General features: G+C 70.9%; 50 protein-coding genes, 1 pseudogene and 1 CRISPR repeat array (1 of these 52 running past the window's edge). Of the genes and pseudogenes, 22 read left to right on the forward strand and 29 right to left on the reverse strand.

Annotation, left to right across the window (positions count from 1 at the left end; genetic code table 11):
- The 15 genes from AF1_RS36985 to AF1_RS05280 form a co-directional block, all read right to left on the reverse strand.
- Positions 1–127: YceI family protein (locus AF1_RS36985; protein ID WP_169804029.1), on the reverse strand; the 127-nt coding region annotated here is incomplete at its 3' end.
- A 573-nt stretch (positions 128–700) separates the two neighbouring features.
- Positions 701–1,186, reverse strand: a complete 486-nt coding sequence (locus AF1_RS05215) for a carboxymuconolactone decarboxylase family protein (protein WP_067793855.1) — start codon at positions 1,184–1,186, stop codon at positions 701–703.
- A 375-nt stretch (positions 1,187–1,561) separates the two neighbouring features.
- On the reverse strand, positions 1,562–2,767 hold the full coding sequence (locus tag AF1_RS05220; RefSeq protein WP_067793856.1) for a PucR family transcriptional regulator: 1,206 nt from the start codon (positions 2,765–2,767) through the stop codon (positions 1,562–1,564).
- 88 nt (positions 2,768–2,855) lie between these two features.
- Positions 2,856–3,839 (reverse strand): 5-oxoprolinase subunit C family protein, encoded by a 984-nt coding sequence (locus AF1_RS05225; RefSeq protein WP_067793857.1) that lies wholly within the window; start codon positions 3,837–3,839, stop codon positions 2,856–2,858.
- Positions 3,832–4,725 (reverse strand): 5-oxoprolinase subunit B family protein, encoded by an 894-nt coding sequence (locus AF1_RS05230; protein WP_067793858.1) that lies wholly within the window; start codon positions 4,723–4,725, stop codon positions 3,832–3,834. Before AF1_RS05230 ends, AF1_RS05225 begins: the two co-directional genes overlap by 8 nt.
- Before the next feature lie 25 nt (positions 4,726–4,750).
- Entirely contained in the window at positions 4,751–5,509 is a 759-nt protein-coding gene (locus AF1_RS05235; protein WP_067793859.1) for a 5-oxoprolinase subunit PxpA, read from the reverse strand.
- Positions 5,500–8,475, reverse strand: a complete 2,976-nt coding sequence (locus AF1_RS05240) for an aminotransferase class III-fold pyridoxal phosphate-dependent enzyme (protein WP_067793860.1) — start codon at positions 8,473–8,475, stop codon at positions 5,500–5,502. Before AF1_RS05240 ends, AF1_RS05235 begins: the two co-directional genes overlap by 10 nt.
- 96 nt (positions 8,476–8,571) lie before the next feature.
- Positions 8,572–9,576 (reverse strand): ABC transporter permease, encoded by a 1,005-nt coding sequence (locus AF1_RS05245; protein ID WP_067793861.1) that lies wholly within the window; start codon positions 9,574–9,576, stop codon positions 8,572–8,574.
- Positions 9,573–10,559 (reverse strand): ABC transporter permease, encoded by a 987-nt coding sequence (locus AF1_RS05250; RefSeq protein WP_067793862.1) that lies wholly within the window; start codon positions 10,557–10,559, stop codon positions 9,573–9,575. Before AF1_RS05250 ends, AF1_RS05245 begins: the two co-directional genes overlap by 4 nt.
- On the reverse strand, positions 10,556–12,061 hold the full coding sequence (locus AF1_RS05255; RefSeq protein WP_067793863.1) for a sugar ABC transporter ATP-binding protein: 1,506 nt from the start codon (positions 12,059–12,061) through the stop codon (positions 10,556–10,558). Before AF1_RS05255 ends, AF1_RS05250 begins: the two co-directional genes overlap by 4 nt.
- A 32-nt stretch (positions 12,062–12,093) precedes the next feature.
- Positions 12,094–13,317 (reverse strand): sugar ABC transporter substrate-binding protein, encoded by a 1,224-nt coding sequence (locus AF1_RS05260; RefSeq protein WP_067793864.1) that lies wholly within the window; start codon positions 13,315–13,317, stop codon positions 12,094–12,096.
- Between the two features lie 382 nt (positions 13,318–13,699).
- Entirely contained in the window at positions 13,700–14,671 is a 972-nt protein-coding gene (locus AF1_RS05265) for a sulfate/molybdate ABC transporter ATP-binding protein (protein ID WP_067793865.1), read from the reverse strand.
- Complete coding sequence (locus AF1_RS05270; RefSeq protein WP_067793866.1) at positions 14,671–15,459, reverse strand: sulfate ABC transporter permease subunit; 789 nt, start codon at positions 15,457–15,459, stop codon at positions 14,671–14,673. Before AF1_RS05270 ends, AF1_RS05265 begins: the two co-directional genes overlap by 1 nt.
- Positions 15,452–16,249 carry a sulfate ABC transporter permease subunit CysT gene (gene cysT, locus AF1_RS05275; protein ID WP_067793867.1) on the reverse strand — a complete coding sequence of 266 codons (798 nt, stop codon included), beginning with the start codon at positions 16,247–16,249 and terminating at the stop codon, positions 15,452–15,454. The genes AF1_RS05270 and cysT overlap by 8 nt, the downstream gene beginning before the upstream one ends.
- A gap of 5 nt (positions 16,250–16,254) precedes the next feature.
- Positions 16,255–17,268, reverse strand: a complete 1,014-nt coding sequence (locus AF1_RS05280; RefSeq protein ID WP_207393963.1) for a sulfate ABC transporter substrate-binding protein — start codon at positions 17,266–17,268, stop codon at positions 16,255–16,257.
- Between the two features lie 298 nt (positions 17,269–17,566).
- Here AF1_RS05280 and AF1_RS05285 point away from each other — a divergent pair, with 298 nt between their 5' ends.
- Positions 17,567–18,157: a TetR/AcrR family transcriptional regulator gene (locus AF1_RS05285; protein WP_067793869.1), complete on the forward strand. Its 591-nt coding sequence runs from the start codon at positions 17,567–17,569 to the stop codon at positions 18,155–18,157.
- Complete coding sequence (locus AF1_RS05290) at positions 18,154–18,555, forward strand: nuclear transport factor 2 family protein (RefSeq protein ID WP_067793870.1); 402 nt, start codon at positions 18,154–18,156, stop codon at positions 18,553–18,555. The genes AF1_RS05285 and AF1_RS05290 overlap by 4 nt, the downstream gene beginning before the upstream one ends.
- A 138-nt stretch (positions 18,556–18,693) precedes the next feature.
- Here AF1_RS05290 and AF1_RS05295 read toward each other — a convergent pair whose 3' ends face one another.
- Positions 18,694–19,419, reverse strand: coding sequence for a TetR/AcrR family transcriptional regulator (locus AF1_RS05295; RefSeq protein ID WP_084262464.1), 726 nt, complete (start codon positions 19,417–19,419; stop codon positions 18,694–18,696).
- A 73-nt stretch (positions 19,420–19,492) separates the two neighbouring features.
- Between AF1_RS05295 and AF1_RS05300 the strand changes: the two genes are divergently transcribed.
- From AF1_RS05300 to AF1_RS05315, 4 genes are all read left to right on the forward strand, one after another.
- Positions 19,493–20,113, forward strand: a complete 621-nt coding sequence (locus AF1_RS05300) for an MFS transporter (RefSeq protein ID WP_174548819.1) — start codon at positions 19,493–19,495, stop codon at positions 20,111–20,113.
- Positions 20,114–20,227: 114 nt separating this feature from the next.
- Positions 20,228–21,178 (forward strand): RNA ligase family protein, encoded by a 951-nt coding sequence (locus tag AF1_RS05305; RefSeq protein WP_067793872.1) that lies wholly within the window; start codon positions 20,228–20,230, stop codon positions 21,176–21,178.
- A 252-nt stretch (positions 21,179–21,430) separates the two neighbouring features.
- Positions 21,431–22,642 carry an aromatic ring-hydroxylating oxygenase subunit alpha gene (locus AF1_RS05310; protein ID WP_067793909.1) on the forward strand — a complete coding sequence of 404 codons (1,212 nt, stop codon included), beginning with the start codon at positions 21,431–21,433 and terminating at the stop codon, positions 22,640–22,642.
- A gap of 36 nt (positions 22,643–22,678) precedes the next feature.
- Positions 22,679–23,275, forward strand: a complete 597-nt coding sequence (locus AF1_RS05315) for a TetR/AcrR family transcriptional regulator (RefSeq protein ID WP_067793873.1) — start codon at positions 22,679–22,681, stop codon at positions 23,273–23,275.
- A gap of 147 nt (positions 23,276–23,422) precedes the next feature.
- Here AF1_RS05315 and AF1_RS05320 read toward each other — a convergent pair whose 3' ends face one another.
- The 3 genes from AF1_RS05320 to AF1_RS33020 all read right to left on the reverse strand — a co-directional run bounded on the left by AF1_RS05320 (position 23,423) and on the right by AF1_RS33020 (position 26,718).
- Positions 23,423–24,541: an agmatine deiminase family protein gene (locus AF1_RS05320; RefSeq protein ID WP_165488330.1), complete on the reverse strand. Its 1,119-nt coding sequence runs from the start codon at positions 24,539–24,541 to the stop codon at positions 23,423–23,425.
- A gap of 132 nt (positions 24,542–24,673) precedes the next feature.
- A complete protein-coding gene (locus AF1_RS33015) occupies positions 24,674–26,194 on the reverse strand; it encodes a DUF5990 family protein (RefSeq protein ID WP_165488329.1) in 1,521 nt (506 codons plus the stop codon).
- Between the two features lie 137 nt (positions 26,195–26,331).
- Positions 26,332–26,718 carry a hypothetical protein gene (locus tag AF1_RS33020; protein WP_131732422.1) on the reverse strand — a complete coding sequence of 129 codons (387 nt, stop codon included), beginning with the start codon at positions 26,716–26,718 and terminating at the stop codon, positions 26,332–26,334.
- Positions 26,719–26,745: 27 nt separating this feature from the next.
- Here AF1_RS33020 and AF1_RS36990 point away from each other — a divergent pair, with 27 nt between their 5' ends.
- From AF1_RS36990 to AF1_RS05335, 3 genes are all read left to right on the forward strand, one after another.
- The gene (locus AF1_RS36990) at positions 26,746–26,916 is read left to right on the forward strand and encodes a helix-turn-helix domain-containing protein (RefSeq protein WP_407642186.1); all 171 of its coding nucleotides are present in this window, start codon (positions 26,746–26,748) and stop codon (positions 26,914–26,916) included.
- A gap of 45 nt (positions 26,917–26,961) precedes the next feature.
- On the forward strand, positions 26,962–27,279 hold the full coding sequence (locus AF1_RS33025; RefSeq protein ID WP_207393962.1) for a helix-turn-helix domain-containing protein: 318 nt from the start codon (positions 26,962–26,964) through the stop codon (positions 27,277–27,279).
- A 908-nt stretch (positions 27,280–28,187) separates the two neighbouring features.
- The gene (locus tag AF1_RS05335; protein WP_067793876.1) at positions 28,188–28,808 is read left to right on the forward strand and encodes a CHAP domain-containing protein; all 621 of its coding nucleotides are present in this window, start codon (positions 28,188–28,190) and stop codon (positions 28,806–28,808) included.
- A 446-nt stretch (positions 28,809–29,254) separates the two neighbouring features.
- Here the strand turns inward: AF1_RS05335 and AF1_RS05340 are convergent.
- The 3 genes and pseudogenes from AF1_RS05340 to AF1_RS05350 form a co-directional block, all read right to left on the reverse strand.
- A pseudogene (locus AF1_RS05340) lies at positions 29,255–29,671 on the reverse strand (transposase); the annotation flags it as partial.
- A 5-nt stretch (positions 29,672–29,676) separates the two neighbouring features.
- On the reverse strand, positions 29,677–30,297 hold the full coding sequence (locus tag AF1_RS05345) for an MBL fold metallo-hydrolase (RefSeq protein WP_067793877.1): 621 nt from the start codon (positions 30,295–30,297) through the stop codon (positions 29,677–29,679).
- A complete protein-coding gene (locus AF1_RS05350; RefSeq protein ID WP_131732421.1) occupies positions 30,291–30,728 on the reverse strand; it encodes an ester cyclase in 438 nt (145 codons plus the stop codon). The genes AF1_RS05345 and AF1_RS05350 overlap by 7 nt, the downstream gene beginning before the upstream one ends.
- A 147-nt stretch (positions 30,729–30,875) precedes the next feature.
- Here AF1_RS05350 and AF1_RS05355 point away from each other — a divergent pair, with 147 nt between their 5' ends.
- From AF1_RS05355 to AF1_RS05370, 4 genes are all read left to right on the forward strand, one after another.
- A complete protein-coding gene (locus tag AF1_RS05355; protein ID WP_084262468.1) occupies positions 30,876–31,448 on the forward strand; it encodes an Lrp/AsnC family transcriptional regulator in 573 nt (190 codons plus the stop codon).
- Positions 31,449–31,642: 194 nt separating this feature from the next.
- Positions 31,643–32,695, forward strand: coding sequence for an RNA polymerase subunit sigma-70 (locus AF1_RS05360; RefSeq protein ID WP_067793879.1), 1,053 nt, complete (start codon positions 31,643–31,645; stop codon positions 32,693–32,695).
- Between the two features lie 34 nt (positions 32,696–32,729).
- Complete coding sequence (locus tag AF1_RS05365) at positions 32,730–33,533, forward strand: SDR family NAD(P)-dependent oxidoreductase (protein WP_067793880.1); 804 nt, start codon at positions 32,730–32,732, stop codon at positions 33,531–33,533.
- Between the two features lie 903 nt (positions 33,534–34,436).
- The gene (locus AF1_RS05370) at positions 34,437–35,234 is read left to right on the forward strand and encodes an SAM-dependent methyltransferase (RefSeq protein ID WP_067793881.1); all 798 of its coding nucleotides are present in this window, start codon (positions 34,437–34,439) and stop codon (positions 35,232–35,234) included.
- A 221-nt stretch (positions 35,235–35,455) separates the two neighbouring features.
- Here the strand turns inward: AF1_RS05370 and AF1_RS05375 are convergent, their stop codons facing one another.
- On the reverse strand, positions 35,456–36,178 hold the full coding sequence (locus AF1_RS05375; protein ID WP_207393960.1) for a FadR/GntR family transcriptional regulator: 723 nt from the start codon (positions 36,176–36,178) through the stop codon (positions 35,456–35,458).
- Positions 36,179–36,251: 73 nt separating this feature from the next.
- On the opposite strand from AF1_RS05375, the gene AF1_RS05380 reads away from it, so the two are divergent.
- From AF1_RS05380 to AF1_RS05410, 7 genes are all read left to right on the forward strand, one after another.
- Positions 36,252–37,004 carry a gamma-glutamyl-gamma-aminobutyrate hydrolase family protein gene (locus tag AF1_RS05380; protein ID WP_067793882.1) on the forward strand — a complete coding sequence of 251 codons (753 nt, stop codon included), beginning with the start codon at positions 36,252–36,254 and terminating at the stop codon, positions 37,002–37,004.
- The gene (locus AF1_RS05385) at positions 37,001–38,356 is read left to right on the forward strand and encodes an aldehyde dehydrogenase family protein (RefSeq protein ID WP_084262469.1); all 1,356 of its coding nucleotides are present in this window, start codon (positions 37,001–37,003) and stop codon (positions 38,354–38,356) included. The genes AF1_RS05380 and AF1_RS05385 overlap by 4 nt, the downstream gene beginning before the upstream one ends.
- Before the next feature lie 43 nt (positions 38,357–38,399).
- Positions 38,400–39,590 (forward strand): iron-containing alcohol dehydrogenase family protein, encoded by a 1,191-nt coding sequence (locus AF1_RS05390; protein ID WP_084262470.1) that lies wholly within the window; start codon positions 38,400–38,402, stop codon positions 39,588–39,590.
- A gap of 11 nt (positions 39,591–39,601) precedes the next feature.
- Positions 39,602–41,308 carry a flavin-containing monooxygenase gene (locus tag AF1_RS05395; protein WP_067793884.1) on the forward strand — a complete coding sequence of 569 codons (1,707 nt, stop codon included), beginning with the start codon at positions 39,602–39,604 and terminating at the stop codon, positions 41,306–41,308.
- Entirely contained in the window at positions 41,305–42,708 is a 1,404-nt protein-coding gene (locus tag AF1_RS05400) for a glutamine synthetase family protein (RefSeq protein WP_067793885.1), read from the forward strand. The genes AF1_RS05395 and AF1_RS05400 overlap by 4 nt, the downstream gene beginning before the upstream one ends.
- Positions 42,708–43,658 (forward strand): alpha/beta hydrolase, encoded by a 951-nt coding sequence (locus AF1_RS05405; protein ID WP_067793886.1) that lies wholly within the window; start codon positions 42,708–42,710, stop codon positions 43,656–43,658. Before AF1_RS05400 ends, AF1_RS05405 begins: the two co-directional genes overlap by 1 nt.
- A 105-nt stretch (positions 43,659–43,763) precedes the next feature.
- Positions 43,764–45,314 (forward strand): APC family permease, encoded by a 1,551-nt coding sequence (locus AF1_RS05410; protein ID WP_084262471.1) that lies wholly within the window; start codon positions 43,764–43,766, stop codon positions 45,312–45,314.
- Between the two features lie 160 nt (positions 45,315–45,474).
- Here AF1_RS05410 and AF1_RS05415 read toward each other — a convergent pair whose 3' ends face one another.
- The 6 genes from AF1_RS05415 to AF1_RS05440 are packed head-to-tail and all read right to left on the reverse strand — an operon-like array spanning position 45,475 to position 54,795.
- A complete protein-coding gene (locus AF1_RS05415) occupies positions 45,475–49,182 on the reverse strand; it encodes a hypothetical protein (RefSeq protein WP_067793887.1) in 3,708 nt (1,235 codons plus the stop codon).
- Positions 49,179–50,213: a phosphotransferase gene (locus AF1_RS05420; RefSeq protein WP_067793888.1), complete on the reverse strand. Its 1,035-nt coding sequence runs from the start codon at positions 50,211–50,213 to the stop codon at positions 49,179–49,181. Before AF1_RS05420 ends, AF1_RS05415 begins: the two co-directional genes overlap by 4 nt.
- Before the next feature lie 13 nt (positions 50,214–50,226).
- Positions 50,227–51,243: an FHA domain-containing protein gene (locus tag AF1_RS05425; protein WP_067793889.1), complete on the reverse strand. Its 1,017-nt coding sequence runs from the start codon at positions 51,241–51,243 to the stop codon at positions 50,227–50,229.
- A complete protein-coding gene (locus AF1_RS05430; protein ID WP_067793890.1) occupies positions 51,243–52,649 on the reverse strand; it encodes a VWA domain-containing protein in 1,407 nt (468 codons plus the stop codon). The genes AF1_RS05425 and AF1_RS05430 overlap by 1 nt, the downstream gene beginning before the upstream one ends.
- 11 nt (positions 52,650–52,660) lie before the next feature.
- Positions 52,661–53,854: a SpoIIE family protein phosphatase gene (locus AF1_RS05435; protein ID WP_067793891.1), complete on the reverse strand. Its 1,194-nt coding sequence runs from the start codon at positions 53,852–53,854 to the stop codon at positions 52,661–52,663.
- A 53-nt stretch (positions 53,855–53,907) separates the two neighbouring features.
- Positions 53,908–54,795, reverse strand: a complete 888-nt coding sequence (locus AF1_RS05440) for a hypothetical protein (protein ID WP_067793892.1) — start codon at positions 54,793–54,795, stop codon at positions 53,908–53,910.
- A 141-nt stretch (positions 54,796–54,936) separates the two neighbouring features.
- On the opposite strand from AF1_RS05440, the gene AF1_RS05445 reads away from it, so the two are divergent.
- Positions 54,937–55,977 (forward strand): FHA domain-containing protein, encoded by a 1,041-nt coding sequence (locus AF1_RS05445; RefSeq protein ID WP_067793893.1) that lies wholly within the window; start codon positions 54,937–54,939, stop codon positions 55,975–55,977.
- Positions 55,978–55,989: 12 nt separating this feature from the next.
- A CRISPR array of direct repeats spans positions 55,990–56,689; the repeat unit is 29 nt; unit sequence GGGACCATCCCCGCGTGCGCGGGGAGCAC.
- Between the two features lie 639 nt (positions 56,690–57,328).
- Positions 57,329–57,671, forward strand: the beginning of a protein-coding gene (gene cas3, locus AF1_RS05450) for a CRISPR-associated helicase Cas3' (protein ID WP_242608641.1). Its footprint extends 2,546 nt past the window's final position; only the first 343 of its 2,889 coding nucleotides appear in the window; it begins with the start codon at positions 57,329–57,331; the stop codon falls past the right edge of the window.

Genomic DNA, 57,671 nt, shown 5'->3' on the forward strand with positions numbered 1-57,671 from the left:
GCTCGCCCTCGAACTCGTCGAATCGCCCGCGCACCCTGGTGGCCATCGTGTGCCGGGCGACGAACCCGATCCGGGTGTGAACGGTATCGAGGACGTAGTCGCCGGTCAGCCCGCTGAGATCGGTCATGTTCGGTAACTCCTTTAGGGAAATGAGGTCGTCAGGTCGCAGGAACGGCCGTCCGCAGTGCCGCCCTCAATCTGGGCCGCTCTGGGTGCACGTTTTGTAGGAAGAACCGGAATTCACCGCGGCGGTGCCGGGACTGGAGCCGGCGGCACCGAATCAGGCGGTGCTGGAGGTGGTGAAAGCCGAGTACACCTTGCCGGCGAGCTCGTCCTGTACCACCCCAGGGAGGGTGCGCTTTCGTCTGCGCGCCCTCGGCGGCAACTGGGCGCCGGGCCGTGCACGGTGCCTGCGGCGCTGTAGTAAATGATCGCGACGTTTCACGGGCCGGTTTCCCTCCTCTGCTCACGGTTCACCGGTCCGACGACACAGCCGCCCGGAATGTGACGCGGGCACGCCGACCTCACACTTGTTCGCGATGTCCCGGCGGACCGAGTGAACGCAGACGCGGCCGAGGGAGTTGGGCGCGATGAGGCCGCATTCGCGGACAGCGACTCGATGGAGCGGTGGCGTTCCCGCATATGCGCAGGCCCGGCCCGGATCGGGAGATCCGGGCCGGGCCGAGGTTCAGCCACCTGTTCAGCTCGACATGCCGGCGAACACACCGGGCTCGTACGACCCGCCCTTCTGGCGCAGGATCACGCCGAGCCGGTTGGCCGCGTTGATCATCGCGACCAGGGAGACCAGCGCGACGATCTCGTCGTCGTTGTAGTGCTTGCGCGCCTCGGCCCAGGTCTCGTCGGACACGGCCTGGTGGGCGTCTGCGAGCCGGGTGCCCTCCTCCGCGAGCGCCAGCGCGGCCCGTTCGGCCTCGGTGAACACCGTCGACTCGCGCCAGGCGGCCACCAGATTGATCCGGACCACGGTCTCACCGGCGGCCGCGGCCTCCTTGGTGTGGGCGTCGACACAGAAACCGCACCCGTTGATCTGGCTGACGCGCAACTCCACCAGTTCCTGGAGGGCCCTGGGCAACGGCGACTCCTGGATCACCAGGCTGACGTTGGCGATCCGCTTACCGATCTTGGCGCCGAGCTCGTTGGCGAACAGGTTGAAACGAGGTTCCATGACTTCGTCCTCACTCGTTGAGGGGTAGATGCCGCGCGGTTCGTTCGCGCGGGGCCCTGACGAACACGAGATGCCGGGCGTCCGCCGCTTGTGACGGCACGGTCATGTGACGTACGCCACCGGCCTCGTCTGGGTGGCCCACATCGCCTTGGCCGTCCCGCCCGCCGATCTCACAGGCGGATGGGCTGTCTCGTCCCGGCCGGACTACGCCACCGCGTTCACCAGACCCGGCACCAAGACGAATACGCCATCACCGCTCGATCAACCGCATCCCCGCGTTCGAGCCGCACCCGAGTCGAACAGCAGCGGTGAACGACGGCACAAGGCGTGTTGCACCTGGTCATGCGGGCAACCGGGGGCAACTGCGCAACGCCTTCAGTGCCAGGCTTTGGGACCCTCCTGGCTCCGGCACCACTCCATGGCAAGCGTCAGGGTGGTGAGGTCCTTCGGCTTGCCGAGCGACAGTCCGGTGATGCGCTCGACGGTCCGCAGCCGGTTCCGCACGGTGTTGCGGTGCCGCAGCGTGAGGGCGGCGATCTCGGTCACCGACCCCGTTCCGTCGATGTAGGCGTCGAGCGTCTCGAACACGGCCGCGCGTTCGTGATGCGGCAGCGCGTACAACGGGCCGAGGATCTCCTCGGCCAGGGCGGCGGCGACCTCGTGGTCGGCGGCGACCACCGTCGCCGGCCAGTTCGCGCTGAGCAACTGGACTCCCGGCGCGACCAGTGCCGGAATCACCGCACGCGCCAGGCGGCTGCCCCGCGGAATGCCCGCGAGCCCGTCGACGACCGCCGCACCGCATTTCCAGCTCGACAGTGGTTCGAGCAGGGCGACGATGTCCGCGGCTCTTCGGCCGGCCAGCAGCACGACGCCGATCAGATTGTCCTCGATCCAGCCGAAGTGGCACGACAGCCCCCGCGCACTGAGTCGCGACGTGATGGTGACCAGCGTCTCGTGACTGACCGGGACGTCCTCACCGACCACGACCAGGTACCTCGCCCGGCTGGGCAGTTCCATGCGGCTGGACGCCTCGCGGACCACGGACGGGTCGCTCTCGGCCTGGCGCACCAGCCGCTCGAACGCCCGGGCGCGCAGAACGTCGCGCCGCCGGGCGAGGTTCTCCTCGGCCCGCCGGTACGCATCGACGACTTCGGCGATGTTGGCCTCGACCGCCTCCCAGACCAGGATGCAGCTCTCCAGGAACGCCTCGTCCGAGGCGTAGCCGCGAGCGGCGCCCTCGGCGATGATCGCCTCCCAGAGGATCCGCAGGTCGATCCGGTACGAGTGCAGCAACGCCGAGAGCGGCAGGCCCTGTTCGGCGCGCAGCCGGCCGACCTGGGAGGCGGCCGTGGCGACGTCGTCGGGCGGCGTCTCGCCGAGCAGCCGGAGCAGGGCGAGCGCCAGGGTCCGCCGCATCGCCCGGGTCAGGTCGTCCTGGCTGACCATCGACCCGGCGTACTCCGGTTCGTCCGCCCGCACCCGGGCGACCGCCGTGGTGGTGAGCTCCTCGAGCCGCTCCTCCAGCAGGTGCCGGGCGATCAGGTGCAGGGGTGAGGTGCCAGCCTCGTTCCCGTGCTTCATCAGCCGCTCCTCTCACGCGCCGCCCGGCGTCGGTGGCAAGCATACGAACGCCCCGAAGGCTCGGAGCCGGCCGATTCAGCGGATGGGGTCAGATGAGCGCGAGTTGCCGGATGGCGGCCAGCCGGCGAGCCCGTACCGCACGCTCGGCCAGCGCCGTCTCCACGCTCACCGGGCGGAACAGCACCTGATCCGGCGCCTTGGACTGGGCGATCAGGTCGAGATCGGCGCTGATGACCGTCCCGATCGTGGCGTACCCGCCGCCGGTTACGGCGTCGCGCAGCAGGCAGATCAGCTCGGTACCGCTGGGCGCCTGGATCGAGCCGACCGGATAGCCCAGGTTCACCACGTTGCTCGGGTCGTGCCCGGCGCCGAACGGGGCCGTGCGGTCGAGGAACTCCAGGGGCTCGCCTTGGAATCGGTACCCGGTCCGGTTCGCCTCGACCGTCACCGCGTACGGCGTGGAGTAGAGCACCTCGGTCGCCTCGCCGGTGAGCCGGTAGTCGCACAGGCCCGGGACGACCCGGATCTCCTGCTCGGCCGGGTACGTCGGCCGCAGTTCGTCGGGGACCTGGACCCCCGGGCGGTGCCGGCTTCCCGGCAGCACGTCCGTTCCGATCTGGAGCAGATCCCCGGCGCGCAAGGTCCTGCCGTCCAGCCCGCCGAGCCCGGACAAGCTGTACGTCGAGCGGCTGCCCATCACCACTGGGGTGTCGATCCCGCCCCGGACCGCGAGGTACGCCCGGGCGCCGGAGCTCATCGCCGCGAAGCGGACCGTCTGCCCGGCCCGGACCAGCTGGCTCGTCCACAGCGGGATCCGCCGGCCGTTCGAGAACGCCACGTCGACCGTTGCGCCGGTCACCGCGATCACCGTGGCGACCTGGAACGTCAGGGTCGGACCGAGGAAGGTGATCTCCAGCCCGGCCGCGTCCGGGGCATTCCCGACCAGGGCGTTCGCCGCGTCGTGGGCGAACAGGTCCATCGCTCCGGACGGCGGGACGCCGACGGCGTAGTACCCGGACCGGCCGCGGTCCTGGACCGAGGAGTGCAGGCCGGGCGCGACCACCTCAATCATCGGCCAGCACCTCCAGCAGGGTTCTGTTGTAGCCGACCGGGTCCGCGGTGAACGCGCCGAGGTCGAAGACGGTCTCGTGGATCCGGTACCGGAAGTCGCCCTGCTCCACCTGGCGGCGCAGGTCGTCGTACTCGTCCCGGTCGATCGGGCGGTACTTGAAGATGTCGCCGCTGCGGGGAAGCACGATGCTGTCGGCGAAGTCGGGAAGCCGCTGCCCGGCGTCGAACACGGGCAGCGGTGAGCGCCCGAACAGCTGGAAGCCACCGGCACCGCGGACCGGGTAGATCGTGGTGAACGCCCCGCCGTGGCCCAGCGCGCGTGCCGGGGTGTCGGTCCGCGGCCGCAGGTACTTCGGTACTTCGAGCTGCCGATCCCGCGGCACCAGCTGGTACGACTCGGCGTTGCCGGGCACGAACCCGATGAAGGTCGCGATGAACGGGCTGGAGGAGTGCGCGGCGATCAACTCGTCCACGTCCTGGAAACCGTTCAGCCGGGCGGAGTACTCGAGGTCGGTCAGGTCGGGGGCCTGGTGACGGTCGCGGAACCTCATCAGCGTCTCGTGGGTCCACGGATCGTTGTAGAAGATCGGCAAGTCGATGACCCGGGCGCGGATGGTGAGCCCGACCGAGCCGGCGGCGGCGCGATGGATGTCGGCGAGCCGCGGTACGACGTCGCGCGGGTCGAGCTCTTCGGGGGACACCCGCACCATGTAGCTGACATGGGCCGGGCAGATGTCCACCAGGCCGGGGATCTCCCGGTTCCGCAGCTCGTCGGTGATCGCGATGACCCGGAGCGTGGTGGCCAGCGACATCTCCGCGGACAGTTCGACGAAGACGAACTCGTCGGCCCCGAAGCTCACCCGGGAGCCGTCGTCGAAGGCGGGCATCGGTTCACCTCGCTGAGCCGTCGCGCTAGCGGGAGAAGGCGCTGCGAATGTCAATGCCGTCCTCCTCCAGCCGGGCCCGGACCTCTCGCGCGATCTGCGGAGCGTTCGGACGGTCCCCGTGCACGCACAGCGACTCGGCCGCCAGCGGCACCCGCTTGCCGGACAAGGTCGTGACGTGGCCCCGTGCCAGTCCGGCCGCCTGCTCCGCGACGGCCGCCGGATCCTTCTCACCCGGCACGGGCTCGATGATGTTCCAGCCGCTGTCGTCGTACTCCAGGTCGGCCGCCGCGTCGAGCACGACCGGGAGCCCGGCTTCCCGAACCGCCTTCGCGCCCGCGCCGGGCGCGATCAGCAGCGCGAGGCCGGGCCGGATCGACTGAAGCTGGCGGGCGACGCCGAGGGCGAGCTCGGCGGACTCCGCGACCTGGCCGTAGAGGGCGCCGTGCGGCTTCACGTGGCTGAGCTCGATCCCCTCGGTCAGCGCCAGCCCGTGCAGCGCGCCGGTCTGGTACACGATGTAGTCGAGCGCCTCCTCGGTGCTGGTCGCCAGCCGCCGCCGGCCGAACCCGAGCAGGTCGGGGTAGCCGGGATGCGCGCCGATCGACAGGCCGAGGCCGCGCGCCAGGATCAGCGAGCGGCGCATGGCGGCCGGGTCGCCGGCGTGGAAGCCGCAGGCGATGTTGACCGTGGTGACCAGCGGCAGCAGCTCCGCGTCCCGTCCCAGCACCCAGCGGCCGAAACTCTCGCCCGCGTCCGCGTTGATGTCGATCGCTGTCAATTCCATCCTTCCGCCCTGCCCCTGGTCAGCACCTGGTCGAGCGTGCCGGTGAAGATGTCGACGTGTTCGGGACCGAAGATCATCGGCGGTTTGATCTTCAGAACGTTGTCATGGGCACCGGTCGGGTAGACCACGACGCCGGCGTCCTTGATCCGCTCGCTGACGGCCATCGCCTCTCTGGCCGCGGGCTCCAGCGTGTCGCGGTTCCGGACCAGTTCGATGCCGAGGTACAGACCCCGGCCGCGGACGTCGCCGATCAGTTCGTGCCGGGCCTTGAGGTCCCGCAGCGATTGGAGGAAGTAGGCGCCCACCTCGGCGGCGCGCTCCTGCAGTCCGTCGCCCTGGACGATGTCGAGCACGGTCGTGCCGATCGCGCAGGAGACCGGGTTGCCGCCGAAGGTGTTGAAGTACTTGACTCCGTCGTCGAAGGCGTCGGCGATCTCGCGTGTCGTCACCACCGCCGCGATCGGATGACCGTTGCCGAGCGGCTTGCCCATCGTCACGATGTCCGGCACCACGCCCTGGACCTGGAAGCCCCAGAAGTGCGAGCCCAGCCGGCCGACCCCGACCTGGACCTCGTCGGAGATGCACAGGCCACCCGCGGCCCGGACCGCCTCGAAGGCTCCGCGCAGGTACCCGTCGGGGAAGACGATGTTCCCGGCCGTGCCCATCAGGGACTCCGCGATGAAGGCGGCCGGCGGCCGTCCCTCGTCGACCAGCCGCCGGGCGACGGCGGCCACGTCGGCGGCGTACAGGCGGCCGGCATCGGGTTCGCCGCGGCCGTGGGGTCCGCGGTACACGTCGGGCCGGACCACCTCGTGCGTGGTCGGCGGTGCGCCGCGGCCGCCCGGGCCCTTGTAACGGTTCGGGCTGATGCCCATCACCGCCGCGGTGTTGCCGTGGTACGCGCCGTCGATGACCATCACGTCGGTCCGGCCGGTCACCTGCCGGGCCATGCGCAGCGCCAGGTCGTTGGCCTCGCTGCCGGTGCAGACCAGGAAGACCACTTCCAGCGGCGCGGGCAGGGTCGAGACCAGCCGCTCGGTGTACGTGGCGATGCCTTCGTAGAGGAAACGGCTGTTGGTGTTGAGCTTCTTCATCTGGGCCGTGGCGACGTCGACGATCCGGGGGTTCGCGTGGCCGACGTGGGTGACGTTGTTGATCGCGTCGAGATAGCCGCGGCCGTATTCGTCGTACAGCCAGACACCGCGACCGCGGACGAAGTTGGGCGGCCGCCGGTAGTAGGCGCGTTGGGATCGTGCCAGGCGGCGGTCGCGAAGCGCGGCGACGTCTTCGCCGTCCAGCCGCCGGCCGCCGGCCCGCGCCGGCAGCCCGAGGAACCTCTCCGGGTCGGCCGTCAGCACCTGCCAGGCGGGGACCTCGCTGACCCGGACGCGGCGGGGAGGCGGCGCGGCGGCGAGATCCTCGGTGGCCAGCACCTGGACTTGGACCACGGCACCGAGGCCCGGCTTCTCCGGTGGGGCGGCGACAGTACCGAGCTGATCTCCGGCGTCCAGGCGGTCTCCGGGCTGATGACTCACGTCGACGCCCCACCAGGAGGTCCAGTACGTGGCGGCGCCGGCCGCGTGCCGCAGTACGGCGGGACCGGCAACGCTGACGACCTCCCCGGCGACCGGGAGACCGACGGCCGACCCGACCCGGGCGAGCAGGGCCGATCCGAGCTGGACGGTGGCGGGTTCCGCGGGACCGGTCGCCCGCTGGGCGGACAAGAGGAGGGACGGTGCCAGGTGGCGGGTGAAGCCGACCCGGGTGGTCCGGTCGCCGAGCAGGGCGTCGACCACCGAGGCGACGGCGCCGGCGTCGGACCAGTCGACGTCGTCCAGCAGATCGCCGGCCGGTGACAGGTCCACCTCGATCAGGGCTTCGGCGACTGCGGGCCGGCCTGCGGGGCTCGCTTCGCCGAGTGCCCGCGGGGTCGAGAAGCCGCACGCGGCCCGCAGGGACACCTCCGCGAAGCTCGGCGCGATCCGCGCGATCTTCCGCAGCGCCGGCCAGGTGTACTGCATCCGGCTGCGCCCGTAGGCGTGGTCCGAGGAGCTGGTACGCCGCGTCCACACGGTGGCGTTCAAGCACAGGCGAGCCGCGGCCAGCGGGAAGATGACCGCGATCTCGTCCTCCGACAGCGGCGCCACCGAGTGGAAGCCGCGGACCACCGCGGCCGCCGCCGAGAGCGGGTCGGCCTTGCGGAGCATGGCGTATGCGACGGCGACCGCCACCTCGGTCACGCGGGCGGTGTGGAGCGCGTCGGCGACATCGAGGATGCCGTTGATCCGCTCGGTTCCCGACTCCACGAGCACGTTGAAGTCGTTCAGGTCCTGGTGCACGACGCCGGCCGGCAGGCCGGCCAGCCGGGGCCGGACGCGCTCGAACCAGCCCATCACCCGCGCGACCAGCTCCCGGTCGTCGCCGTCCTCGACGAACGGCAGGGCCTCGTCAACGACGACGTGCGCGGTCCGCAGGTCCCAGGCGTGCGACTGCGAGGGCTTGGAGTCCAGCCGGCCGAGGGACTGGGTGAGCCGCGCGGCCACCCGCCCCAGCTCGGTCAGCAGGGTCTCGGGCTGCTCCTCGAGCTCGGCGATCATCGTCCCCGGCAACCAGGTCAGCAGCCGCGCGACGTAGCGGCCGTCGCCGCTGACAACCGGTACCAGGGTGGCGCCGGAGGTCGCCGGGATCAGACGCGGTACCGGCAGGTCCGGTGCGTCCGTGGCGAGATGTGCCAGGACCCGTTCCTGCCAGCGCATGGCGTCGTCGACGTCACCCATCGACGCTTTCAGCAGGAACTCGTCGCCAGTGCTGGTGCGAATCCAGCGGTTCTGGTCGACCTCGCCGCCGAGCTCCTTCTGCTCCGCGACGTCCAGCCCGTACTCGTCGTGGAGGACGCGCGCGACCTCCGCCGGTGTCAGTGGTCCTTCGGTCCCCTCGGACCCCGGGGCCGTATCGGTTGAATACATCGACTCGCTCTCCGCGTGGTCCAGGCCGGGGCTGCCCGGCCGGACGGCGATGGGATCGGCGCGCTATCCGCTGCGCCTGCTGGGGCAAGAACCCGCTCAGCTCTTGCCGGGACGGGTGAGCAGGCGGCCGGCCTTGGTGGCCAGGTCCCGCTTGAGCAGACCCACGACCGCGATGATCAGGCAGCCGTAGATGAAGGTCTGCCAGCCCTGGCTGATGCCGAGCGCCTGGATCAGGGTGGAGATCGTCTGCAGGAAGATCGTCGCCGCCACCGTGCCCAGGTAGTTGCCGCGGCCACCGAGGATCGACGATCCGCCGACGACCACGACCGCGATCGACGGGAGGAAGTACCCGTCGCCCATCCCGAGGGTCGCGCCGCCGCCGTAGCCCACCAGCAGCATCCCGGTCAGGGCGGCGCACAACGAGCTCACCGCGAACGCGCCGACGATCATCCGGTTGACGTGCACGCCGGCGATGGCGGCGGTCGCCCGGTTGCCGCCGACCGCGTACAGCCGCCGGCCGAAGACGGTGTACCGCTGGATCACGAAACCCACGACGGCGATCCCGATCAGCAGCAGGATCGGTGTCGGCACGCCCAGGACCTTGCCGAGCATGAGGTCGCCGAGGAACCGCGGCGTCGTACCGGGCACGGTTCCCTTGGTGTATCCGAGGGCGATGCCCGCGACGATCAGCTGCGAGCCCAGCGTCATGATGAACGACGGCACCTTCAGCACCGTGACCCCGATCCCGTTCAGCACGCCGATCAGCACGGCGATCGCCAGGATCTCCAGGAACGTCACGAGCGAGGGCGATTCACCGAGCCAGGCCGTGGTGAGGACGCCGGTCAGCGCGATGACCGACGCGATCGACAGGTCGAGCTCACCGACCAGGATGACCAGGCCCTGCCCGAATCCGACCAGGACCAGCATCGACGAGATCACCAGGATCGCGGAGACGGTGCTCCACGACCCGAGCGACGGGCTGACGAACCGGGACAGCGGCATCAGCAACGCGGTGACGCCGAACAGCAGCAGGATGTACCCTGTCTGGCCGCTGAGGGCCGGGAGGCTCCGGCGTACCGAGTGGGCGGAGATCGCGGTCATGCCGGCCGTCCTGTGAGTGCTCGCTGGTCGGTGGTCACGGCCCGTGGGCGGGTCTCGCCCAGGCGCAGGCTGATCATTCCGATCAGCACGGCGACGATGAGGATGGCGCCCTGGAAGATGCCGGTGTAGAAGGTCGACACGCCGACGGCGAACAGCATCTTCTGCAGTACTGCGAGCACGCCGGCGCCGAGAATGCTGCCGATCGCGCTGCCCCGGCCGCCGCCGAACTTCGCGCCGCCGATGGCGACCGCGGCGAACACCAGGACCATGAACACGGCGCTTCCGTTCGGGTCGCCGCTGGCGGTGAGCGCGGAGAGCATCACTCCGGCCACCGCGTACAGCAGGCCGGCCGCGAGGTACACCCGGAACTTGACCGCCGCGGCCTTGATCCCTGACTGGATCGCCGCGCTCTCGTCCAGGCCGACGGCGAAGATGTGGATCCCCATCCGGGTCCTCCGGAACGCCAGATAGGCGACGACGCAGGCCAGGATGACCAGCAGGGACACCGGAACCGGTCCCACCGAGGAGATCAGTCCGGGCGAGATGAACTCCGGAACGCTGCCACCGGGCGACGGCATGATGACCAGCGCGAGTCCGCTGCACATGATGAACGTGCCCAGCGTCGCGGCGATGGACTGGACGTTCAGGTAGGCCACCAGGAAACCGTTCAGCGCGCCCACGACGACACCGGCGAGCAACGCCAGCAGCACGCCGACGGCGGCGCTGCCGGTGGTCCCCCCGGTCTGGGTGGCCAGGATGACGTTCGCGAGCGTGACCACTCCGCCGAGGGAGAGGTCGAAGCCGCCGACGACGATCACGAGTGTCAGTCCGGTCGCGGAGATGACCAGGGGGGCGGCGTTGTTGAGCAGGTCGGTCGCGTTCTCGGTGGTGAGCACGTCGATCGACGAGTACATGTACACGATGTACATGGCGACGAGGATGATCGCCGCCAGGGTGGTGCCACTGGACAGGGCGCGTCTCATGATTGGCCCGCTTTCTCGCCGGCGCCGTGGCCGGTGATGGCCTGCAACAGTTCTTCGACGTCGGTCTCGTGACCGGGGAACTCCGCCACGACGGATCCCCGGTAGAAACAGAGGACGCGGTCACAGATGCCGACCAGTTCGGACAGGTCGGTCGAGTACCAGAGCACGGCGCCGCCCGAGTCGGTGAACTCGCGCATCATCCGGTACACCGACGCCTTGGTGCCGACGTCCACGCCGCGCGACGGGTCGTACAGCAGCAGGTATTTCGAGCCCTTCATCAGCGAGCGGGCCAGGATCGCCTTCTGCTGGTTGCCACCGGACAACGCGTCGATGTCCATCCGCAGATACCGCTCGTCCAAGTCCACCTTGCGGGCGAAGGGCAGACTCGCCTGGTACTCCTTCTTCCCGGCCGCCACACCCAGCGTGCTGGTCCGGCCGAGCGACGAGATGGTGATGTTCGCCAGCGTGGAGATGCCGGGCATGATCCCCTCGGCCTTCCGCTCCTCGGCGACGAAGCTGATCCCGCTGCGCAGCGCCCCCGCGGGGGTCGTGTACTTCGACCGCCGGCCGCCCACCGCGATGGTTCCGCCGCTCGGGCGGGACGCCCCGGCGAGCATGCGGAACGTCTCCGCCTGGCCTTGACCCTCCAGCGCGGCGACGCCGAGGATCTCGCCGTCGTGCAGGGTGAACGAGAGGTCTCGTACGGTGTCGCCCCGCAGGCCGTCGACCTGGATGGCGGGAGCACCGGTGGTGCGGCCCGTTCTCTTCTCCCGGACCTGGTCGTCGCTCGCACCGCCCATCAGGGTGAAGACCATGCCGTCGTCCACGTCCGACAGCCGGACCGTGTCGACCACCCGCCCGTTGCGCAGTACGGTCGCCGACCCGCACAGATCCCGGATCTCCGCCAGCCGGTGGGAGATGTAAAGGATGGTGAGCTCGGGCGAGCGGATCTTCTCGATGAGGCCGAAGAGCCACTCGACGTCGGGCAGCGCGGCCGACGGCTCGTCGAGCAGCAGCAGTTTCGGCCGGTGGCTGACCGCCCGGACGATCTCCAGCTTCTGCCGCTCGGCGAGCGAGAGCTCACCGACCCGCTGTGCCGGGGACAGACCGGGCAGGTCGTACTTCGCCAGCAGTTCGGCGGCGGCGGCCTCGTATTGCCGCCGCCGGACAAAGAGCCGGCCGCTGCCGAGCCGGGGCAGGGAGAGGTTCTCGGCGACGGTCAGGTTGCCGAGCAGGCTCATTTCCTGGAACGCCGTCGAGACTCCTCGCCCGCGTGACTCGCCGAGGCTGGACGGGGCGAACAGCTCCCCGTCCAGCCGCATCGTGCCGGAGTCCGGAACCTGGAGGCCGCTCAGGCTCTTGATCAGCGTCGACTTGCCGGCGCCGTTCTCGCCGATGATCGCGTGGATGCTGCCCTTGGCCACCGCGAAGGTGACCCGGTCCAGGGCTGTCGTCGCGCCGTAGCGCTTGGTGAGGTCGTCCACCTGCAGGACGGTCTGCACCGTTCCTCCTTGGTCGCGGCTGCTCGGCGTCGTCAGGGTGCGTCGATCGGTTTGACGAACTCGGGGTTGAGCTTGAACAGATCCGCGGGCTTCGTCTTGGTGTCGCTGTTGATCTCCGGCACGTCCGGCGCCTTGACGATCTTGGTCGGGTCGATCGGCTTGATGGTCGCCCCGGGCACCGGGTTGCCGTTGATCGCGGAGTCATAGTTGATCTCCGGGACCAGGTCGGGGTAGTAGATGCCGGCCGCGAACACCGGCGGGACCTTGTCGAGCGGCCAGGTGTTGCCGCCGGCCGCCGGCTTCAGCGGGTCACCGACCTTGACCTGGTCGTACGGCACCCACGGCAGCGGGAACTCCGTGTTGTGCGGCAGGTCGCCCTCCTTGATCCTGCCGGTGAGCAGTTCCATCGCCAGCTTGAAGGCGTACGCGCCGACCGTCGGGGCCGATCCGGAGGAGACACCGACCAGGCCCTTGTCGTGCAGGGTCAGCAGCTGGTTGCGGTAGCCGTTCGACATCTCACCGGTCACCGGGATGAGCTTGTGTCCGGCCTGCTGCAGCGCCTGGACCACGCCGTACTCGCCGTCCTGCGACCAGATGCCGTCGACATCGGGGTTCGCCGCGAGCGCCTTGAGGGTGTTGGTCTTCGACTGCACCGCGTCCCAGTTGCTCCAGTACTGCGAGACGACCTTGATCCCCGGGTACTTCGCGAACACCGACTTCGCGGCCTCGTTGTGGATCGTGTCGGTGGCGGTCCCGGACACGCCGCTGTTCATGAAGATCTTGCCCTTGCCGCCCAGCTTGTTGACCAGGTACTGAGCGGAGTTCTGCCCGAAGCCCGCGGTGATGTAGCTGACGTTGTACGCCTTCGGGCTGGTCACCGTGCCGTCGTAGAAGAACATCTTCACGCCCTTGGCGGCGGCCTGGTTCACCACGCCGTTCAGGGCCTTCGGCGACAGCGGGTAGCAGATGATCGCGTCGGCACCGGAGTTGATCATGCTCTGCAGGTCGGAGATCTGCTTGGCGATGTCCGCACCGGAGATGATCTTGTGGAACTCGACCTGCTGGTTGTACGGCGGCGTCTTGGCCAGCGCCTGGATCATGTTCGCGGCCGCGTTCGACCAGGCGTTACCGCTGTAACTCAGGTCCAGGTAGATCTTGTACTTCTTGGTGCCGCCGGCTGCGCCGTTCGAGGAGGAATTGCTGCTCGGCGGGGCGCACGCGACCAGGGACAGCAGTGCCGTGGCCGCGATGGCCACCAGTGAGCGTTTGGCAGATCGCACTTCGGGGTCTCTTCTCTCGCGTACCAGGGCGCAGGGGATGCCTCGGTGACCGCGCAGGGGGATGCCTCCTGACCGCGCAGGGGCGGATCATGAGGGGGGTTCGGTTCCTGGGGGGCAAGTGGGGGGTGGGCTCGCCGGGAGGTCGCTACGGGTAGCCCCTAGTAAAGAATCGGCGCCGACAAGCCACAATGTGCCCGCGGCAGCGCAACGGCGGGCCCAGTTTGTGCACGTGCACAGTGCGCTCGCCTCGCCGGCGGAGAACCCGAGATCCCGGTGTACCCCGAGTTCGGTGGGCCGGCCTGGCCGCCATGCACCACCGCCGCGGTGAGGCGGGGATACCGCCTCCGCCCGGACCGCATCAGCTCGCCGGCACCGCGGCCGCTCGCGGAACGGGCCTGACATGGACCTCGGTACCCACCCGGGCACCGAGATGCTCGGCGGCGCGCCTGGTCATCTGTGCCCAGGCCGTCCGTTCCTCCTCACCGGTCCGCAACGCGAACTCGACGCGCACCTCGAAGCCGAGGCGGACGACACGTGTGACGGTCGCGGGGCTGGTGCCCGGGCCGGGTTCAGCCGTCACCCGGACGTCGTGCGGGCGAAGCAGGACGCCGCCGAGCTCGGTGACGGGTCCGAGGAACCGCATGACGAAGGGGCCGGCAGGGTTGTCGTAGAGGTCGGTGGGCGTGCCGGCCTGCTGCACCGCGCCGTCGGCCAGGACCACGATCGTGTCGGCGACCTCGATCGCCTCCTCCTGGTCGTGAGTGACGAAGACGGTGGTGACGTGGACCTCATCGTGCAGGCGGCGCAGCCACGCCCGCAGTTCCTTGCGAACCTGGGCGTCGAGCGCGCCGAACGGCTCGTCCAGCAGGAGCACCCGGGGCTCGACGGCCAGGGCGCGGGCCAGGGCCATGCGCTGGCGCTGACCGCCCGACAGCTGCGCCGGATACCGTCCGGCGAACTGACCGAGATGCACCAGGTCCAGCAGATCGCCGACGCGGCGGCGGATCTCCTGCTTGGGGCGTTTACGGATCTTCAGGCCGAACGCGACGTTGTCGAAGACGGTCAGGTGCTTGAACGCCGCATAGTGCTGGAAGACGAAGCCGACGTCCCGGCGCTGCGGAGGTAGCCCGGTGGCGTCCCGCCCGGAGATGACGACGCTCCCCGAGTCGGGCCGTTCCAGCCCCGCGATCACCCGCAGCAGCGTCGACTTGCCGCCGCCGCTGGGGCCCAGGAGCGCGGTCAGCGATCCGGCGGCGATGTCCACTGACACGTCCCGCAGCACCGGGGCGTCGCCGAAGGATTTGCTGACATGACGGATGTCGATGGCCATCAGGAGCCGTCCTCGGGTCGCAGAAGCCTGGTCACCAGGAGGCTGGTGACGGCGATGGCCGCCAGCGCGAGCGCCGCGGCGTAGGAGGCGTGCGCGTCGAAGTTCTGGAAGCGTTCCTCGACGAACAGGGTCAGGGTCTGGGTCTGGTCGACGGTCCGTCCGGACACGACGGCCACCGCGCCGTACTCGCCCAGCGCACGGGCCAGCGACAGCACGATGCCGTAGCCGAGGGCGGCACGGATGCCCGGGACGGTGATGCGCCGGAAGGTCTGCCACCCGCCGGCCCCCAGGGTTCGCGCGGCCTGCTCCTGCTCGTCGCCCATCTCCTCCAGCGCCGGGACGATCGCCCGCACCACCAGCGGCAGGCAGACGAACACGGTCGCCAGGACCATCCCGGGCGTGGAGAAGACGATCTGGATGCCGCGGTCCTCCAGCCATCCCCCCACCGGGGCGAACCGGCCGTACACCAGGATCAACGCCAACCCCGCCACCACCGGCGAGACCGCCAGAGGCAGATCGATCAAGATGCCCAACAGGCGCTTGCCGGGGAACCGGTGCCGCACCAGCAGCAGCGCCGCCAGCACCCCGAACACGGTGTTCAGCGCCCCTGCCCAACCCGCCACCACCAAGGTGACCCGGAAGGCGTGCAGCGCCGAGTGGGTCGTCAGGGCGCCGACGAAGGACCCGATGCCCTCGCCGAACGTCCGCCAGGAGATCAGGGCGACCGGCAGGATCAGCAGAAACAGCAGGTAGACCAGCACGGCACAGCGCAGGGCGTATCTAGCCACGGCGAGCCCCCCAGCGGTGCACCAGGTCGATGGTCACCAGTACCAGAAGGGAGACCATCAGCAACGTGGTGGACACCGCCGCGGCGGCGGCGGTGTTGTCGCTCTCTATCTGGCCGAAGACGTGTACGGCGGCCACCTGCGTCTTGAACGGCACATTGCCCGAGATCAGCACGGTGGACCCGAACTCGGCCATCGACCGGGTGAACGCCAGCGCGGTGCCCGCCAGCATCGCCGGCAGCAGGTTCGGCAGGATGATCCGGCGGAAGATCGTCCAGGAGCCCGCCCCCAGCGAGGCCGCCGCCTGCTCCATCTCGCCGTCCAGTTCCAGCAGCACCGGCTGCACCGTGCGGACCACGAACGGCAAGGTCACGAACAGCAACGCGACCACGACCCCCGCCCGGGTGTAGGCCAGCGTGATCCCCACCGGGCTGTCGGTCCCGTACAGCGCCAGCAGGACCAGGCCCGCCACGATGGTGGGCAGCGCGAACGGAAGGTCGATCAGCAGGTCGATCAGGCCCCTGCCCGGGAAGGGGTCGCGGACGAGCACCCAGGCGATCAGCGTGCCCATGACCAGGTTCACCAGCGCCACCACCACCGAGGCGGCGACCGTCAGTCTCAGCGCGGCGCACGCGTCCGGGGCGGTGATCGCATCCCAGAAGGCCGCGGGCCCCTGCGCAGTCCCCTTCCACAGCACCGTGCCCAGCGGGATCAGCACCACCGCACTCAGGAAAATCGTCGCCGTGCCCACGCCGGCCGCGGGCGCCTCTCTCGTCTTCTCGAACGTCGGCAAGGGACCTAGCCCTCCACCGAGACGCCGACGCCCTTCTCGACGTCGGCCATGACCCCGCCCTTCGGGTCGAAGAGCTCCTTTTTGACCTTCGGCCAGCCGCCGAGGTCGGCGATCGTGAAGAGCCCGGCCGGCTTCGGGAACGCCGCGGCGCCGGGAACGCCGTCCACCACGGGCCGGTACCCGTTCTTGACGAAGATCTCCTGCGCCTTCCTGCCCCGCAGGAACTTCAGGAAGGCCCGGGCCTCCGCCGGGTGCTCGCTCCTCCTGGTCACCGCGACCGGGTTCTCGATCAGGATGGTGGAGTCGGGCACCGTGTAGTCGATCGGCTGGTCGTTCTGCCCGGCGAAGATCGCCTCGTTCTCGTAGGAGAGCAGCACGTCGCCCTTCCCTCCCGCGAAGGTCTGCAGCGACTTGCGCGCGCTGGAGTCCTGCACAGGGACGTTCTTGAACAGCGCGTGCAGGTAGGCGGTCCCGGCCGCCTTGTCGGCGCCCCTGGTCGCCTTGGCGCCGTATCCAGCGAGGATGTTCCACTGCGCCCCGCCGGAGGTGAACGGGTTCGGCGTGATCACCTGGACGCCGGGCTTGAGCAGGTCGTCCCAGGTCTTGATGCTCTCGGGGTTGCCCTTGCGGGTCACCAGGACGACCACCGAGTTGGTGATCATCCCCCTCTGCGGCCCGGAGTTCCACGCCGCGTCGACCAGGCCGGCGTCCACCAGCCGTGTCATGTCCGGCTCCAAGGAGAACCCGACGATGTCGGCCTTCAGCCCGGACGCCACCGCCCGGCTCTGCTCCCCGGACGCGCCGAACGACCTGGTGAAGGTGACCTTCTCGCCGTCGGGCGTCTTCTGATACGCCTTGATGATCGCCTCGTACGCCGCCTGGGGCGTGGAGTAGGCCACCAGCGAGAGCCGGACCCTGCCGCCGGAGTCCCCGGACCCGCCGCAGGCCACCGCCCCCGCAACGACCGTCGCCAGCGCGGCTCCCGCCTTCATCGTCCGTCCCAGCACGACTAATCCCACTTTCCCTACTTATTTGGTAAGAAAAGAATGGAACAGGGTCGGGCTTCGCGTCAAGTCATGATCGAGCAGGGAAGACCTACCGAGCGCCCCCTCCCAGGCCGTCCGCACGGTCCGAAGCAGGACGGCAAGCCGCGTCCCGCTTCCTCCTGCGGCGGCCGGTCGGCCAGAGGCGCGCAAGGATCCTTTCAGGTTCTCTCCGTTCCCCCGGCACTGGCTATTAATAGACCGGTCTACATAGTATGTTCTCCTCATCGACCTCGGGAGGGACATGGCTCGGCGAGGAGAGACCAAAGCACGCATGCTCGAAACCGCGGGCGAGCTGTACCGCCGGTACGGCTACCACGGAACCGGCCTGAACCAGATCCTCGACGAGAGCGGAGCCCCCCGCGGCTCGCTGTACTTCCACTTCCCCGGCGGCAAGCAGGAGCTGGCGGTCTCCGCGATCGGTGCTTCCGGGCGGGAGATCGGACGCGGGATCGAGCAGGTCCTGCGGTCCACCGACGATGTCGGCGACGCCGTGCGCCAGATCGTGGCGTTCCTGGCGGCCGATCTGAGCGATTCGGGCTGGGCACGCGGCTGCCCCGTGGGCTCGGTGGCGATGGACGCCGCGCTCACCTCCGAACCCGTCCGGATCGCCTGCGGCGAGATCTTCGCCGAGTGGGCCGGCGCCGTCGAACACCGCCTCGTGGAGACCGGCCGCGACGCCGCCGAGGCACGCGAACTGGCTCTGCTCGTCATCTCCGCGATCGAGGGCGCTCTGCTGATCGCCCGGGCGCAGCGGGACGCCGAACCTCTCCGCGCGGCGGGCAGCCGCCTGCGGGCGCTGCTTGGCACTTCGAAGACCACGACCGCGTCCGAGCGGCGCCCAGAGACCAAGGAGCCGGAATGAACGTGTCCGAGTTCGAGCAGAACTCCAGGCTGATGTACGACGCCTGGAACCGCCAGGACGTCGAGGCGGTCCTGGAGCGCTACACCGACGACCTGGTCTACCGCGACCCCAGCACCCGCGGCCCGGTCGAGGGACGCGAGGCGATGCGCCGCTACCTTTCCAAGCTGTTCGCGGCCTGGCAGATGCGCTGGACGACGCGCGAGTTCCACCTCTTCGAGGGCGGCGAGGGCGTCGCCGTCCTGTGGCGGGCCACGCTGCGGCCCACGGGCGGCGACCGGCAGGTCGAGATCGACGGCATGGACCTGGTGCTGATGGAGGGAACGAAGGTCAAGCGCAACGAGGTCTATTTCGATCGTGCTCTCCTCGCGCAGACGCTCACCCCGCAGCAGACCGCTTAGCCGCCCACAACAGCCGACGAGCACCGAACTGTGAGACTTCGCGGCCGGCGTGGTGGTCACAGGAGCATCGACGCGGTCCGGCGAGCATGGGAGCACCGGGGCGCTCCGCTGCTCACCGGCCGGGCCGGTCGGCCGTACTCATGTCGGTGTGCCGTCGCCGGTCTGCGGCGTGATGTCGGTGATGTAGGCGGTCAGTAGCCGCCGCCCTTCCGCGAGCACATCGGCGTCGCCCGCGGGGTCGTGCTGGAAGGCCAGTTCGAGGATGTGTCCGGTGACGAAGACGACGAGTCTGGCGGCTGCCGCGGTCCGTTCGGGGTCGGCGCCTTGGCCTTGCAGGGCGCGGTCGATCGCGCCGGCCAGGAACGCGTCGCGTTCGGTGTCGAGGCGCGGCAACCGGGTGAGGTGGGCTCGCCCCAGCCACAGGGCGCGAAAGCCGGGGTGCTCGCGAAGGTAGGAGACGTGCGCCTCGAACAGCTCTTCCAGCAGGTCCGGCGTGGGGCGGCGGTCGGGTTCGCCGAGTTGCGGGGCCAGTTGCCGGTCCAGGGCGATCAGGTAGCGCTCGGCGAGGGCGTCCAGCACGGCCGTCTTGGTCGGGAAGAACTGGTAGATGCTGCCGGGGCGGACTCCGGAGAGCCGGGCCAGGTCGGTGACCGTCATCTCCGTCACCCCTGTCTGGGCGACCAGTTCGTCCGCCGCGGTGAGGACGCGTTCGACTGCTCCGCCAAGGAAGGCCGCGCCCTGTTCGGCGGAGGTGAGGCGTACGTCGGGGGCGGCCGTCCCAGAAACGGTCGGCCCGGCTCTCGCCGGCGGCGCGGCAGAGGCGCTGGGGGCGCCGGCGGCCGTGGTGACCTCCGCCGTGCTCATCGCCTTGGCGCTGCCGGCCGCATGGACGCCGCCAGCCCGTCCCGGCCGAGTACGAGGAGCCCGGACAACCTCATTGATCAGCGATCTCGCCGCCGGAATACGTGTCATCGTCGGCAATCCGTTCTTGGCCCGGGCAACTCTCACCTCGGTGGTCTGCTGTGCCGCTCAGGGCATGCTGACCGCCTGCATCCCGCTGCTGGGCGAGCGTGTCCTGGGCGGAGCCGGCCGCGGCGTGGTGCTGCTCTCCTGCGACGCGATCTCCGCTCTGGCGGCCAACGCCCTGCTCGCCCGATTTCCGCGCTCCGTCTCCCCCGCCACGGTCATCTGGGCCAGTGCCCTCATCCAGGCCGCCGCGCCGGCCCTGGCCACCTCGGCGCGACCAGCCGTGCTCATCGTGGCCGTGGTCATCGCCGGGATCGGCGAAGGCCCCCGACTGGCCGCCCTGTTCGCGATCCGCCACCGGGAGGCCCCGGAAAACCTGCGCGGCCAGATCTTCACCACCGGCGCCAGCCTGAAAATCACAGGATTCGCCGTGGGAGCGGCAGCCGCCGGCCCCGTCGTCACCCGATCCCTGCCGGGGGCTCTCGCACTCGCAGCGAGCGTAGCGGTCCTGGCAGCACTGGCGTCCTTCGCAATCCCCCCGGCGGCAAACCACTCGCGGAGTGAGAAGCCGGCGGACCACGTTCCACGCTAAGAACGCTCGTGTTCTGAAAATGGGTTGCTCTTCAGGTGGGCGTCCGAGAGGCTGCCCGCCGGAGTGTCCCGGCCGGGCGGCAGGGAGGTTCGGGCGCGGAACGGGGGTCAGGGCGTGTGGTATCCGAAGATCCCGCAGCGGTTCGGCGCCGGGCCGTTGCCCGGCGGGAACTGGGTGGCCGAGGAGAAGGTGCACGGCGCCCATCTCGCGTTGGTCAGCGACGGCCGGACGGCGCGGGCCGCCGGGCGGCGCGGGCCGCTGGACGAGGATCGGCTTGAGACCTTCTTCGGGGTGGCGCGGCTGTGGCCGGTACTGGCGACGGCGGCGGCGGCAGCGGCGCGGGCGGCCGGGCAGGACGTGGTCTTGTACGGGGAACTGGCCGGCGGAGGCTACCCGCACCCGCGGGTACCGCCGGTCGAGGGCGTCGGCCCGGTGCAGACCGGCGTGTGGTACAGCCCTGACCTGGTATGGCTGGCGTTCGACGGCGCGGTCAGCACATCGTCGGGACCGCGCTGGATGAGCCGCGCAGAACTGGCCGAACTGGTGAGCGGTGTGGGCTTGGAGTGCGTGCCGCTGGTGGGGCAGGGCCGGCGGCAGAAGCTGGGAGAGTTGCCGGTCGACTTCCCGACGCTGGTGCCCGATGCGCTGGGCCTTCCCGAACTGCCCGATAACCGCGCCGAGGGCTACGTCCTCAAGCCCGCCGGATCCTGGGATACGAGCGAACTGGGACCGCGGCCGGTACTGAAGGTCAAGCATCCCGACTTTGCCGAGGACGCCCGCTACAACGGCGCCCGGCCGTTCGTGCCGCCGCCCGGCGGAGCGGCGGGAGTGCCGGCCTGGCTGCTGGCGGCCGCGGTGGAGCGGCTCACCCCGCCGCGAGTGGACGCGGCCCGCAGCAAGCTCGGCCCGGCCGCCGACACCGCCGCGTTGGCCGCCGAGGTGGTGGCCGACCTGCTCGCCGACCTCGATGACGACCTGGGCGGCCTGCCCGAGCCCGACTGCCGGCGCCTGGCCGCCGCGCTCACGCCGGCAGCCCGCACACTGTCCACATTTCAAAACCGCTGAACCAGCCGCACCTGGCCGGCGCCCCAACCCACCGCGACGGAAACAGGTTCTGGGCCACTTGAGCTAGGCAGTGTTTAGAAAGTGGTGCTGGCCAGGGCTTGTAGCCAGATGTTGATGGCGGCGACCTGGATGGTACCTAGATCCACCTGGCGCCCGCTCGCCCCGGCCGGCGTGGGTCGGCCCTTGCAAAATAACTGAGTGACTGTACAGTTATTTTGCGTTCATCCGTGGCCGCTATGAGAGGGGATGCCGATGAGCGATCGGCGCAGCAGCGACAAGGCCGGCCTCGACGCGCTGCTGAGGGACGTCCGCGACACCGCGGACCTCCCCCTGGAGGAGAGCCGGACGCTGCCGGGCGCGGCGTACACCTCGCCCGGCCTCTACGACCTGGAGATGGAGCGGATCCTCCGGCGAGAGTGGATCTGCGTGGCACGCGTGGACCAGGTCCCCGAGCCGGGCGACTACCTGGCCGTGGACGTGCTCGGCGAGGCGCTGGTCATCACCCGCGACGAGGCCGGTGAACTGCACGCGCTGTCACGGGTCTGCAGGCACCGGTTCATGGACGTGCTGCCGCACGAGCAAGCGCCCCGGCAGGGGAATCTGCCCAGATTGACCTGCCCGTACCACACCTGGACGTACCGGCTGGACGGCCGGTACGCCGGGCAGTTGTCCGGTGCGCCGTTGATGCACAAGGTGGACTTCGACCGCTCGGCGTGCCGCCTTCCCGCGTTCGCGCTGGAGGTCTGGAACGGCTTCATCATGATCAACTTCGATCCCGGCGCGGCGGCACTCGCCCCCCGCCTGGCCGGTCTCACCGAGCGGCTGCGCGCGTACGGGCTTTCCGAATGGCTCACGGCGGAAGCCCTGACCTGGACCGGTGTGGAGGCGAACTGGAAGGTCGCCGTCGAGAACGGTTCGGAGAGCTACCACCACATCGGAACGCACTCCGCCAGCCTGCAGCCCATGCTGCCGGGACAGGCGACACAGGTGGACGACTGTGACGGAGCCTGGTTCTCGATGTTCAACCCCGTGGGCAAGCAAGCCTCCGCGGGCGAGGAGGACGGGCACGACGTGGCCCCCACCCTGTTCCCGCCCGTGCCGGATCTGAGCGCCGCGCAGCGATCGGGCCTGCTCATCGTCGGCGTCTTCCCGCTGTTCGTGCTGACCGTCATGCCCGACCACGCCGCGTGGTTCAGATGGCTGCCGACGGGCCCGACGACCCACGACACCCAGATCGCGATCCTCGTCCCGCCGGAGGCGCGGCGGATTCCCGCCTACGAGGAGATCCTGGAGGTCTACCGCGGCGTCTATCATCAGGTGCAGACGGAGGACCTCGTGATGATCCGCGGGGTCCAGCGCGGTCTCGGCTCGGCCACCTCGGACACCGGGCGGTTCTCGCACCTGGAGCGTCCGATCTGGCAGTTCCACCGGTATCTGGCCCAGGGGCTGGTACCGGCGGAGTGACCGGCCAGGCGGATCAGTGTCATCGGGAGTCCTCACATGCCTCGCGTCGCCGACCACGATGAACGCCGCCGCCAGATGGCCGACGCGGTGCGGCGCATCGTCGCGGTGGAGGGCATGGAAGGGGTGACGTTCGCCCGCGCGGCCGAGAAGGCCGGCGTGTCGGTGGGGCTCGTCGGATACTACTTCTCCGGCAAGGACGAGCTGCTGCTGTTCACCTTCCAGCAGGTCTGCGAACGGACGCGCGAACGTGTCACGCGAACGCTGAACCGTGACGGCACCGTCCGCCACCTGCTGCGGCGGTGCCTCCTGGAATTTTTGCCCCTCGACACCGAACGCACCACGGAACTGCGCGTCTACCTCGCGTTCTGCGGGCGCGCCGTGGACAATCCCCGGCTGCGGGCCATCCAGGTCGCCGTGCACGACGAAGTGCGCGCCCACCTGGCCGAGGCGATCGAGGCCGCCCGGCAGAGCGGCGAGATCGGCGAAGACGCCGACCCGGCGGCGGAGGCGGCCGCGCTCTGGGCCTTCGTCGACGGGCTGGCCATGCATGCCTACGCCGGTCCCGGGAGCCTCCCGCCGGACGCCGCCGTCGCCGCACTCCACGGGTATCTGGCGCGTCTTTTCCCGGCCTGATCTCAGGCACCGCCGGATGCGTCGAGGCTGGGTCCGTCCTCGACGCGTCCAGGACGGCGCCATGCCCCTGGGACCTGCGCAGCCGAGGTGCCGGGCCGCCTCCGGCGCCGGGCGCGAGGTGACACGGGTCGCGGCCGGGCAGAGGCTTCAGGCTCGTTCGGGCATCTGCTGGGTCGAGCAGTGGATCCCGCCTCCGCCTTCACCGAGGGTGTCAACGGCCACTTGGACGACCCTGCGGTCCGGGTACAGGTCACGCACGATGGAGAGGGCGTCGGCGTCGGCCTTCCGATCTCCGAAGCGCGGCATGACGACTGCACCGTTGATCACGTAGTAGTTGACGTAGCCGGCCAGGAACTCCTCACCGCGGCGGCCGATGGCGGCCGGCTCCGGCAGCTCCACGATCTCCAGGCGCTTCCCCCGCGCGTCGACGGCCTTGCTCAGGACGTCGTGGGCCTGGTCGTAGACACCGGCCCATGGGGCGTCCTCGGCCGGAGTGCTCATGACCACGACGCCGGGTTCGGTGAACCGCGCCAGAGCGTCGATGTGGCAGTCGGTGATGTCGTGGCCCTTGATGCCGTTCACCCACAGCACCGTTGTGGCTCCGCAGAGATCCTTCAGCGCGTCCTCGATGTCCTCACGTGACTTGCCCGGGTTGCGGTTGGCGTTGACCAGCGAGCTTTCGGTCGCCATCAGGGTGCCCTGGCCGTCGGCTTCGATGGCGCCGCCCTCGCCGACGATCGGCGCCTGGATCCGCTCGACGCGCTCGTCGGCGAGGATCTCGCGGGCGACCCGGCCGTCCCGGTCGTGGATCTGCTTGCCACCCCAGCCGTTGAAATTGAGATCGATCCCGGCGATACGGCCGGGGCCGCCCAGGACGAAACTCGGGCCGGTGTCCCGGATCCACAGGTCGTTCACCGGGATCGGCGCGACTTCCACCCCCGAACCGCACGCCCGCCGGGCCGCCTTCACGTCCCGCCGATCGGCCAGAAGCACCACCGGCTCGAACTCGGCTATCACCCGGGCGATCCGCGCGATGTCCTCCCGGACCCCGGCGATATACGGCCCCCAGATCCGCCGGGTGGGCCACGACATGTAGGTCAGCCGGTGCGGATACGACTCAGCGGGCATACGCCACCCGCCCGGGGCGGCCGCCGCCGGGGCGGCCCCCTTTCCGCTCGGGCGGCCGTCCTGTCCCAAGGCGCAAGCACCGAGCGTCGCGCCGGCGGCGGTGAGCACCGCCGCCCGCAACGCCTGACGGCGTGACATGTTCACAAGCACTCCTGGCTGAGAAGCCGGTCAATACGACGATCAGGACGGAGTCCGGAAGCACGGAGCCCCCGCACCCGAGCCGGCGCGGCGCCCGCCTGAACCCTCGGCGATCCGCCCGCGCGGTGGCCGCTATCCGGTGGGGCCCGCGGACCAGTCGACCAGGGGCGGCCGGACCGTGGAGCACAGCGGCCCGCCGCCGGAGTCGGTGAGCCCGAGCCGGGCGATGAGGCGCCCGTAGCGCCGGGCGGCTTCGAGGGTGGTGGAGTCGATGGCGTCCAGCATCAGCTTCGCCCGGCGGAACATGGCGAAGGCACCGGTGTCGTCCACCACGCCCCAGCAGAGGTAGATGAACCGGCCCCCTGGCGTGCCCTGGATGTAGGGGCCCCTGATGTCGATGCCCGCCCGGGCAGGGACCGCCGTGGCCTCCAGGGTCCAGACGGCCGTGGCCGCGTCGCCGGGGTGCGGATCCAGCGGTTCGTCGCGGCGCCTGCCCCGCTGGACGCCGACATGGACGTTGCGGTGCTCCGGCATGTCCGGGAACGACCCGCAGTCGCGGCCGGGAAGGTCCCGTGCCTCGATGCGGATCTGGATGCCGGCCGATTCCCCGCGCGGCGGGCGACGGCTGCCGCGTCCGGTCACCGGCCGCAGGACGGCGGCGGCTTCGGCGTGCGCCCGGCTGCGGACGGGCCCGTTCGGTGGCTCGCATGCCTCCAGGGCGGTGCGCCGGTGCACGGGGTCGCGCAGGTCGGGGTCGGCGCCGTGACCGAGAAGCCGCCGGACGGCGTCGGCCCTGCCGTTGCCCGCCGCGGTGTGCAGGGGCAGCCGTCCCCATTCGGCGTCCGGTTCGTTGAGCGGGGTTCCGGCGGCGACGAGCCGGTCGATGACGTCCAGCCGCTGGTGGTCGGCGGCGAACGCCAGCGCGCGCAGCCGGCTCTGCGGGGTGCACCGGGCGAGCGGCCAGCCGCCGATGTCTCCGGCGGCGGCGGCGGTTTCCAGGCTGTCGACACGAGCCCCCGCGGCTACCAGGACGTCCAGTACCCCGGTCATCCCGAACACCGCCGCGTGAACGAGCGCCGTGGCGCCGGGGACGCCTCCCGAGTCGGGGGCGGAAACGGCCTCAAGGTCGGCGCCGGCCGCGATCAGCACGGCGGCGACTTCGGCGTCGCCGTAGCTGGCGGCGGTGATCAGCGGCGTTTCCCGGTCGCCGGGACGCCCGTCGACCGGGGCGCCCGCCTCGATCAGGGCCCTCGCGACCGCGCCGGTGCCGGGCAGGTGGTGGGGCAGGCCGAGCCGGTCGCGGTTGAACCGCATCATCGTGACGTAGCCGAGCGGCTCTTCGTGAGCCTGGTCGGACCAGCGTTCGAGGTTCCTGGTGGCCATTTCCGGGTGTTCGGCCAGCAGCTTCGCCAGGCGGGACAGATCCCGGTTGTTGAGAATGTCCCGGCGTTCGACCTCCAGCTTCAGCTTCGTCCAGCCGGCGAACCCGTATTCGCGGGCGAGCGCGAGCTGGGCGGAGGAAAGGGCGGTCCGGTCCGAGACCGAGCGGATCCGCGCCCTCGCTTCGGGGTCGCCCTGCCGGGCGGCGCGCAGCAGATCCTTGGCCTGGTGGCGGAGCTGGTCCAGATCGGGACGGGCGGGCAGGTCGCGCATGACGTCTCCCTCGTCACCCCGTGGTCCGCGGTCGGGGCCGGAAGAGATCGTCGTCATCGCGGCCTTGCGTGGAGAATCGGAGGTGGACTCTGTCCTGCCCGCGGACCCGGTGGCACCCTCCTGCGCCTGGCCCCAGGCTATATGAAGCGGCGCTCGTTGACCGCGTCCTCCGCAAAGGCGTCGACGCATGCCTCCATGGTCTTATCGAGCAGGTGGCGCAGATGACTGCGGTGCAGCTCAAGCGTTTGCGCGCGCAGTCGCGCCGCCGAGCCGTCGTGATCAGGCATCTTGTCCACTCCTTCTTCTTTTCCTCTGTGGTGAACTTTCTCCGGCTGGATCTTTATGATCACCCGTACGTCGCCGGGCTGGCGGAAGGGGAACGAGTCGACGCCGAGGTAGCGCTTGGCGAGCGCGTCGATGCCCTCCTCGGCGCCGTCGCGGGTCATCTCGACGACCTTGCCCTGGATGAGCAGGCTCTCGTAGGGATTACTGAGCTTGAAAGCGTGATGTCGTGGGGCTGACAAGCCACTGCCCCTGCAGTACCCAAGGTCATGAGGTATCCGCAAGGTGGTGGGCTGACCGCGGAGCGACGGGCGTTTGGTGAACAGCTGCGACTGCGGGCGGCCGAGGACTTCGCCCGCGAGGTGAGCGATCAGAAGATCGCCAAGCAGTTGCGCGTCAGTGTGCGGTCGGTGCAACGCCGGCGTCGGGCGTGGGACTAGGGAGGCGCCGAAGCGCTGCGCTCGAAGGGGCCGGCCCCACTGCCGATGCTGACCGGCGAGCAGTTCGCGGTGCTGGAGGCCGAGCCGGCCCGGGCCGGCCGAACACGGCTGGCCGGATCAAAGACGTTGTCACGGATCAAGACGGTGATCGGGCGGCGGTTCCACCTGGCATACACCGTTCAAGGTGTTGCCGCACTGCTCAGGCGGCATGGGTGGAGCCGGCAGGTCCCTGCACGCCGTGCGGTGGAGCGGGACGATCAGGCGGTGACCGGCCGGCTGATGGAGACCTGGCCACAGGTGGAAGAACCGTGGCGGCGCCCGGTGCCCGGCTCGTCTTCGAAGACGAGGCCGGGTTCTCGATGACGCCGCCCACGGCACGTACCTGGGCGCCGCGTGGTCATACTCCGGTGGCGCGGGTTCGGGGGCGCTCGGCCCGCCGGGTCTCCATTGCTGCGTTGGCCTGCCGGCCAACACGATCTTTATCGATCCCGAGCACTTGATCACCACGGTGCGGCGAGGTCTGCGCCGTATCCAGTACCGCAGCCATCTGATCGACGGCTGCCTCACCGAGACCGGCCTGACTCTGTCTCGGGCTGCACCATCGTGACGACATCACGCCTTCAAACTCAGTAACCGCTGAAGAACGCCTCGATTGCCGCAAACTGGAAAGCATCTTTTCTGGATCGGTTTCGCTGAGATCACGCGTTCGGTCCCGGCCTGTGCGTTACCCGAAGTCACCAGCGGGGCTTTGGATGAGGTCGACCTGGAGTTCCTCAAGGTGAGCGCGGAGCTGGTGCCGACGACGAACACGAGTGCCCGTTTCGTAAGTGTCCGTTTGTGATCATCTACAACGGTCGTGTCGGCATAAGCACGTAGCTTCCTTCCCTGCGATTACGTGATTTCCACGATAGTGCGCGGAATCGCTTACTTCTTTACTTGAGTCGTCTTGCTCCCCATATCACGGAGAGTGATATGAATAGTCATGGCCGGCTCGAAAAGATCCTCTTTGCGATCTTCGCCTCTTAGTGACTCTGCTCTGTTTCACCTGGCCACATCCCTGCCGAACGAATTCGGCGACCGTGCCATGGAACCCGGCGACCTCCCGCAATCGAGGTCGCCAGGACCGACACCCCCACCCGACGGATCTGCCGGTCGACGTCCACGCTGAGCACACCACCGCCACGATCACCCCTCAAGAATGGGAGGCCCCCAAAGACTCCGGCGCCACAAGAAGACTGAATCGACGCACCATCGAAGAAAAGGAGAAAGAGATGAGCACCCGTAAGGGCCGACTCGCGGCGCTGGCTTTAGCCGCGCCGCTGAGCGTCTCCGTGCTGGGCGCGCAGGCCGAAGGCGCAAATGCCGCCGTCAAACCGGCCGCCGCGAGTGCGGGCGTTACTGCAAACCAGCCCGCGCCGACGTCAGCGCCCCGGAAGGACCCGCCGATCGGGCCGTACCTCAGCCGCGCGATCAAGATCGCCAAAAGTCAGGTCGGCTACAAGGAGTACAGGAAGGGCGGGAGAACCAACTGCACCAAGTACGGCCGCTGGTACGGAAAGAACTGCACCGAGTGGTGCGACATCTTCGTGTCCTGGGTCTACCACAAGGCCGAGATAGGGTCCAGCGCCGGCGGCAAGCATAGCTACGTTCCTTCCCACGCCGCCTGGTTCCGACGCCACCACAGGTTCACGCACACCCCCGACGAGGGCAGCATCATCTTCTACGACCAGAACGGTCACGACGGCGAAGACCACATCGGCATCGTCACCAAGGTCAGTAGGAAGTACGTCTGGACGGTCGACGGCAACTACAGGGACGCCGTGCGAACGCGCAAGCTCAGGCGAAACAGCCGCGTCATCTACGGTTACGGCTTGGTCAGGTGGTGGCCCTGACCAAGGGCCCAATAACCGCACTCGCCTTCAGCCCGGCGGCGGCCGTGCTGCCCTGCTGATCCGTTGCGGCGGCCGCGCCGAGCTCGCCGCGACGAAATCCTCGCCGCCCCGGACTCCCCCTGGAGTCCGGGGCTCGGCGTACCTGGGCAGACCCCGGCCGGCGGTTATCGTCCCGGTAGGGGTGAGGTGATCGCCCCGGCCCACGGCGAGGTCGCGGCGGTGGAGACCACCGCGCACATCGTGGAGGCCCTGCGCGCCCCCGGCCAGTACCAGGCCCCCCGCGAGACTGAGACAACCGGGCACGCTCGGCCCCATCGTGGGCGCCATGACCCGACCGCCGTCCACCCGACCGCTGACCCTCCGCACGCCCGGTGCCGAGCTGGCGCGCCTTACCCGCACGCTCGTGTCACAGTGAACCGCCCTGGGGGCTGATGCCCCTATGGATGTCAAGCCGCCATTGGTGCTGTGGCGCTCGGTGAGCGGGTAATGAGCTGGTGGATCTCCCGGGCGACGTAGCGTTTGAGGCACCTGATGGCTTCACGTCGGGTTTTGCCCTCGGCGGTGCGTCGTTGGACGTAGTCACGGGTGCGTTGGTCCCGGCGCAGGCGGGACAGGACGATGGTGTGCAGGGCGCAGTTGGCTTGGCGGTCGCCGCCGCGGTTGAGGCGGTGCCGTTGTGTCCTGCCGGAGGATGCCTCGATGGGGCTGACGCCGCACAGCGCGGCGAAGGAGGCCCGGGTGCCTGGCCGCTCTGGGTTGTCGCCGGCGGCGATGAGCAGCGCTGCGGCGGTGTCGGGACCGACGCCATAGGTGCCGAGCAGCAGGCCCGCGACCGGGTAACCGCCAGAGTCCACAACGGTGCCCGTGATCACCGGACCGGCCGCGCCGCGACGATGTCACCGGAGAAGAGCGCGTCCCGCTCGGCGTCGAGGAGCGCGATGCTCCCAGGCGTGTGACCCGGCAAGTGCAGCACTTCCAGCCGCCGGCCGCCCAGGTCGATCACGTCTCCTTCGCCCAGCCCGATGGCCGGGGCCGGACGGGTCGCGAACCGCCGGACGTCGAATTCCGCGGCCGGCACCGCGTCGAGCAGCAACGGCGGGAGCGGCATGCCCGCCGCGGCCATATAGGCGCGGAACTCGTCCGGATAGTCGGCACCGACCAGCGACGCCCGTTCCGGCCGGGCGCACGCGTCCACCTCGGCGGCATGCGCGGCCCGGTCGGAGAACTCGTGCAGCCCGCCGATGTGATCGAGATGGGCGTGCGAGACGACGACGAGCGGTTCCCGTTCGAAGAGATCCGGGAACGCGGCGCGCAGCGAGACGATCCCCAGCCCGGTGTCGAAGAGCAGATCGCGGGCGCTGCCGCGCATGTGCCAGATGTTGCCGCGCAGCAGCTCGTGCACGTGGGGCTCGCTGATCAGGGTGAGGCCATCGCCGAAGTCCCGGCGGTCGAACCACGATTCGGTGACGGGCAGCGCCGCATTCACCACGGCCGTCCGTCCTTGGGGAGAGCGCCGAGCTCCCGGGCGACGTTCAGGCTGTCGTTGCCCCACCAGATCCTCGTGACCTGGTCTTCCGCGACCTGATAAAGGTCGTGGGCCGTCCAGCGAACGCGCCGCCCGTGCGCGGACAGCCCGAGGTAGGGCGCGGCGAAGGTCGCGGTGAACTCACCGCGGACCGCAGCGCGCTCGCCGCCGGCGATCACGTCGTGGACGACGAAGTGCGCGTCCGGGAACGACGCGGCGATGGGCACGAGGATCCGGTCGACGACCGCGTCGCGACCGCGCAGCGTCGTGCCCGGCGTCATCCAGTCGTCCATGACCACGTCGGCGCTGAGCAGGTTGATCATTTCCTCGGGATCGTCCGCGGTGACGAACGCGCGGACCACCGCCTCGGTCGCCCCGGACGTCTGCACGGTCATCTTCACTCCCACGCTCGGTGAACAAGCTCTTGGACTGATTACGTCAATGCATCCGACCCCAGGTCAACAGAATGATCACGGGAAGCGCTGTCAGTGGACGTTAATAGTTCTTCAGCCCATCCGGGGCGACGAATACAGTCTCGCCGAATGACTACTTTTCGTAGGGAGACTCCGAGCCTGGACGCCACCGACGAGGCGATCATCGCGATGCTGCACGAGGACGGCAGGCGCCCCTACGGCGAGATCGCGCGGGCGGTCGGCCTGTCGGAGGCGGCGACGCGCAAGCGCGTGAACCGTCTCCGAGACGCCGGCGTACTGCGGATCGTGGCGCTGGTGCATCCGCTCAGCCTGGGTCGGCGGGTGGTGGCGATGCTCGCCATCGACGTCGACGGGCGGAGCCGTGAGGTCGCACAGCACCTCGGCAGGCTGGCCCCGGTCGAGTACATCGTCATCACCGCGGGCTCGCACGACATCCTCGCCGAGGTGATCGCGGCCGACATGCCGCAACTGCTGATGCTGATCGACGAGCATGTGCGCACCATTCCGGGTGTGCGCGGCGTCGAGGTCTTCGTCTACTTCAGCATCGAGAAACTCGTCTTCAACTGGGGCAGGCGAGGACCGCAGCCGAGCGCGGCGCCCGACCCGTCCGCACGGGTGGAGCTGGAGCCGAAGAGCGAGTTGGGCGGTGCGGGTTCGCCCGGTGAAGGCGTCGCCAGATGACGGTGAGGTGAGCGAAGCGCGCTGACCCGGGGAGGTGCTGGCGCGTTGGAGGTCGGCGGGCTCAGTGGCGCGGCGTCGATGTCACCTTCAGACCACCACCTGACCATGAGTGACCAAATAATTACAGTGTGCGCGATAAGAGAGGCGTCCTTTCGGAGTCATATAGGGCAGAGCACCGACACGGAGGGACGATCGTGGACGAACGCGCGCAGACCCAGACCGTCGCCCGCGCCAAGGCGGGCGACGAGAGGGCGTTCGCCGAACTGGTCGAACGCCACCAGCGGGAACTGCACGTTCACTGCTACCGAATGCTGGGCTCCTTCGATGAAGCCCAGGACCTGGTTCAGGAGACGTTCCTCCGCGCATGGCGGAGCCGTGAAGGATTCCGAGGCGGAAGCCAATTCCGTGCCTGGCTCTACAGAATCGCGACCAACGCCTGCCTTGATTTCCTGTCGCGGCATCCACGGCCGCGCTTGGCGGCGTCGTCCCAGAACCAGACGTCGAAGAATCAGGAGAGCGCGCCTTTGCCGCCTGCAGCTGTGCCGTGGTTGCAGCCGTATCCGGACCAACTGCTGGAAGAGATCCCGTCAGGCCAGGCCGAGCCGGACGCGGTGTTCCTTGCCAAGGAGACCATCGAGCTGGCGTTCCTCGCAGCCGTCCAGTACCTGACGCCCCGCCAGCGGGCGATGCTGATCCTGCGGGACGTCCTGGGCTGGTCGGCGAAGGAAACCGCAGCACTGCTGGGAGCGAGCGTCGCATCCGTCAACAGCGGGCTCCAGCGCGCCCGCCTGACCATGCGGACGCACCTGCCGCCGCGCCGGCTGGACTGGACACCGTCACCCGACACCGGAGACCAGGAGCGGGCCGTCGCCCGGCGGTACATGGACGCTCTGCAACGGGCCGACGACGCTGCCGTCGCGCTGGTGCTGCGCGAAGACGCCAAGGTCGGCCACCAGGGCGGATCCGGCGGGCACAGGGGCACCGAACCGGTCTGGTACGAGGGGCGCGAGGCGATCGTCCAGGCGTGGGCGCCCATCCTGCACGGTCCCGACGCCCAGGACCTGCGCCTCGTTCCCACCCGAGCGAACCTGCAGCCGGCCGTCGCCACCTACGTCAGCGCGCCTGGTATGTCCGACTTCCGCGCCTTTGCCCTGGCCGTCCTGGACGTCGAGGACGGCCTCGTCGCCGAGGTCACGGTCTTCGACTCCCAAGTCTTCGCGGCCTTCGGGCTGCCCGACGCCCTGTGACCGTTCGCACCAACCCACCCATCAGGAGGATCCAATGCTGCTCAACGGCAAGAACGCCATCGTCTACGGCGGCGGCGGAGCGATCGGCGGAGCCGTCGCCCGCGCGTTCGCCCACCACGGCGCGACGGTCCATCTGGCCGGACGCACCCAGGCCAAACTGGACGCGGTCGCCGCGCAGATCGCCGCCGAGGGCTCGACCGCCCACACCGAGCAGGTCGACGCGCTCGACGAGCAGGCGGTCGAGCGGCACATCGCCCGGGCGGCCGACCGCACCGGCCCCGTCGACATTTGCGTCAACACCGTCGGGATCGACGTCGGCGACCAGGGCATGCCGCTGGTGAGCATGTCGGTGCCGGAGTTCCTCGACCCGGTCACGGCCTACCTGCGGACCAACTTCGTGACCGCCGGGGCCGCGGCTCGCCACATGCTCGACGCGCGGGAGGGGGTGATCCTGTCGGTGTCGCCGCCAATGGCCCGCGTGCCGGTCGCGCTGTCCGGCCCGTTCGGGATGGCGGGCGCGGCGAGCGAGGCCATGTGCAGGCAGTTGGCGATGGAGCTCGGGCCGTCCGGTATCCGCGTCGTGGGCCTGCGGCTCAACGGCATTCCGGAGACCGCAGAGCGCCTCGGCTCCCACACTCGGGGCATGTGGGAACGCGCCGCCGAGCGGCTCGGCGTGCCGTTCCAACAGCTCCTGGACGAAGTCGGAGCGGGCGGCCCACTGCCCGGTCCGCTGACGGTGCGGCAGGTGGCCGACGCCGCCGCCTTCCTGGCGTCCGACCTGGCCAAGGGCCTGACCGGCACCATCGCCAATCTGACCGCGGGCGCCGTCGTCGACTAGGGCCGCCCGTCCGCCCGGGGTATCCGACCGGTCGAATACCAAAAAACGCGCGCGTGCGCGAGGCCGGCGAAGCCCTGTTCCCGGCCGAACCCGGGGCCTTTCCTGGCCGGATTGCGTCACCACACCTCAACCCGCCCGGCAGAGGGGTATGCACGCCAGGATCGGCCCTTCGCCCACGCCGCGATGCCCGCCCCGCTGCTGGGATACCTCGGCCACCAAGACGGCAGCACGGTCATCGTCCTCAGCCAGGACCTGACACGCCACCATCTCACCTGCGCAGCCCGGCTCCTGCGGGCACTGACGTCAGACGCCCCCGGCGAAGACGACCACCTCGTCTGCAGCGGCGACACAGCAACCCCGGACACAGGGATCCGGACACAGGGACATGAGAACCCGCCCCCACCGCCGGTCCGGACCTCCCTCGCCCCGGGCCGGGGTTATCGTCCGGTAGGGGGCGGGCCCAGTAAGCCCCGCAAGGGGCAACGGCAGGTCTGTATGACGGTGGGGGCGTGGGCGGTCTTCGGCGGCCGGGTCGGGCGGCGCCCCGTCATCGGTGACGACAAGCCTGCCGCTCCTGGCACGCCGCCAGCGTGGGGAGTCCATCCGCACCATCGCGGCCGGAGCCAAGGGCGCGGCCGGTGGCGTGCACAGGCCCCTGACCGGAGCCGAGCGCGAACGGGAACAGCGGTGACGGCCCGCGAGACTGGCTGAGGGCGGGAATCAGCGGTAGGAGCCGATCTTCGTTTCGGTTCGGTGACAGGGCGGGTTTGGCCTGGTGACGAGTTGGCGGATACGAGTTGGCGAGTGCGGCGGCATCGGGATATGCGCGCAGTCTTCGGGGCCCGTAATGTTGGAGAAGAATGTCGGGCGACCAGTTCGACTCGCCACTGTGCAGGAGCCTCTATGGGCGCGGATAAACCCGTCATCGACACATCGGTGCCGCATTCGGCGCGCATCTGGAACTACTGGCTGGGAGGCAAGGACAACTACCCCGTTGACCGCCAGGTCGGCGACCAGATGATCGGCGTGTTCCCCGACATCGTCGCCTCTGCCCGCGCTGATCGGGTGTTCCTGGGCCGGGCAGTCCGTCTTCTAGCCGGTGAACGAGGGGTGGACCAGTTCCTGGACATCGGCACGGGCCTGCCGACCGTGGACAACACCCACGAGGTCGCCCAGCGCGCCAACCCCGCGAGCAGGATCGTCTACGTCGACAACGACCCCCTCGTGCTCGCCCACGCCCGCGCTCTACTCACCAGCGCTCCCGAAGGCGAAACCGCCTACCTCGACGGTGATATCCATGACCCGGCCACGATCCTGCGCGAGGCGAGCCGGACGCTGGACTTCTCCCGGCCCGTCGGGCTGACGCTGCTGGCGATCGTGCAGTTCATCCTGGACGACCAGGAGGCCTACGCCGCCGTGCGCACTTTGATGGAGGCGCTGCCGCCGGGCAGTTACCTGGTACTCAGCCACGGCACCAACGAAATCAACACCCAGGCGTCCAATGCCGCCGTGGACTACTGGAATGAGCACGGCACCCCGCCCATGGTCCTGCGCACCGCCGCCCAGATCGCCCCCTTCTTCGACGGCCTGGAAATACTGGACCCCGGCATCGTGGCGTGTTCCCAATGGCGCCCCGAAGCCAACGTCTTCGGGGACCCGGTACCGGTCCCCCACTACTGCTGCGTCGGCCTCAAACCCTGAACACGCCCGACCAGCCAGGTCGGTTCTGCCGGGTCTTGAGCCGCAGCACGCGGTTGGGCCGGGTGCCTGCTTCGGCGAGTGGCCGGTCGGGAGAGAACAAGTGCCAGCCCAACTCCTCCGCCGGCTCCTGGGGTGTGCGACGGCGCCCCAGGAGCCGGCGGCGCGCTGCAGGGTGCTGGGCACCCAGTGGAAGAGTTCGCCGCGACTCTGCCGCCGTGGGCTCAGTCCTGGCCTTCGGCGATGTGCGCGAGAGCCGTCAGCACCTCGGTCCGGGCCTCGCCGATGTGCGCGGCCATCGCCTCGGCGGCGGCGTCCGGGGCCTGCCGTTCGATCGCCTCGATGATGGCCTCGTGGCCGCGGATCGACGAGTCGTGGAAGACCTCGAAGTTCCGGAGGTCGAGCCAGGCGAAGGCCGCCGCCCGGGCCTCCTCCACGGACCGCCGGAGCATCGAGTTCCGGCTCATCCGGGCGATCGCGAGGTGGAACGCGGAGTCGACCCGGCGGAACTCGTCCACACCGCTGCTGACCCGTAGCGCGTCCTGGCAGGCGAGCAGGTCGGCGATCTCGGCCGGGGTGCCGCGCTCGGCGGCGAGGCGGGCTGCCATGCCCTCGACCGCGAGCCGGAACTCGAAGGCCTCCCGCACCTGTACCTGGTAGTCGCCGTCCGCGCAGATCGCCTCGGGACTCGTGGCGGCCGACGCGACGACGGTTCCGCCGCTGCCGCGCTTGGTGACGAGCAGGCGCTCGCCCTGCATGATCCGCAGCGCCTCGCGAACGGTCACCCGGGACACCCCGAGACTCTCGGCCAGGGTTCGTTCCGACGGCAGTCGTTCCCCGGGCAGCACGACGCCCAGCGCGATGGCGCGGCGCAGCCGGTCCACCACGGCCACGTACGCCGGCGGCGTCTCCAACGGGGCGAGCAGGATGTCGTCGTTCACCGTCATGTCTTGCATTCTAGCCGCCTCTGGTCCTAGGGTCCGCTGGTATGCAAAACAGACCACTGATCCATGTGGTGCCATGAGGCCGGTCATCGGGGTGTGCGGCGTGCCGAGCATCGCGTCCTGGGGTTTCTGGACGCAGCCGGCGGTGCTGGTCGCCGAGACGTACCTGACGGCGGTCCGCGACGCCGGCGGACTCGCGATCATCGTTCCGCCGACGGCGACCGCCGAGGCCGACGCGCGGCGCCTCCTTCCGATGGTCGACGGCGTGCTGCTGGTCGGCGGCTCCGACGTCAGTCCACGGCTCTACGGGCGGCCCGCGAGCGAGCGGACGGAGGAGACCGACCACCGTCGCGACGAGTTCGAACTGCACGTCGCCTCGCTCGCGCTGCGATCGGACCTGCCCGTACTGGGCATCTGCCGGGGGCTGCAGATCCTCAACGTCGCCACCGGCGGCACCCTGCACCAGCACCTGCTCGACGAGAAGTTCGCCGAGCACCGGCCGGTGCCGGGACGCCTCGACGCCTCGACGACCCACGGGATCGAGGTCGAGAGCCGCAGCCTGCTCGGGGACCTGGGGCTGGCCGGGCTGCGCGAGGTCAACTCCCACCATCACCAGGGCGTCGCGGAGCTGGGACGCGGCGGGCGGGTCATCGCCCGCTCGGTCCCGGACGGCGTGGTCGAGGCCGTGGAGTGGACCGGCTCGCGGTTCGCGCTCGGCGTGCAGTGGCACCCCGAGGATCCGGTGACGAGCGAGCTGTTCACAGGCCTGATACGAGCCGCGGCCGGATCCGTGCCCGGCCATTCGAACATCCACCGGAGGAACCGTTGATCCACACCGTTGTCGAACCGGCGACCGGGCAGCCCATGGCCGAGATCGAGCGGTCGAGCCTCTCCGACGTCGACGAGGCGGTCGCGCGGGCCGGCCGGGCTCAGCGCGACTGGTGCGCGGCGCCCCCGGCCGAACGGGCCCGCGTCCTGCTGGCCATCGCCGCCGGGGTCGAGGCCGAGAGCGAGACGCTGGCCCGGCTGGAGGCCCGCAACGTCGGCATGCCGATCGGCGACGCCCGGGGAGCGGTCGCCGGTGTCGCCGCGACCTTCCGCTACTACGCGGCCGCGCCGGAACGCCTGCTGGGATCGACGATCCCGGTCGCCGGCGGGATCGACATGACCTTTCACGAGCCGATCGGCGTCGTCGGGCTGATCACACCGTGGAACTTCCCGCTCTCGATCGCCTCCTGGAAGATCGCCCCCGCGCTGGCCGGCGGCAACGGGGTGGTGCTCAAACCGGCCGAGCTCACCCCGCTGACCGCGCTGGAGCTGCGCCGTCTCTGCGTGGCGGCGGGCCTGCCGGACGGGCTGTTCGGCGTCGTGGTCGGCTCCGGCTCGGAACTCGGTGCCCACCTCGTCGAGCACCCGTCCGTGGGGAAGATCGCGTTCACCGGGTCGACCGCCGTGGGACGGGAGATCGGCCGCCGGGCCGCGGATACGATCAAGCGGGTCACACTCGAACTGGGCGGCAAGTCCCCCTCCGTGATCTTCGACGACGCCGATCTGGAGGCCGCGGTGGACGGCCTGGCCGGCGGCGTGTTCGGCAACGCGGGCCAGGACTGCTGCGCGCGGTCGCGCGTCTTCGTCCAGCGCCCGGTGCTCGGCGAGTTCCTGGCCCGGCTGGAGGTCCTGACCCGTGGGATGCGCGTCGGCGACCCGCTCGATGAGACCACACAGATGGGTCCGTTGATCTCCGAGCGGCACCGACGGCAGGTGGCCGGGCACGTCGAGGGGGCACCGGTCGCGTTCCGGGGCGATGCCCCCGAAGGGCCGGGGTTCTGGTTCCCGCCGACCGTGCTGTGCCCGATCGACGACGCCCACCCGGCGGCCCGTGAAGAGATCTTCGGACCGGTCGTCTCCGTCCTGGTCTTCGACGACGAGGCCGAGGTGATCCGGCGCGTCAACGACTCGCCCTACGGGCTCTCGGGGTCGATCTGGACCCGCGACGTGGGCCGTGCGCTGCGGCTCTCCCGCGCCATCGAGTCGGGTACTTTGGCGGTCAACTCCTACACATCGGTGCGGATCAACACTCCCTTCGGCGGGTTCAAGCAGTCCGGGCTGGGCCGTGAGCTCGGTCCCGACGCGGTCCAGGCCTACACCGAACTCAAGAACGTCTTCGTCGCAACCACCTGAATCAGCGCCGTTCGGCGTGTTCTCGCATCAACGGAGTTCTCACGTGTCGCAGACCATCCCCGCGTTCAACAACCACCTTCCGGTGCGCGTCCACTTCGGTGAGGCCGGCGCACTGCGGCTGGCCGAGATCATCCGCGATCTCGGCGCCACCCGCGTGCTCGTGCTCCTGGACGAGGGCATCGAGGACCACAACCCCGCGGTGGTCGACGCGCTGTCCGCCCTGGAGCGATCCGGACTCGACGTGACCCGCGTCGCCAAGCCGGCCGGAGAGCCGACCATCGCGATGGTCGACGCCGCGACCGACCAGATGCGGGAGGCGCGGGCGGACGTCTTCGTCGCGATCGGCGGCGGGTCCGTCATCGACACGGCGAAGGCGGCGCGGCTGTGCGGTCAGCTCGGCTGCACCTTCGGGGAGTTCCTGGACTCCGAACGGCGGTACCCCGAGGCCGTGGTCCCGCTGATCGCCGTCCCCACCACCGCCGGCACCGGGTCCGAGGTCTCGGGCGGCGCCGTCGTCTCCGACCCCGGTAACGACCGCAAGGCCGGCATCGCCCACCCGCACCTGCGCGCGCAGTACGCGGTGATCGATCCCCGGCTGACCCGGAGCATGCCGGGCACCATGACGGCCAACACCGGGATCGACGCCCTCGCCCAGGCGATCGCCGCGATCGTCGCGAAGGTCCGCACTCCGATCGGCGACGCGATCGCGCTGGAGGCGGTGCGCCTCATGGGCGAGTCGCTCGCCGCGGCCTACCGCGACGGCGACGACCACGTCGCACGGTCGAAGACGGCCTGCGCCAGCATGATGGCCGGCCTGGCCATGAACATCTCGGACTGCACCGCCGAGCACTCCCTCGGGCAGGCGATCGGCGGCCTGACCGGCGCCGCGCACGGCCTGACGATCGGGCTCGTGCTCGCCGAGACGCTCGACCGGGAGCGGCGGTTCGTGCCCGAGCGGCTCGAACGGGTCGCCGACGCGCTGGGGGTCCCCGAGGACGGCACAGGGGACGGCTCGCGCGCCGTCATGGCGATCCGGGACCTCCTCGTGGAGCTGGATTTCCCCGTACTGAGCGATCTCGGCATCACCGAGGACGACCTGGACCGGCTGACCGACCTCGCGCTGGAGGACCACTTCCTCACCATGTCCCCGAGCCCGTGGAGCCGCGAGGAGGTCCGGGGGGTCTTCGAACGAGCACTGGAACTCCGGTCGCGGCAGCCCGTGCCGGCCACCTGAGGAGCACTGACATGAGCGACGCACGACAGCCCGCCCCCGGCCCCGGCCCCGGCCCCGGCTCCGGCTCCGGCTCCGCCGAACGATTCGACGTCGTGGTCGTCGGCGCGGGCTTCGCCGGCCTGTACATGCTGCACCGCCTGCGCGGACTCGGCATGACCGTACGGGTCATCGAACGCGCCGACGACGTCGGCGGGACGTGGTACTGGAACCGGTACCCCGGTGCCCGGTGCGACATCGAGAGCATCGACTACTGCTACTCCTTCGACGACGCCCTGCTGCACGAGTGGCGCTGGAGCGAGCGCTACGCGGCCCAGCCGGAGATCCTCCGCTACCTCGAACACGTCGCCGACCGCTTCGACCTGCGCCGCGACATCGCCTTCGGCACCAGCGTGCTCGGTGCGGAGTGGGACGAGGCCGGCCACGTGTGGCGGCTGCGGTGCGACGACGGCGAGATCGTCACCGCGACGTACTGCGTGATGGCCACCGGCTGCCTGTCCACGGTCAAGACCCCCGACTTCCCCGGGCTCGGCTCCTTCCAGGGACGGTGGTTCCACACCGGGCAGTGGCCGCACGAGCCGGTCGACTTCACCGGCGGGAAGGTGGCCGTCATCGGGACCGGGTCGTCCGGCATCCAGGCGATCCCCCTCATCGCGCGGCACGCGGAACGCCTCTACGTGCTGCAGCGCACCCCCAACTACAGCATGCCGGCGCACAACCGGCCGCTCACCGAGGCGGAGCTGCACGACGCGCTCCGTGACCATGCCGAACGGCGCCGTCGCTGCCGGGAGTCCGAGAGCGGCATCCCGCTGCCGCCCCCGACCGACGCGACGCTCGACGTCACGCCCGAGCAGCGGCGGGCCCGGTACGAGGAGGGCTGGCGGCGCGGCGGGATCAGCGCCCTGTCCGCGGCCTTCACCGACTTCTTCACCGACGAGAAGGCCAACCGGCTCGCCCAGGACTTCGCCCGCGCGAAGATCCGCGAGATCGTGCGTGATCCGGAGGTGGCCGAGCTGCTGTGCCCGACCCACCACATCGGCACCAAGCGGACCTGCACCGACACCGGGTACTTCGAGACCTACAACCGGGACGGCGTCGAACTCGTCGACGTCCGGTCCGATCCCATCGAGGAGATCACGCCCACCGGCGTCCGTACCCGGGACCGGCACATCGACGTCGACGTGATCGTCTTCGCGATCGGGTTCGACGCGATCACCGGGGCGCTGACCGAGATCGACATCCGCGGCACCGGCGGGCGGGCGCTGACCGACACGTGGGCGCACGGCCCGCGGACCCTGCTCGGCCTGCAGACCGCGGGCTTCCCGAACCTGTTCATGGTCACCGGGCCGGGCAGCCCCTCGGTGCTGAGCAACATGGTGGTCTCCATCGAACAGCACGTCGACTGGATCGCGGACTGCCTGGCCCACCTGCGCGAACGAGGCGTGGACCGGATCGAGGCGACGCCTGCCGCACAGGAGCGGTGGATGGCGCACGTCGCCGACCTCGCCGCGCACACCCTCTACCCGAAGGCGAACTCCTGGTACGTCGGGGTGAACATCCCCGGCAAGCCGCGCACCTTCATGCCCTACGTCGCCGGGTGCGGGCAATACCGCCGCGAGTGCGACGAGATCGTCGCCGCGGGCTACGCGGGATTCACGCTGGGGCAGGACGCCAACACGCGGCAGGACCGCGACACGCAGCAGGAAGGCGCACGCACATGACCGACATCCACGCCGACCTCCGCTCCGCCACCGACCTGCCCGCGGCCCTCGAACGGCAGGGGATCGAGACGGTCGTCCTGGGCGGCTCCGACACGCACGGGGTGATGCGCGGGAAGCGGCTGCCCACCCGTCAGCTCGCGCGCGTCCTCGAACACGGGCTCGCCCTGTGCGACGTGTTCTGGGTCATGCACGTCGACGAGTCCGGCCTCGTGGCCAGGCCGGACGGGCACACCGGGTACTTCCCCACCGAACGGCAGGGGTTCCCCGACATCCTGGCCCGGCCCGACGTCGACACCCTCCGCGTCGTGCCGTGGCTGCCGGACACCGCGCTGATCCTGTGCGACTGGCACCTGCCGCACGGCGCGGGACCGGTGCCGATCTCGCCGCGCGCAGTGCTGCGCCGCACCGTGGACCGCGCCCGCGACCTGGGCTTCGATCCGCTCAGCGCACTGGAGCTGGAGTTCTATCTGCTGCACGAGCCACCGGGGACGCACCACCGTAAGCGCGCCGCCGAACTCGTTCCGCTACAGGAACGGCCGAGCACCTACGGGGTCGTCCTCGGTTCCCTGCAGGAGGACGTCGGCGCGCTGATCCGGAACCGGATGCTGCGGTACGACCTGCCGATCGAGGCGTGCAACCCGGAGACCGGCCCGGGGCAGTTCGAGATCAACCTCCGGTACGCCCCCAGCCTGCGGGCCGCCGACCACGCGTTCCTGTTCAAGTCCGCGGTCAAGGAGGTCGCCGCCCAGCAGGACCTGCTCGCGACCTTCATGGCCAAGCCGAACGGCGACTGGGCCGGCAACAGCTGCCACATCCACGTCAGCCTCCGCGACGAGCGGGACGGCGGCGCGTTCTTCGACGCCGCCGCGCCCGACGGGATCTCGACCACCATGCGGCACTTCGCCGGGGGCGTGCTGGCGACCATGCGCGAGTTCACCGCTCTCATGGCCCCCACGCCGAACTCCTACCGGCGCTTCGTCCCGTACTCATGGGCCGGGACGACCGCCACCTGGGGGATCGACAACCGCTCGGTCGGGCTGCGGGTCATCACCGAGGGCGACCGTGGCACCCGCCTGGAGCACCGCCAGCCGGGCGGCGACGTCAACCCCTACATCGCCACCGCGGCGCTGCTCGCCGGCGGCCTGCACGGCATCACCAACAAGATCGAACCGCCGCCGCTCACCGACGTCGACGTGTACGGCCGGCCGGCGGAGGAGGCCGAGTGGCTGCCGACCGCGCCGGCCGAGGCGGTCGACCTGCTGGCCGGCAGCCGGACCGCCCGCGAGTGGCTGGGCGACGACTTCGTCGACCACTACGTACTGATGAAGCGCGCGGAACTCCACGCCCAGTCGCTGGCGGTCACCGACTGGGAAGTCGCGCGCTACCTCGAGGCCATGTGATGACCGGCCGGCTGCACCCGGAAGCCGTCGCGGCGCTTCGGGCCGCCGCCGCGCGGTCCCGGCCCGGCGTCCACCTCCTGCCGGTGGCCGAGGCCCGCGCGCACTTCGAGGCGGAGTCGGCGGAGACCGCGCCGGGCCCGCGCCTGGCGGCCGTCACGGACCTGCGAATCCGCCCGGACCTGCCCGCCCGGCTGTACCGGCCGACGGTGGCCCGCACCGGGGTGGTGGTCTACTTCCACGGTGGCGGGTGGGTGCTCGGCAGCGTCGACTCCCACGACGCCCTGTGCCGTACGCTCGCCGCCCGCAGCGGCTGCGCGGTACTCGGCGTGGACTACCGGAGGGCGCCGGAACACCCCTACCCGGCGGCCGTCGACGACGCCGCGGCCGCCCTCGGATGGGTGGCCGCGCACGGCGAGGAGCACGGCCTCGACCCGGCCGCGACGGCCGTGGCGGGAGACAGCGCCGGCGGCAACATCGCCACCGCCGTCGCCGTCCGCTGCCGCGCCGCGTGTGGGATCCGGCCGCGCCTGCAGGTGCTGTTCTACCCGGTGACCACGACCGACCTCGACCTCGGCGTCGACCCCGGGCACGACGGCCTCGTGCTGAGCCGGGAGGAGCTGGCCTGGCACCAGGACCTCTACCTGCCGCGCCGGCACGAGCGCCGGCACCCGGAGACCTCTCCGCTGGACCACGCCGACCTCACCGGCCTGCCCGAGGCCGTCATCCTGGCCGCCGAGTGCGACCCGATCGTGCCCCAGAGCCGGCTGTACGCCGACGCCCTGCGGGCGGCGGGAGTCGGCGTCGAGCTGCACGTCCACCCCGGCATGATCCACGGCTTCGCGCAGTATCCGGACAGGTTCGCGGCCGCCCGCGACGCCCTCGACCGGGCCGGCCGAGCCGTCCACCGGGCACTGTCCGAGGCGCCGGACCGCCTGCCGTCTCGTCGCTAGCCGCCGACCGTCATGGGGCCAGGAGCGGGCCAGGGTCCCCGAACAGCAGGAATCCAGGACGTGACGCCCAACCCCCTGGGGCGCCACCAGCGAGAGGGAACACGCATGACAGAGTCACACCCCCGCCGGGTCCACGGTGACCTCGCGGCCTCCCCGCACGGCGAGATCACCCCGGCCCAGGTGGCCGAGGACGCCGGGCTCCGCCAGGCGGCCATCGACTGGAAGCAGGTGGCCATCCTCTCCGTGGCCGGCTGCGGCCCCGCGTCGGTGATCGCGCTGAATCTCCAGTTCATGGGCCAGTTCGCCGGATCGGCGCTGGTCCTCGCCTTCGTGCTGGTCTGGCCGGGCATCCTGCTGCTGGTCAACACCTTCGCGGAGTTCTCCAAACGCCTCCCGACCTCCGGGGGCCTGTACACGTGGAACTCCAAGGCGTGGGGACCGAACGTCGGCTTCGTCTACGGCTGGACGTTCATCGGCGCCTACCTGGTCTTCTCCGCGGCCGGATTCGCGGTGTTCGGCGGCTGGGTGGAGCAGTGGCTGCAATCCCAGTTCGGCCTCCACGTCCCGTGGTGGATCTTCACGTTCCTCGCCCTGGCGTACGTGTGCGTCCTTGCCTACCTGGGCATCGCACAGTCCCTGCACGCGGCGCTGACCCTGCTCGGCTTCGAGATGGTCGTGCTCATCGCGCTCGCCGTCTGGGTGATCATCGACGGGCCGAAGTCGGGCGGCGGCTTCGACCTGACCCCCTTCCACGTCTCCTCCGCCGGCGCGCTCGGCTGGGGCGGCGTCGGCCTGGCGATGACCTACGCGGTGCTCTCCCACGTCGGGATCGAGGAAGGCGCCACCCTCGGTCTCGAGGTGCGGGACCCCAAGCGAGGCATCCCGCGGGGCCTGTGGGTCGCCGCGATCGTCGTGCCGGTCTTCTACGTGCTGATCTCCTACGCGATGGTCTACGGCTACGGGATCGGCAAGATGAAGGCGTTCGGGGAGGACTCCGCGCCGCTGCAGACCATCGCCCAGACGTACTGGGGCAAGTTCGGGCTCTTCATCGTGGTCCTCGCGACCGTCAGCAGCATCCTGGCGTTCAGCCAGACCGCGTTCATCGCCGGTGCCCGCGTGCTCTACACGCTCGGCCGGGAGCACGTCCTGCCGTCCGCCCTGGCCAGGGTGTCGCGCCGCCGGACCCCGGTGGCGGCCATCGCGGTGATGGGCGTGATCTCGATCGCGCTGGGCGTGCCGCTGGCGTTCATCACCGGCCCCTTCAATGTCTGGGGGTACTTCGGCTTCCTGATCTCCATCGCGTTCCTGGTGTCGTACATCTTCACGAACCTCGGGCTGATCCGGTACACCCGCCGGGCCGGGTATTTCCACTGGTTCCGGCACGGCGTGCTGGGCCTGCTCGGGTCGGTCGTCTTCCTGTACCCGCTGTACAAGACGGTCTGGCCGCTGCAGGACGGCATCTACGGCATCCTGCCGTTCGTCTACCTCGGCTGGATCGTCATCGGCGTCGGCCTGATGCTGTACACCCGCAGTAGGCGTCCGGAGGTCATCGCGCGCATCGGCACGTCGCTGGCCGAGGGCGACGACTCGATCCCCGAGCCGCACGCTCCGCACGCCGGGCGGGAGGAACGTCCGCGGTCGCCGAAAGAGAGCTGACCGCCGGGCGCGCGGTAAGCGCCGGCGACGGCTCATGCCCGCCGTGGCCGTGGCCGGGCAGGTCCCGGCCACGGCCGCACGGTATGAGCACGCCCCCCGGGCGACGGCGTCGGCCGCTGGAGGAGGAACTCGTCCTGGCCGTACGGAACCCGGAGCACATCTATTGAGGGGTCACCGGGGTCGGGTTCCATCCGTCGGAACTCCAGAGGGCCAGCAGGACGTCTTCCGCCGGGCGGCCGGAGAGGGCGGCGACCTCGGGCCACAGCCGTTGCGGCAGGCCGTGCCGGACGATCAGGCGGTAGGCGGCCGGGCCGCCGCCCAACTGGAGGAGGTCGCCGAGGAGCATGGCGTCCTTGGGGTGGGGGTCGGCCTGGTCGACGAGGTCCAGCAGTGCACGGCCGTGGCGGCCCAGTTCGGTGAGGCCGTCCTGCCCGGCGGCGCGGAGCCAGGCGCTGACGGCGGGGCTCGGGCAGGGGAACCGTGCCAGCAGCGCGGCGATCGGGGCGCCGGACGGGCCGGCGAGCAGCGGCAGCCAGCGGTCGCCCCAGGAGCGCACGGCGGCAGCGGCCCCGGGGCGGGTCTGCTGGAGGATCGCGACGTCGCGAGCCATCGCGGCGCCGTAGCGGGACGCCACGGCGAACAGGTCGTCGTCCGGGGCGAGCGGGCCGAGGGTGCGGAGCAGGGCGCGGCCGGAGTCGTCGAGGTCGCGGTCCAGGGCGACGCGGGCCTGGGCGAAGGTGAGGTCCTCGCCGAGCATCAGGGCCAGGATCCGTTCCGGGGCCGGGTGGTCCAGGAGGCCGGGCAGCGCGTCGCGGACGGTCTGGCGGGCGAGGTTCCAGTCCGGGTGATCCGCCGCCAGGCGCAGGAGGCGCAGGCGCTGGCTCGGGAAGACCAGGTCGCGGACGAGCGGCAGCAGCGCGGGCCGGGCCTCCAGCAGCGCCACCAGCGCGACGCCTTCGGTCCGGCCGACGCCGAGGCTGCGCGGTTGGGCGCCGAGGACGCCCGACAGCACCTCGCGCGGAAGGTTCTCGCCCTCCACCAGCCAGGCGCGCAGCCGCCCCGGGTCCTCGATGAGCGTTGCCAGCACGTCGTCGAGGCCGACGCCCGCCGCCAGTTCCGCGGCCGCCCAAGCGGCGGCCGCCTCGGCGGCGAACACCGGGGCGTCGTCGGCCATGGCACCGACGTTCAGGAAGGCGGCGACGACGTCGCCGGCCGCCACCCCGGCACCGGCGGCGAACCGTTCCAGGGTCTCCAGCAGGTCGGTCCGCAGGCCGGCCGACGCCGCGGCGCGGAGCACCTGCGCGGAGAAGCGCGGCAGGAGGTCGGCGACATCGGGGAAGGCGTCCAGGACGGGCGCGAGGTCGAGCCGGCCGAACGCCCGCAGCCACCCGGCGGACGCCGCCGGGGACGCCAGCAGGCGCGGCCACTGCGCGGTCGGCGTCTCCAGCAGCGCGCGGACGGCGTAGCGGGCCTCCACCCCGGCCTGGCGGGCGATCTCCAGCAGCGCGCGAGCGTCCACCGTGCCGCCCGGGTCGCGCTCCACCACGAGCGCCCAGCCGAGACCGAGCGCCGTCAGGTGCTCGGGCTGCCGCAGCCCTTCGAGCAGCAGCCGCCACGCCGTCGGTGTGTACTGGCCGAGGAGGTCGAGGTCGGGGCCGTCGATGAACGGCCTCAGGACCTCGAACAGCCGGTCCGAGCCGAGCCGGCCCACGAGAAACTGGAGGCTGGGCGCGGGGACGTCCAGCAGCGCGTCCACCAGGGGCTGCTCCAGCGGTTCGACGGCGTCGAGCAGGGACGCGACCGGGTACCCGGGCAGCGCCGTGGCGATCCTGCCCAGCAGACCGAGCCGGCGGACGCCCTCCCGCGTGTAGAGGAGTTCCTGCAAGGGCAAGTCGCCGAGCCGCAGCTCGGGCTCGTAGATCTGGGCGAGGCGGGGCGCCACCGGGAGCAGCCGCAGGGTCACATCGCCGTGCAGGTTGTCGGTGGTGCGGGTGAGCAGCGCGTGCATCAGGTCCTTGCGCAGGGCCCCGGACGGCGGCATTCCGAGCAGGACGGACGCGGCGTCGCGCAGCCGCACCCGCATCTGGTGCCAGTTCTCGCTCCGCAGCCCGGGCCGGGCGCGCATGTCCGCGATCCGCAGCAGGAGTTCGGTGTCGGCGCCGTAGAGCGCGGTGATCTCGTCCAGTTCGGTGCGGAGCTGCCTGCCCTGATCCTTGCCGGCCCGGCCCTGCCGGTACTTGAACGTGTCCTCGTTCAGGGCGAGGGCCCAGCCGGGGGCGAACGTCCGGCGCCTGAACGCGGCGCCGCCCTGGCCGTTCAGCACCTCGGCCGTGTAGGCGTTCAGGTCCGGGTCGTTCAGGTAGGGCAGCGCGTCGGCGCTGCGGCCCGCGATCCTCGGCCCCCGCGCCCGGCCGGGCAGGATCTCGTCGTAGTCGGACGGGAGCGCGGCGGCGAGCCGGGGCCCGGCCCGGCCCGCGACCACGATCCGGGCGGACGGGGCCAGCCGGCGCACGGTCGCCAGCACGTCCCCGAACCGGTCCGGTTCGAGCATCAGCCAGCCGGCGCCGGACAGCAGCGCCGCCATCGCCGACGCCTGCCGGTGGGCGGGCAGCGCCGCCACCGCGAGCACGTCCGGGCCGTGCTCCTCCAGCAGCCCGAGCCGCACCGACTCCGGGTTCACCTGCACCTGCGGCACCGACCGGCGCGCCCGCGCGCGGACACCGGTGCCGGCGACGACCTTCGCCGACATCGGGCGGATCGAAGAGACGACGACCGTGACCGTCGAACCGACGCTGTAGGACGCGGTGAGGTCGACGAACCGGGAGCCCTTACGGTCCCCCTCGGGCGTGTTCTGCCAGTAGACGTTGAACGGCCACCTCTCCGCGCCGCCGGCGGCCACCTCGACCCTGATCTTGTCCTTGGCCACCTCGATGACGGAGGCGGACAGGCGCTCCCCCACCAGGGACTGCTTCCACTCGTCCCGTGTCTCGTGGGACGACTTGCACGCCGCCTCGTCGAACAGCACCACGCAGGACGCGCCGCGGACGCGCCGCTCCGCCTCGGCGGTGCGCTCCACGGCCGCGGCGGACGCCAGCGTCTCCGCCAGCCGCCCCGCCGCCAGGGACGGCACGCTCGCGAAGCCCGACGCGCGCAGGTACTCGTCCTGGCCGGTGCCGTCGATGACGCCCCACGAGCCGGGGGCCAGCCCGCCGCACATCCAGCCGGCGAGCCGCAGCAGCATCCCCACCTGCGCCTCGCGCCAGTCGGCCCGCCCGGAGCCGGGGCCCGGCATGGCGCCGCACAGCATCTGCGTGGTGGGCAGCGACATGCCCGCCGCGTCGGGCAGCCGGCCCTCCATCGGCCGGTACAGGTGCCGGCCGAGCCCGACCAGCCGGATCCCGCCGCCGTTCTCCACCAGATGGTCGGGTGACAGCTCCAGCGGGACGAACCCCCGCTCGGCGAACCGGTCGAGCGCGTCCCCGAGCGGCACCAGCAGCCGCAGCGCCGCGGCGGGCTTCCAGCGCCGTCCCGCATGGAGCTGGGCCAGCAGGTCGTCCGGCTCGATCAGCTGGTCCAGCGGGACCTTCGACCGGCCCGGCGCCCACGCGGTGATGACGGCGGGCGGCGACTCGGCGGCGTCCACCAGATCCAGCAGCGCCGGGACGGCGGGCCCGCCGATGCCGAGCAGCGCCAGCGCGTCCGCCCGTTCCCGGCGGTCGGCGAAGCGGCGCAGCGCGCCGAAGGTGTTGCCGCTCTCGTCGTTCACCAGGTCCACCTGGTGCGGGCGGGTGCCGTCGTGCGGGCGCAGGTGCCCCGGCCGCCATTGGCCGGCCCGGATCGTCCACTCCCGGCCGGACCGCCCGATCATCGGGCCCCCAGCAGCACCGAGGACAGCACGGCTCCGTCGCGCGCCCGCGCCAGGTCCGCCTGGATCGACTGGACGTTGCGAGTCCGGTAGGCGGGCTCCGCCAGGCAGCTCGCGATGAGCGTGGTGAGGATCGGGCTGCCGCCCAGCGCCGCCAGCCGCTGCTTGGCCACCCCGTGCTCGTGTGCTGTGCCGTACAGCTGCCGTTTCATGTCCTCGTCCAGCCGGGACAGGCCGAGCGCCTCGGCGAGCGTGGCGCCCAGCATGTAGATGTCGAACCGTTCCGCCGCCTTGTCCAGCTCCGGGTTGCGGGTCGCGCCGTGCGGCACCGGCGGACTGTAGGCCGGGGTGGTGGTGCTGATCGGCTGACCGTCGACGACCGCCGCGTCGTAGTCGATCAGGATGTACTGCTCAGGCGGCCCCAGCACCAGCACGTTCTCCGGTTTCAGGTCGGCGTGGATCCAGTACTCCTCCCGGTGGCCCGGCGTGCGGCGCTTGGCCGGCCGCCGGGCGTGCAGGGCGCCGAGCGCACCGCACAGCTGTTCGGCGAGGTCGATCAGCTCGTCCTCGGTGAACGGGCGCTTCTCCCGGCGGCGCGCCTTGATGTCGTCCTCCAGGGTGCGGACGGGGCGGCCGGGGATCCCGACGAACTCGGTGACGACGAAGTACTCGTGCTCGTCGGCGGCGACCCCGGACGCCTCCAGGGTGGGGGACGGCTCAGGCAGGACATCGATCACGGGCGGGGCCTGCTGGGTCACCTGCATCGCCTGGTAGACGGCCTTGAGGCCCTGCTGCTGCTGCGCCTTGTTGCGGTCGAGGCGGGGCCGCCAGCCCTCGTCCCGCAGATGGCCCTGGTCCCACCACAGGCCCTTCAGCACCGTCATGCCACCGCACCAGGTGTCCTCGGTGAGCAGCGCGTAGCCCTGTCCGGCGCCCGCCAGGAGCCGCACCACCCTGAACCGGCCGCCGCCGTAGCTCTCCCGGCGGTAGGCGACCTTCCCGACCTGGTCGGAGTCGATCTCCAGCACGCTCATTCGGCCTCCACGCTCACTCGTCGTCGTCGCGGTTGGAGACGATCAGCCGGACCCGGCCCTCGCCGAGCCACAGCTCGTCGCCCTCGATGAGCGGGTAGCGCTCGCCGTGGGCGAGCCTGTTGTCCAGCGGCAGCCCGTCGGCGCCGGCCCTCGGGTTGAGGAAGGTGTCGCCGCCCGAGCCGCGGTGGACGACGACCGGCCAGCCTTCGTCGTCCGGTTCGATCTGGAGGTGCCGGCGGCTGATCGCGTGCGCGGACCTGCGGTCCAGCCCGGCGGTGAGGTCGGTGACGTCCGGGCGGGACGGGCCGCCGCGGCCCAGTACCAGCCCGTCCGGCGGCAGCGGGAAGCGGCCGTGCTCCCGGCCGTTCACCAGCAGCGTGAGCAGGGGCGCGACCGCCTTCGGGACGGGCGTGTAGACCTGCTCCACGGCCGGGTAGCTGCAGAACTTGCACAGCCGGTCCCCGCCGCGCCGGAGCACCGGGACGGCCTGCCCCGCGTAGTTGCACTTGTCGGGCGGGCCGGTGCACGTCCACACCTCGTCCTCGCCCAGGGTGACGATGCCGGCCTTGCGCGCCTTCTTGCGGCGGGCCTCGGCGACCTGCTCGTCGGTCGCCGGCAGCAGCCGGCGGGGGCGCAGCACGACACTGCGGTCCTTCTGGATGCTGAACGACCAGACCCGCTCCGCCTCCCGCTCCAGCCAGGGGTGGTCGCGACGCGCGTCCATGAAGTTGTCGCGGCTGACGACCGCGGCGCCGAGCTGGGCCGCGATGTTCAGCGCCAGGTCGTCGGCGTCGCCCGGGGCGGTCTGCAGCCAGCCCTCCTGGTGAGCGGTGTCGGACCGGCCCCGGTCGGCGAGCCGCTGCTCGGCCGATGCGTCGATCACGGCGCGGACGAGCGCGCCCGGCCAGGTGTCCAGGCAGGCCCGCTTCACCCGCTCCACCCGGGTGAAGCGCCACTCCGGCGGTGCCCCGCCGCGGCGGTTCTTGCAGGCGATGTTGGCCGCGTCCAGCACGACGGCGTTGACGTTCATCACCAGTCCTCGGTTTCGCTGCCGTGCGGGCGCCGTACGGAACCGGAGCGGGCGCCTTCCTCGCGCTGCACGGTGCGGCGATCGGCGTGGCGCTGGCCGAGCACCGTCGGGTCGAGCTTCGGACGAGCGCGGAGCATCTCGTTGGGGCTGGTGCGGCTGGTGCTCGACCTCGACCGCTGCTCGTTGCGGACGTCGTTGGGGTCGAGGCCCTCCTGGAGCCCGCGGAGCGCGATGTCGTAGTCGCCCGCCAGATCACCCAAGCCCTCCTGCAGGGCCCGGTGCTTCGCCTCCGCGTAGATGTCGGCGTGCACGGACGGGTTCGCGTGCCTGATCTTCTGGGCGATCTCGGTCTCCAGGTCGATGGTCTTGACCTGGTCCATGAGCTTCTCCAGGTTGAGCACCGGGACATCGGCGATCCCGCTGATCGCACCGTTCGCCTCGTCCAGGGCGAGCGTCCCGGTGCCGGTGCGCACCGTGCCGGTCGCCTTCACGATCGGCAGATGGCGTTTAATGATCTTGTTGGGGGCGCGCAGCCGGAGCACGTACATCGGCCGGTCGTCTCCGGTGCCGACCGCGCCGAGCGGGATCGTCACCCGCTGCGCGCCGTCGGTCCCGGCCGTGACCGGCGCGTTGAGGCGCATCCGCGCCGGGTTCACCCGGTAGACGCCGGTGATCGGGAACAGCGGATGGACGTCGACGACCAGCTCACCGCCGGCCGCGGCGAGGTTCTGGCCCTGCCGGGCGAGCCGCCCGACGATCTCCTTGATGACGACCTCGGAGCCGTCCCGGGAGGCGACGTGGCCGTTGCCGCCCAGGGCACTGATCGCCTGCAGGAGTTCGAAGTTCGCGTCCTTGCCCATGCCGACGGCGTCGGTGTAGACGTCGCGGTCCGCGGCCTTCGCCGCGATGGCGGCCAGCGCCTGCGGAGCGGTCGCCCCGCGGTTCGGTTCACCGTCGCTGAACAGGATGGCCCGGCGGGAGGCCGCCCGGGACCGGCCCAGCCGGTCGTAGGCCAGCAGCAGCCCGGCCTCGATGTTGGTGACCCCGTACTCGGGCGCGCTCTGGCGCTCCAGCCGGCCGGAGTCGCGCAGCTCGGCCACCGTGGTCGTGTCGGCGATCAGCCAGGTCCGGTCACTGAACGCCACGACCTGGATTTCGTCCCGGTCGGGGAGGTTGCGCAGCAGTTCCCCGATGGCCTTCAAGGCCAGCGTCCAGCGGCTGGTGTCGCCCGACTTCTCGGCGGGCCAGCCCATCGACTGGCTGGCGTCCAGCACGATCGCGTACGAGGCGCCGGGGCCGCGCTCCGCCCGCCGGGCGGGTGCGACCGGCGAGGTGTGGATGGCGACGGCGAACTCCTCACCGGCACCGACCGGATCGCGGTCGATGGAGATCTCGGCGGCGGGCATCGGGCTCCCTCTCAGTCGAGCGCGCGGATCTCGGCGATCACGGCGGTGGCGTTGTCCCGGCCGCCGAGCCGCTCGGCACGGGCGACGAGCGCGGCGGCGAGCGCGGCGGGGCGGGGATGGTCGGTGGCGAGCGCGGCCAGGTCGGCGCCGAACCACGCGGTGCCGTCGGCGACCGCGGCGCCGTCGCTGAGCAGAGCGACCCGGTCGCCCGCGACGGCGCGGACGGTGCCGAGGTAGGGCTGGTCGGCCTCGCCCCCGAGATGCTGGGTGAGGCGCGACCCGTCGGAGTCGGCGCCGGGGTCGGTCAGCAGCTTCTCTGCCAGCGCCGTTTGCGCCGGGGTCAGCCGCATGGCCAGGTGGCCGCCCTTTCTCAGCGGGCGGACGAGCCACGCCGAGCTGTCGCCCAGGGAGGTGAGTTCCAGGCGTCCGTCCGGGAAGGCCCGCACGATCAGCACCGTGGAGGCGCCGGTCGGCGCGTCCCGCAGGACGGCGCGTTCCGCGATGCCGAGCGCTATCTGGGGGTCGGGCTCCTCGGCCAGGCCGTCCTCCAGTGCCTTCTTGGCCGCCCGCGCGGCGCGGGCGCCCGAGCCGTCGCCCGCGCCGGTGACGCCGTCGCAGACCACCATGGCGAGGCCGCCCTTGGGCATGCGGACGACGGTGAAGGCGTCCTCGTTGTCCCAGAGGGGGTCGCCCTTGGCCTTGCGGGAGCCCACCGCGGTCTCCGCCGCCGCGCGCACGGCCACCGGACCGCCCGGCCTCGGCTTCAGCGCCCCGTGCACCCGGGCGGGTTCGCCGCGCCGCAGGATGGCGTGCACGACCGCGTCCAAGCCGTGCGGGAAGATCCCGGCGTGCAGATCCAGCAGGGCTTCGGCGTCCGCCGCGTCGCGTGGCGGGCGGCCCGCCGCGACCGTCAGCAGATCGGAGGCGACGGCCCAGGCGTCCCGTTCCCGCGCGCCGGGCGTCTCGGGGACGGGCTGGGTGCTCGCGCCGTACGGCGGGATGCTGAGAATCTGCCAGCCGCACGCCTCGTCCCAGCGCAGCGAGCCCGGCCACAGGCAGCCGTGGCCGGTGCGCCGGACGTGCGGGCCGAGCAGCGGCCACAGCCCGCCCAGCTCGTCCATCAGCCGGTCGGCCGGCAACCCTTCGGGGGAGCCCAGCTCGGGCAGGGTCTCCTCCGGCCAGGTGACCGTTACCTCGGGTTCCACATCGACTCCTGATCGGGAGGGGGCATCGGCCCGCGGGATCGGGACGGGCGCCATCAGCTCGCGAACGCGATGACCAGCAGGATGAGCGCGATGCCCCACCCGGCCGCGGCCGCGGCCAGGCCCAGCCCGCGCTCGCCGCGGATCTTGTCCAGCTCGGCGGTGGCGTCCCGCAGCCGCTGCTCGGCGCCGCGCCGCAGGTCGTGGTTCTGCGCGGCGACCTGCTGGGCGTGTCGCACCTGCTGCTCGGCCTCCTGCCGGAGCCGCCGCACCGCCTCGTGGTAGCGGGCCTCCGCGCGCTGCTCGGCCGCGTGCACCTCGCGGTCGTGCTCCTCGCGTAGTCGCCGTTCGAGCTGGTCGCCGCGGCGGCGGTAGTCCTCGCGGGCGGCCGCGGCGGCGTTGCGGTGGTCCTGCTCGGCGCGCCGCACCCGGGCCTCGAAGGCCGCCGTCAGGTCGCCGCCCTCACCGGCCGGGAAGCCCGGCGGGCGCCGCGGCGGGGACGGCGCCCGCTCGGCCGCGAACAGCGCCACCGGCTCGTCGGCGACGCCTGCCGCCGGCTGCTCGACGGGGAAGACGAGCACCTCCGCGCGGAGGGTGGCGGCGTCGAGGATGCGGACCCGGCGCCAGCCGCTGACGCCGTCCGGGACACCGGCCGGGACGTGCAGGGGCTGCCCGGACCCGAGCGTGACCGACTGGCCGTCCGCGCGGGCCCAGAGCACCTCCCCGTCGCTGAGCACGGAGGCGGTGAGCTCCGGGGCGGGCGGGGGCGCGGCCGGTTCCGCCTCGTCATCGTCGAGGGACTGCCAGGTGGAACGGGTGGGCGGCGGTTCGTCGAACTGCTGCGGCTCGTCCTCGTCAAGGGACGCCCAGATGGACGCGGAGGCCTTCTTCGGAGGTTCGGGTACCGGTTCCGGGCCGTCGTCAAGCAGATCCCATGCCGTCACAGAAATCCCCCGCGGATATACGTGCCTTGCCCAGCAGCGTGGACTGTACATTGTGAGCCACGAATGCGGCGCCATACAAGGTTTCGGGATATGTCTGCTTTCTTGACGTCTGACCTAAATGAGGCGGATGCACTGCTGGATTTGTCCAACATCGTCCGCGATGACCGCCTGGGCGGGCGAGGCCCGGCCGACCTGATCCGCGTCGAGCGTGTCGGGGAGGCCCTCGCGTCCCTCTACGGCGCCGCGCGGGCCGCCATGCTCGCGGTGGCCGACAACAGCCTGCTCGCGCGAAACGATCTTTTTCTACTGCCCCGGCAGCGGCGGACGGTCCGCAGCTGGGCCGAGAGCGGGCTGATACTCACCGCCGACAAGGCCGACTTTCCATTGTTGCGGATCGCCGAAGAAACGGGCCTGCCCGTCATCACCCGCGACCGTTTCACCGGCCACCGTCGGGAGTTCACCTGGCTCAACGGAAGCGACGACGCCGTCCTGGAGCCGCGGACCGACCGGCACGGCGAGGTGTCCCTTCATCACGTCACCCTGCACACCAAAGATGAATGGCAGATATCGGTCAGCGAGGAGAACGACCTCCTCGTCCAGCAGGGCCTGACGAAAAGAGTCGAGGCACTGGACCGGTTCTGGAGCTGCCCCGAACCGCGCTGCCCCCGGCACGATCCGGCCAAGGGATCCTTCGTCCTGCTGCCGCGCGTCCGGGGCGGCCACCTGGTATGCGACCAGCACGGGCTGGAGATGGCCGATCTCGGCCCGCGGCCGCGGATCGCCCAACTCAAGATCATGCGGGACGGCCGGGAGGTGCACCGCTTCCCGGTGGCCGAGGGCACCCCCGTCACGGCCGGCCGCTCCCCCGGCCCCGCGGACCTGACCCCCTTCCTGGACGAGACCACCCGGCGCGGCGTGAGCCGCGCCCACCTGCGCTTCGACCTCGACGGCCCGCAGTTGACGATCACGGACCTGAGCCGCAACGGCACCACCCTGATCCGCCGCGACGGCACCCGGCACGACCTGCGCGGCGGCACCCGTCCGTTCTCAGTCGGCGACCGCGCCCGCATCCACCCCACCCTGGAGATCATCCGCAGCGGGCGCCGCTACCCCGCGGAACTCGCCATCGAACGCGTCCCGCCCCGCCCCGAGGAGCCACCACCCCCCACAGTCGCCTTCTGACCCGGCATCTCAGAGACCATCCCCGCATGCGCGGGGAGCACCCGCCTACCTTCTTCGCGGCCTTGCCGGCCTTCGGACCATCCCCGCGTGCGCGGGGAGCACCGCCCCCGACCCCCCGCCGATGTGAACGCCCTGGGACCATCCCCGCGTGCGCGGGGAGCACTGCACCACCGCCGGCAACGCCGCCACCGTCGCGGGACCATCCCCGCGTGCGCGGGGAGCACTCGACAGTTGCTTTCAGTCGATCACATGATGGGGGACCATCCCCGCGTGCGCGGGGAGCACGACGAGACGACCGGGGAGCAGCGCGTCCGGCCGGGACCATCCCCGCGTGCGCGGGGAGCACGCCCAGGTGGAAGGGGCGGGTCTCAGGCATGGGGGACCATCCCCGCGTGCGCGGGGAGCACCGGTTTCCGGGACGATTTTGGAACGGTCCAAATGGACCATCCCCGCGTGCGCGGGGAGCACGTCGCCGCCATCGCGGGCATTGCGTGGGTCCGGGGACCATCCCCGCGTGCGCGGGGAGCACCCCAAGCCCCGCAAGAAGTCGGGGTTCTCCTGGGGACCATCCCCGCGTGCGCGGGGAGCACTCCCACAGCTGGTGGCGGACGGCATCCCGCTTGGGACCATCCCCGCGTGCGCGGGGAGCACCCGCCAATGACGTGGTTCAAAGTGGACGACTCGGGACCATCCCCGCGTGCGCGGGGAGCACTCTGGCTGACCTGCGGGTTTGTTCGGGGAGAGCCCCGTTTTCGAGCACTTCTGAGAATTCGGACATTTTCGGACTCGGCGATCGGTTGGTTCTGGTCGGAAGATTACCTCTGCGACACGACTCCAGTACTGCATGTTCTGGAATCGCGGGACAAGACTCTTGTGCCGTCTGTAGGTCCTAACGCATTGAGGGGTTCGAGCTGAAGTGATGAAAGGAGGTGGTACTGGTGGACACTCCTCAGTCCTCCCTTGATCTGTACACGCTCCTCATCTTGCTCATCGCGGCGGTCGCCGCCGCAGCTACGGTGGCTCTGACGTACTGAGCGCAGACGAATCCGCCTCAGTCGTTGTTGGCCGGAGGCGCCGCTGGCGGTGCTTCGATGCTCTGAGCCATGTCGGTGTTCAAGCGCCCTTCGCCGGCGAAGGGGGCGGAGAATCAGGAGGATGACTCGGCCGCGAGGTGACGGTGCTTGGTCCCTCGGGGTGGCGATACCCTCCCTCCGGCGGTGGCCGCTGCTCCCCGCGCATGCGGGGATAGGGCGGTCACCGTCGTTCTTAGTGCGGTTGGACGTGCCCGGTAGCGGGTTGTCCGGTTCTGGTCTGATCCGTCGATAAGGCTCGTGATCTTGGGGTGGGCGGATTGGATACCGGTGTGCTGGAAGCTGCGGCGGGGTTGGCGCGGCTCGGGGGTGGGTTGTCTCCGGCTGCGCGTCAGGTATGGGCGAAGCACGATCGCGATAGTGACGATTGGCTTCCGTTATGGCGCCACCTCTCGGATAGCGGCGCGGTCGCGGGACTGCTGTGGGACGAGTGGCTTCCGGCTCAGGTGCGGAATGTGATCGGTGCGGCCCTGCCCGGGGGTGCGGACGACGCGCGGCGGCTGGCGGTGTGGTCGGCGGCCACGCATGACATCGGGAAGGCGACGCCGGCGTTCGCGTGCCAGGTCGAAGGGCTTGCCGCCAGGATGCGGCGCGAGGGCCTGG

Origin of the sequence: Actinomadura formosensis NBRC 14204, assembly GCF_001552155.1 — a bacterium.
Classification (GTDB): domain Bacteria; phylum Actinomycetota; class Actinomycetes; order Streptosporangiales; family Streptosporangiaceae; genus Spirillospora; species Spirillospora formosensis.

Coding starts and splice junctions, on each gene's coding strand:
- AF1_RS05350 (WP_131732421.1), bottom strand. CDS start 30,728: ATGACCGTGCAGACGTCCGGGGCGACCGAGGCGGTGGTCCGCGCGTTC.
- AF1_RS05310 (WP_067793909.1), top strand. CDS start 21,431: ATGAGCGATCGGCGCAGCAGCGACAAGGCCGGCCTCGACGCGCTGCTG.
- AF1_RS05225 (WP_067793857.1), bottom strand. CDS start 3,839: ATGATTGAGGTGGTCGCGCCCGGCCTGCACTCCTCGGTCCAGGACCGC.
- AF1_RS05250 (WP_067793862.1), bottom strand. CDS start 10,559: ATGAGACGCGCCCTGTCCAGTGGCACCACCCTGGCGGCGATCATCCTC.
- AF1_RS05400 (WP_067793885.1), top strand. CDS start 41,305: ATGACCGACATCCACGCCGACCTCCGCTCCGCCACCGACCTGCCCGCG.
- AF1_RS05295 (WP_084262464.1), bottom strand. CDS start 19,419: ATGAGCACGGCGGAGGTCACCACGGCCGCCGGCGCCCCCAGCGCCTCT.
- AF1_RS33015 (WP_165488329.1), bottom strand. CDS start 26,194: ATGCGCGACCTGCCCGCCCGTCCCGATCTGGACCAGCTCCGCCACCAG.
- AF1_RS05355 (WP_084262468.1), top strand. CDS start 30,876: ATGACTACTTTTCGTAGGGAGACTCCGAGCCTGGACGCCACCGACGAG.
- AF1_RS05220 (WP_067793856.1), bottom strand. CDS start 2,767: ATGAAGCACGGGAACGAGGCTGGCACCTCACCCCTGCACCTGATCGCC.
- AF1_RS33025 (WP_207393962.1), top strand. CDS start 26,962: ATGCTGACCGGCGAGCAGTTCGCGGTGCTGGAGGCCGAGCCGGCCCGG.
- AF1_RS05395 (WP_067793884.1), top strand. CDS start 39,602: ATGAGCGACGCACGACAGCCCGCCCCCGGCCCCGGCCCCGGCCCCGGC.
- AF1_RS36990 (WP_407642186.1), top strand. CDS start 26,746: ATGAGGTATCCGCAAGGTGGTGGGCTGACCGCGGAGCGACGGGCGTTT.
- AF1_RS05320 (WP_165488330.1), bottom strand. CDS start 24,541: ATGTCACGCCGTCAGGCGTTGCGGGCGGCGGTGCTCACCGCCGCCGGC.
- AF1_RS05235 (WP_067793859.1), bottom strand. CDS start 5,509: ATGGAATTGACAGCGATCGACATCAACGCGGACGCGGGCGAGAGTTTC.
- AF1_RS05430 (WP_067793890.1), bottom strand. CDS start 52,649: ATGCCCGCCGCCGAGATCTCCATCGACCGCGATCCGGTCGGTGCCGGT.
- AF1_RS05425 (WP_067793889.1), bottom strand. CDS start 51,243: ATGAACGTCAACGCCGTCGTGCTGGACGCGGCCAACATCGCCTGCAAG.
- AF1_RS05410 (WP_084262471.1), top strand. CDS start 43,764: ATGACAGAGTCACACCCCCGCCGGGTCCACGGTGACCTCGCGGCCTCC.
- AF1_RS05335 (WP_067793876.1), top strand. CDS start 28,188: ATGAGCACCCGTAAGGGCCGACTCGCGGCGCTGGCTTTAGCCGCGCCG.
- AF1_RS05370 (WP_067793881.1), top strand. CDS start 34,437: ATGGGCGCGGATAAACCCGTCATCGACACATCGGTGCCGCATTCGGCG.
- AF1_RS05285 (WP_067793869.1), top strand. CDS start 17,567: ATGCTCGAAACCGCGGGCGAGCTGTACCGCCGGTACGGCTACCACGGA.
- AF1_RS05405 (WP_067793886.1), top strand. CDS start 42,708: ATGACCGGCCGGCTGCACCCGGAAGCCGTCGCGGCGCTTCGGGCCGCC.
- AF1_RS05415 (WP_067793887.1), bottom strand. CDS start 49,182: ATGATCGGGCGGTCCGGCCGGGAGTGGACGATCCGGGCCGGCCAATGG.
- AF1_RS05245 (WP_067793861.1), bottom strand. CDS start 9,576: ATGACCGCGATCTCCGCCCACTCGGTACGCCGGAGCCTCCCGGCCCTC.
- AF1_RS05365 (WP_067793880.1), top strand. CDS start 32,730: ATGCTGCTCAACGGCAAGAACGCCATCGTCTACGGCGGCGGCGGAGCG.
- AF1_RS05265 (WP_067793865.1), bottom strand. CDS start 14,671: ATGGCCATCGACATCCGTCATGTCAGCAAATCCTTCGGCGACGCCCCG.
- AF1_RS05315 (WP_067793873.1), top strand. CDS start 22,679: ATGCCTCGCGTCGCCGACCACGATGAACGCCGCCGCCAGATGGCCGAC.
- AF1_RS05380 (WP_067793882.1), top strand. CDS start 36,252: ATGAGGCCGGTCATCGGGGTGTGCGGCGTGCCGAGCATCGCGTCCTGG.
- AF1_RS05240 (WP_067793860.1), bottom strand. CDS start 8,475: ATGTATTCAACCGATACGGCCCCGGGGTCCGAGGGGACCGAAGGACCA.
- AF1_RS05215 (WP_067793855.1), bottom strand. CDS start 1,186: ATGGAACCTCGTTTCAACCTGTTCGCCAACGAGCTCGGCGCCAAGATC.
- AF1_RS05290 (WP_067793870.1), top strand. CDS start 18,154: ATGAACGTGTCCGAGTTCGAGCAGAACTCCAGGCTGATGTACGACGCC.
- AF1_RS05375 (WP_207393960.1), bottom strand. CDS start 36,178: ATGACGGTGAACGACGACATCCTGCTCGCCCCGTTGGAGACGCCGCCG.
- AF1_RS05420 (WP_067793888.1), bottom strand. CDS start 50,213: ATGAGCGTGCTGGAGATCGACTCCGACCAGGTCGGGAAGGTCGCCTAC.
- AF1_RS05230 (WP_067793858.1), bottom strand. CDS start 4,725: ATGCCCGCCTTCGACGACGGCTCCCGGGTGAGCTTCGGGGCCGACGAG.